We start from the raw sequence: 54,850 nt of genomic DNA on the forward strand, positions 1-54,850 counted from the left end.
CCCACCGCCGCAGTCGGAGTCATGGTTGCGAACCTGAAACTCCCACCGCTCGGGATTCCTCCGCCTTCAGGCGGAGGAGGATGTCAAAACGGATTACTCTCGCTCAGTCTCCGCCAGCACGTCTTCGACGACCGACAGCGTCCGCTCCGCCTCGCGTACTCGATCGTCGATGACGTCCTCCTTTAAAAGCCGCAGTTCGGGGTCGTCGAGCGCGTCGCGCACCGCGGCCGCGCGGCGGAGTCGCTCGTACTCCTCGTCGCGCGCGAGGTCGCGGACCGATCGGAGCGTCGCCACCGTCTCGTCGTCGGCGACCCGCGAGACGAGGGGGATCAGCTCGTCGATCTCGTATGCCAGCTCGTCGCCGCCCGCCGGCGGCCAGTCGAGCGTCAGCGGCTCGGCGTCGAGTCGCTCGACGTACGTGCGGTGAACCGCGACCGCAGTCCGGAGGGCGCCGGGGTCGTCGACGTAGTGTTCCAGCTTCGAGTTCGAGTAGTCGGCGTACTCCAAGAGGGTCGGGAGGGGCTCCTCCCCCGCCTCGTACTCGGCGACGTACTCGCGGAGGTCTGTCGGCGGCACGTCGGCGTCGACGAACGGGGTGCCGTCGGCGCGGTCGAGGAACGAGAAGGCGTCTCGGGCCGACGCCGACTTGTAGAACTCGCGGAACGCCTCGCGGACCGCGTCGTTGTACGACTCGATCGGCTCGCGGAGCCGGTCCACGTCGGCGCCGAGGTCGGCGTCGGCCATGTCGGCGACCTCGCGCAGCTCGTCGAGCCGAGCGTCGAGCGCTTTCTTCGCCTGGCGAGCCGCCTTCCGCGCGGCGCGGTAGTCGTCGAGGGCCTCGTCGCGGTCGGCGAGCAGGTCGACGTACTCGCCGGCCGGCTCCAGCGCCTCGCGGGCGGCGGCGAAGTCGGACTCCGAGAGTCGGCGCTTGTCGACCGCCTCGTCCGCGGCGGCGAACGCGTCGGCCGCGAGCGCGTCGTCGTCGACGTCGACCGCCTCGTCGAACTCCCCGCGGAACTGGACGTACGAGCCGAAGTCGCCGGTGCCGACCGCGTCCCCCTCGTACTGGTCGAGCACGCGGTGTGCCCGGCGGTACGCGTCGGCGGCGGTCTCGATCCGGTCCCGCCCGAGGTCGGCGATCCGACCCTCGATCCGGGCGAGCTCGTCGTAGCGCTCGCGCAGCGTCGCGGCCGACTCGCCCGCCTCGCGGACGGGATCGGTTTCCTCCGCGCCGGTCGTCGCCCCCGCGCCGCTCATTCAGTACACCTCGTCCGGGTCGAAGACGCGCTCGCCGACGTTCTCCCCCTCGATCGTCCGATGGAAACAGGAGCGGTGTCCCGTGTGACACGCCCCCACGTTCTGGTCGACGAGGTACAGCAGGGTGTCGGCGTCGCAGTCGACCCGCACTTCGCGGACCGCTTGCGTGTGTCCGGAGGAGCCGCCCTTGTGCCACAGCTCGTCGCGCGACCGTGAGTAGTAGTGCGCCTCTCCCGTCTCGCGGGTCCGTTCGAGCGCCGCCGGCGAGACGTACGCGAGCATCAGCACCTCGCCCGAGTCGGCGTCCTGCGCAATTGCCGGGACGAGCCCGTCGTCGCCGAAGTCCACCTCGATAGCCTCCTCTCCCGCGTCGGCGTCGGTCATGTCTCGCCGGACGCGTGGGGCTCGAATAGTCCTTTTGTCTGTTCCCTACTCCCGACGCAGCACCAGCGCGTCGCCGTCGGCGTACGCGTCGGCGCGCCGGTCGACGACCTCGAACTCCAGTCCCTCGTACAGCGCCAGCGCGGCGTCGTTGTCGGGGTGCGCCTGCAGCGTCACGGGACCGGTCGCGTCAGCGATGACGGCCGCGAGTAGCCCGCGAGCACGGCCTTCTCGACGATAGTTCGGGTCGATCGCGAGCTCGGCGAGGTGGACGCCGGGGCGGTTCGGCGCGTCGACCGGCAGCAGATAGCCGACCGCCCGCCCGTCGGCGACGCTGACGAGCGCCGACCCGACCGCGAGCCCGTACTCCAGCAGGTCCGGGTTGGGCTGTCGGAGGTGGTCCTGTAGCTCTCGGATCCGGGCGGCGTCGGCCGGGCGGGCGGCGCGGACTCTGGGATCGGGGGCAGGGCGGTCGGCGGGGCGGTCGTCGGAGGCGGGGCGGTCGTCGGAGGCGGGGCGGTCGTCGGCGCCGTGACGATCCCCGGGCGGCTCCCTCGTCATCTCACGCGCCCACCCCGAGCGCGAGGGCAGCGGCGACAGCGACGATCGCTCCCGACAGCGTCGCGAGGAAGTTCACCGCCTGGTTGCCGATCCGCTCGCCCTCGATCAGCGCGCCGAGGAGGCTGTCGACGGTCATCCCCGCGACGCCCGCGAGGGCGACGATCCCTCCGCCGGCGACCGCGTCGCCGATCGGCATCCCGAACGCGGCGAGGCCGGCGACGAGGAGCGCGCCCGCGAGCCCGGCCAGCTCGCCCTGCCACGTCACCGCGCCGTCGGTGCCCGGTTCGACGCGCCGTAGGGTGGTCACCAGCCGGGGACCGTCGAAGAGCCCGCCGATCTCCGAGGAGAGCGTGTCGGCCATCGCGGTCGCGGTCGCGCCCGCGAACGCGAAGCCGAAGAGCGCGCCCGGCACGCCGACGTGGGCGGTCGCCGCGTAGCCGACGACGGCGACGAGCGCGACCGCCGAGTTCGCCAGCACGTTCCCGGTGCCGCGGGCGCCCTCGTTCTCCTGTGCGACGCCCCGGTTCGCCTTCTCGTCGAAGCGGTACTTCGAGGCCAACCCGCCGATCGCGTAAAACGACATGAGCGTGGCGAACCACCCGACGCCGCCGAGGACGACGGCCAGTAGCGCGGACAACACCCCCGTCAGCATGCCGGGAACGGAGGCCGTCCCGAGCGCGAACGAGACGTAGCCGAGCGCGCCGGTCACTGCCAGCCCGAAGGCGACGACCGGGACGGTGACGGTCGGGTCCACCGCGACGAACCCCCAGACGGCGAACGCGACGAGGATGACCGTGATGTGTGCGTCTCGGTCGAACACGAGCGATCTGACGAGCGCCGCCGTGAGCGCGGCCACGGCCGCGAGGAAGACGATCTCGGGGAGGCCGTCGATGAGGTCGGTCCCGCCCGTCTGGAGCAGCACGCCGACCTGCCCGGCGAGGGCGCCGAGCGTGCCGCCGGCGACGTACCCCGCTACGAGGGAGAACTCGTCGGTAGAACGTCCGGCGACGACCGCTCGGCCGAGGCGGCCGCAGCCGACCGCGAGCGTCGCCGCGGCGAACGCTTCGTAGGGAAGCGGGGCGCGGGGGAGGGAGGCGAACAGCGCGAGGCCGGCGGCCGCGAGCGCGAACGCGACGAAGCCGTAGAGGCGTTCTTCCTCGCGGTCGCCCGGGAGGGCGAGCGTCTCGAACCACTCGCCGTCGCGGACCCCGAAGAAGGCGAGGCCGGCGACGGCGAGGAACGGCACGGCGGCGGCGTCGCCGAGCGACGGCGCGAGGACGGCGATCGCGGCCACCGCGGCGAAGATACTCGCCCGTCGAAGCCTCCGTATCACACCCTCGGATACCTGCGACGCGCACTTAACGCTCCCGACAGCGCCTCGGTGCCGCCGACAGACGGTCGCCGCGCAGTCGCGCGGTTTCCCCGTGGCGCGGATCCGACGTTCAGTAGCGGTACTCGTTGAACTGCACCGCGTGCCCCTCGATCACGCGGACGGCCCGTTCCGGGTCTTTCTCGTCGTCGGTCGTCCCGTTCTCGTGTGAGGCAACGTCTCTCATACTCTGACGAAGACAACTCTCCGCGATAAGTGTTGCCCACGAGGCGGAAGTGGTCGGTTCCAGGGTCGGGGTCACGGAGGGAAGCGATGCGATCGGCGGTTTAAGGGGTCGACGCACCGCACCACCGACTCTCAGTCGATGATGCGGTCGATCTCGCCGAGGTCGCCGAGCACGTAGTCCGGCGAGACGCTCGCGTCCGCGACGGCCGCCTCGTCGGTGACGCCGGACAGCACGAGCGCGGTGGTCATCCCGGCGCGCTCGCCGAGCGCGATGTCGGTGTCGAGACGGTCGCCGACGACGAGACACTCCTCAGGAGGGTACGGGAGCCGCTCGTGGACCATCTCGATCGCGGTGTCCGAGGGCTTCCCGAGGACCGCGTCCGGCTCGCGCTCGGCGACCCCCGCGATCGCGTTGATCACGGCCCCGGAGCCCGGCACGTCGCGCTCGGGCGCCGGGATAACCACGTCGGGGTCGGTCCCGATGAAGGGGATGTCGCGTTCGAGCGCCCACAGCGCCGTACAGAGATCGCCGTAGTCGAACTCGCGGTCGATCGAGGCGACGAGCGCGTCCGCGGCGTCAACGTCGTCGGTCGTCGCGAGCCCGGCCGCCTCGAACTGGTCGACCAGCCCCGGGGCGCCGATACACAGCAGCTCGTCGTCCGCGTGGCGCCCACGCAGGTACCGCGTCGTCACGGTCCCGGCGGTGAACACCTGCTCCGCATCGACCTCGTAGCCCGCGGCACCGAGTCGGTCGACGTACGCAGGCGGGGCCTTCGTCGGGTTGTTCGAGACGAACAGCGTCTCGGTGCCGGCCTCGCGGAGCCGTCGGTAGCCCGCCGGTGCGCCGGGGATCGGATCGTCGCCTCGCACGACCGTGCCGTCCACGTCGAGGACGGCGCCGCTGAACTCCATAGGAGGAATCGGGGCGCCACCGCCGTAGGGGTTGCGGCGCCCCGCCTGCGCCCGACCGCCTCTGACTACCGCGATCGATCTCGTTCCATATCCGATACCGGTTCCACCTTCGGGATAACGGAAGCGTAAAGCGGGACCGTTCCCAACCTGCGCTCACTGTGACGACGACTCAGGTGACGCTGGTCCAGATCGACAACTACGGGCCGTGGACTGTGACGCCGGAGCCTCGCCGGGAGATGGACCTCCAAGCCCTCCAGTCGCGGCTCTTCGCCGATATCGCCCAGTTCATGGGTCCGCGGGACGCCTACGTCTTCTCCACCCGCTACGACAACATGATCGCCGTGACGAACGGCGTCGACGGCGCGGCCCACGCGGCGCTTCAGGAGTCCATCGGGAACCGCTACCCCGTGAGCGTCAGCCTCGGGACCGGGGTCGCCGATCGGCCGATCGACGCCTTAGAGGCCGCGAACCGCCTGCTCCAGACTGAAGGGAGCGCGCAAGACGAGGGCCGGACCGAGGTGCTTGCCGGCGACTACCTCACCGAGACCGACCCCTCGGACCTCCAGATCGCCCACTTCGACGTGGTGGACGTGACCGGGAAGTACACCGACCGGCTCAACGAGTTCGACACGTTCCTGAACGTCGAGCGCGCCTACGGCTCGCTGACGCGGTACCTCCGCGAGACGCACGGCGCCCTCTCCTTTTTCGTCGGCGGCGACAACATCATCGCCGTCTGCCCGGACCTGCCCGAGGGGGCGTTCGCCGACGCGGTCGCGCACGTGGCCGACGACGCCGACATCGAACTGCAGGTCGGGGTCGGCCGCGGCGCCTCCGCCCACGAGGCGGGCTACGCGGCCAAACACGCCCTTGAGACCTGTCGTGACGGCGGGACGAGCGTGGAACTCTCCGCCGCGCCGGCTCTCAGCGACTGATCGCCGCGTCTGCGACGGTCGTTTTCTCCCTTTTTAGTTCTGTTAAAATCCGCTTTTCAGCCGGATCATCGCATGAAATGACAGTTCGATGAAACCCGCTCCTTGATCGATACCCGGAGTGAGTATTGCAGATCGGTGGTAGCGATAGAGTATTTAAACGCCCACGAGCGGCAGCGACGATTGCTTATAAAGAATGATGCGGTGGCGCGCCTGCGAGCGCCCACCGGGCGCGAGCAGCCCGCGAGGGAGTCGGTGGTCCGAAGCGAAGCGAAGGACCACCGACGAGGCTGGGGAGGCGTGAGGCTGCGGTCCCGCGAGCAACGCGAGCGGGAGCACGGAAGTCGCAGCCCGCGCAGCGAAGCGAGCAGAAACGTCTTCCGGCGGTGCGGTTGCGGGCGGCTGGGGCTTTGCGAGTCTTCACCGCAGCACCATCGCTCACGGATAAACAGCCGACAGCAACACCACTCGATCACGTATAAACAACCTCACTCGCGATGTACTACACCCACTCCCGCAATCGCTCGTCACGACGCCCGTATTGAGGGGGACTGGGAAAAACGGCAGCTACTGAGGGTTCGAACAGCACCGTACCGTTCCCACTTTCTCACTCCCTCGGTTTCTCCACAGTTCGCCTCCGTTATCCTACTTGATAATTTGACTGTGGCGTTTTTATAGACCCGGTCTGAACAGTCGGTCAACATGTCCGATGATATAGTGTTCGTCTGCACGGCGGACGGCTGCGACGAGGGCCCGTGGGAAGGGTCCCACGACGCGATGGCGCACTGCGCCGAGCACCCGGAGCACGGCTACACCGGGCGCCCGCGCGACGCGGTCGACGAGGTCATTCCCGCGACGGCGACGCGCAAGCGTGACAACCGGAACCTCCAGCACAAGGGGCATCCGAAGGGCGCGCTCGCGCAGAACGACTGACGACTCCGCTTCGCTCGTTCCGATTTTCAGTCGCTCTCACGGTTCTCTCCGCTCATCCTGTCAGGCCCGTCAGGCCTCGTCGAAGAGGCCGAGGTCCTCCGCGACGAGGTCCGCGAGTTGGTCTTTCAGCGCCGGATCGACCTCCGCGATCTCCTCCCCGTCGTGTTTCCCGTCGTTGTGTTTGGCGAGCGTGTCCGCCACGTCGGACAGCGGGACGCTGGTCTCCGTCTCGCACTCGGTGCACACGATCGGGACGGACGGTTCGTCGGTGGACATACGTCGAGTAGTCGCGGGTCGGCGGTATATGCCTTCGGGGGCGCGGCCCTCGCGGACCGAGAGTTCGGGCGGACCGGAGCCCCGCCACCGACTCGAACCGCCAGCGTCACCCGTTTCGGAGTGCTACCGCTCCCCATGCGCGTCCTCGTGACCGGAGCGGCCGGCGGGATAGGTGGCGGCGTCGTGCGAACGCTCGCGGCCGCCGGCCACGACGTGATCGGGGTCGACCGCGACGCCGCGGGGCTGGCGGCCCTCCCCGAGGCCGCGGAGACGCACGCGCTCGACCTGCGCGACGGCGACGCGGTCGAGGCGCTGCTCGCCGACCGCGAGTTGGACCGCGTCGTCTCCTGCGTCGGCGGGTACGAGATCGCGGCGATCGAGGACACCACCGTCGAGTCGTTCCGCCGCCAGATCGACACGAACCTGACCGCGGTCCACACCGTCGTCCGGGCGTCTCTCCCGTCGATCCGAGAGCGCGACGGCCGGATCATCGTGGTCGGGTCGATGGTCGGGTCGACCGCGCTCCCCTATCACGGCGCCTACAGCGCCGCGAAGGCCGGGCTGCGCGGGTACGCCGACGCCCTTCGCCGCGAGGTCGAGCCCCGCGACGTAACGGTCGCGTTCGTCGAGCCGGGGCCGGTCCCGACCGGATTCAACGAGCGCGCGGCTGCGGGGCTCGCGGAGCGGAACGCGGACACGGATTCCGATGGCCCCTACGCCGACGCCTATCGGGCGTTCGAGGGGTACGCGCCCGCCGCGACGGACCTGGAGACCGTGGTCGAGCGCATCGTCGTCGCGGCCACGACCGAGCGGCCGCGGGCCGTCTACCGGGTGAGCCGCCGCGCGCGCTGGCTCCCGCGGCTGGCCGCGGTGCTCCCCGACCGGCTGTACGACCGCCTGATTCGCGCCGGGCTACCGGGCGGGATACTCGGGCGACTCATCGATCGGTAGCGCGGGCGCAGCCGTCGCCGTCGCCGTCCGGACTGTCATCGCCGTCGGTGGCCCGTTCACGGACGAGAGTCGCTCCGAGACGCGTCGTCAGACTCGGCCGAGAGCGTCCGGATTGTCTCGTGGAGGCCGAGGACGAGCGCCGGCACGACGACCATGAAGAGATGCTCCTCGATCGGGATCCCGAACAGGTCGTACCCGGTTCGCAGCGTGATCTCGAAGACGCCGACCTCCAGCGTGTACCAGTCCCAGAGGTACGCGACCGGATACAGGGCGGCGATCGTCCGGGCCGCCCCGCGGAGCGCGCCGGCGTAGCGGAGCAGGCCGACCGCGACCGCGCCGAAGACGACCTCAGTGGCGAGGTACGTGTACGGTCCGAGAACGGTGATGTCCGGGAGCGCGGCGCCCGACAGCGGCCGGAACCAGACGGCCACGAGCAGGAGCGCCAGGAAGACGTAGGCGCCGCGGATCAGCAGCATCGTCGCGATCGTCGGGTTCGCCCGACTGGCCACCAGCGCCACCGAGCCGAAAGCGAGCGCCGCGGCCGGCGCCGACGGCGGGAACAGCCCGGCGACCGTCCCCCAGAGCACGCCGACCAGCCCGATCATCAGGAGGGAGAACGCCAGCGTCCGGGCCCGCCGTCGGCCGAGCAGCACCGAGACGGTCCGCTTGTCGATCGACCGGTCGTACGCGTAGTCCTGTTCGTCGTCGATGATCTTCACGCCGGCGAGCGTCACGAGGAAGACGAGCGCGAATCCGAGTATCGTTCCGGTCACCGCGGCCGTCTGGACGTAGAACCCGCCGAGCAGCGCGAGGGCGATCCCGGTCGGGTACCCCAGCGTCGTGGTGATCGGGTTCGTGTCGAGCTGCGGCGCGTGGAGGTACCCGATGACCCACGTCGGCAGGGTGACGAGCGCGGCGCCCCGGCCGACGAGAGCGCCGAGCGCGAGCGTACAGGCGGCGAAGCCGACGCCGGCGGCGAGGAGGGAGCGTCGACAGCCGTGGACCGTCATCGGGTGGTCGTCGTCCTCGCCGCGTCGGTGGAAGTCGACGTAGCCGTCCTTCACGTGCGCCGTGTACACCGCGAAGAAGATCGCGGTCATGTGGATCGCACCGGCCGAGAGCGCGAACTCGCCGGCGACAGCGGCCCCGAACCACGAGGCCGCGAGCGGCGGCAGCATGAACACCGGGTGGACCTGCGAGAGCAACGCTCGGAGGTCAGCCCGTACTCCGCGTTCGTGCCGAGCGATTGCCATGCGCTACCAACGCGCTAATCACGATTAATCCTGTTGGAGTTTTCACAAGTATGACTTTTCAACTCGTCGAGACGACTTCCGTCCCGGAGACGGGACGCCGACGACTCGCAAACCCCAAAGCCCCGGCGACCCAAGCGGAGGTATGGTCGAGGCTCCACAGACCGAGGAGGGGTGGTTCGCGCTGCACGACTTCCGGTCCGTCGACTGGGACGCGTGGCGCGACGCCCCCGAGCGAGAGCGTGAACGGGCGATCGAGGAGGGGAAGCGCTTCCTGCGACATCGCGAACAGGTCGCCGACTCCGACGAGGGCGACTCCGGGCTGTTCTCCGTGCTCGGGCACAAGGCCGACCTGCTGTTCGTCCACTTCCGTCCCGCGCTCGACGACCTGTCGTCGATCGAGCGCCGGTTCGAGAACACCGCGCTCGCGAAGTTCACGGAGCAGACGACCTCCTACGTCTCCGTCACCGAGGTCTCCGGCTACGTCTCCGACGAGTACTTCGAGAATCCTGAGTCAGTCGACGCGGGCCTCAAACGCTACATCGAGGGGAAGCTGACGCCGGAGATCCCGGACGACGAGTACGTCTGCTTCTACCCGATGAGCAAGCGCCGCGGCGAGGAGTACAACTGGTACGACCTCTCCTTCGAGGACCGCGCCGACCTCATGGCCGACCACGGCGAGGTCGGCAAGGAGTACGCGGGCAAGATCAAGCAGGTGATCGCGTCCTCGGTCGGCCTTGACGATCACGAGTGGGGCGTCACGCTGTTCGGCTCGGACCCGACCGACATCAAGGACATCGTCTACGAGATGCGGTTCGATCCCGCCTCCTCGCGGTACGGCGAGTTCGGCGAATTCTACATCGGTCGCCGGTTCCCGCCCGCGGATCTGGGCGCGTACCTCGCGGGGGAGACGGTACCGACGGGCGAGGGTGACGGAGACGAAGGCGGACACGGTGAGAGCGGGCACGCTCACGGCGAGGGCGGGCACCACGGCGAGGGCGGGCACCACGGCGAGGGCGGCGACCACGGTGCTGATCACGGCGGGGGACACGACCACGCCGGCTCCGGCGGCGGCTCCGCGCACGGCGATCACCCCCACGGCGAGGGGGAGGCGAGCGGCGAGGGCGACCATCCGCACGCGGGCGAGGAGGACGGCGAAGGCGGCGACGACGCCTCGGACGCCGACATCCGCGGCGAACTCGCGGATCTCGACATCTACGCCGGGAAGCCCAGCGGCGAGGACGTGTACGCGACCGTGCTGTACAGCGAGGCCGACGTGGACGAGCTGTTCGACGAGGTCGAGGGGCTCCGCGGCAACTTCGACCACTACGGCACCCACGTGAAGACGGCGGTGTACGAGGGGCGCGTCACCGACCGCGCCGCAGTCGTCTCCATCTGGGACACGGCCTCCGCCGCGGAGACCGCCGCCGGCTTCCTCTCGGAGCTGCCGGAGATCGTCGCCCGTGCCGGCGAGGAATCCGGCTTCGGCACGATGGGGATGTTCTACACCGTCAAGCCGGAGCATCAGGGGGACTTCACCGACACGTTCGACGACGTGGGCGAGATCCTCGCGGAGATGGACGGCCACGTCGAGACGGACCTGATGATGAACGTCGAGGACGAGAACGACATGTTCATCGCCAGCCAGTGGCACGCGAAGGAGGACGCGATGGCGTTCTTCGGCTCCGACGAGTTCCGCGAGACCGTCCAGTGGGGACGCGAGGTGCTGGCGGATCGACCGCGGCACGTCTTCCTGGCGTAGGCAAGGTTGATCGGAGCCGGATCGTTGCCGCCGATCTGACTCCGCGATTTTCGAAGACTCACCCGTTGGTTTATAAGCGGTTCCCCGGTGACGGGACGGACATCTCCAAAGTCTCAGGCGTGAGGCGAGCCCTTTGAGTCCCGCCCCGCACGGCACCGTCGGAAGGCGATCGCCTTCCGTGCTCCCGCTCGCTACTTTTCGTCGACGTGCCGGACTTCGCTGGCGACGCCGCGCGTCGAGTCGACCATCTCCGGGCCGGACATCTCGGCGCGGCCGACCCCGAACGCCTTCGGTCCCTCGATGACGACCTCGTCGCCGACGCGGATGTCGTCGTCCGCGTCGACGACGCCCGGCGCGAGCACGGAGCCGTGCGGGACGAACGGGTCGATCTCGACCCGCTTGGTCGGGGCGTCGCTCTCGGCCCAGCGACGCGCGCCGGCGAGAGTGAAGGAGAGAGTGCCGTACTGCGGCACCATCGTCGCGAGCTGCTCGCCCGGCTCGCCCTCGCGGCCGGCGTCGGGATCGTCGCCCCACACCTGCAGTTTGGGGTAGCGCCCGGTAGTCCGGATGTCCGCCTCGCCGGGGCCGCCGAACAGCTCGTCGCCGGCGCCGTCGCCGAGCAGGTAGTCGGCGAGCGCCCGGACCGTGTTGTGCTCGCGCTCGCGCTTGCTGTATGCGGGCTCGCCCTGCAGGGTCGCGTTCAGCTCCCCGAGCGACTCGTCGCTGGTCGGATGGCCGACGCAGGTGTACTCGAAGGGGATATCGATCGCGGGGTCGCTCTCGACGCGCTCGCAGATCTCGCGGTAGCCGTGGTCCGGGACGTGCGCGATGACGCGGGAGTAGTCGTTCCGCTCCAAGTACCGGCGGAGCACCTCCGCGACGAACCCGATCTCGTCTTCGCTCCAGTCGCCCGTGACGACCGCGTCGTAGTGCTGTGCCGGGTAGGTCGTCTCCAGCTCTTGGGGGACCACGCCGATCGGCGAGGTCATCGAGACGGTGTGACCGCGCCACTGGATCGCGTCGTGGAACTGCCCGTGGCTCTGGGAGTCGCTGTACGGCTTGGTCGCCGAACAGGGCACGAGGACGAGCGGCTGGTCCGTGAACCGATTCCGATACCGGCTCGTGACGCGGTCGGCGAACCGCCGGATCTCGACGCGGTCGAGCGTCTCGGCTGTCGCCGCGGTCACCTCGGCGTCGCGCATGAGGGGCGTCCGCTCTTCGAGGTATCCCCACTGGTCGTCGAACTCGCGGAACGCGGCCGTGAGCCACTGCTCGTGACGGGCCTGTCCCTCGATGTAGTCGCGCAGGCGACCCGCCCGGATCCGCTCGCGGACCCGCCGTAGCTCGGCGCGGAGGGCGTTGACGTTGTGTTCGGCGCAGTCGGCGCGGGTGAACTCCTCGCGGGGCCCCGCGCAGGCCGGGCAGGCGCACGGCAGCTCGTCGAGGTCTTCGAGGAAGTGCTCGGCGTCGGCGGTGCAGTACATCCCCTGCGTCCCCTTCGTCCGCGCGAGCGTCGCGTCCACGAGGTCGACGCCGGCGTACGCGAGGAGCGCGACGTTCCGGGGCGTGGCGACGCCCGACAGCGTGAGGGCGGTGTCGGCCGGGAGGGCCTCTTTCGCCGCCACGATCGCGTCGCGGAACGCCTCGCCGTGGCCGACGAACCCGGAGGCGTCCGCGAGGACGTACGCGTCGGCGCCGGCGTCGCGGGCGCTCTCGCTGTCGACGACCGCGGCTGAGGGATAGTCGACGTCGGGGTGATCGACCGCGAACGACTCGCGGACCTCTTCGCGGGTCCCCGCCGGGAACGCGCGATGCGGCAGGACGGTGAGCGACCCCTCGTCGCCGTCGGGAACCTCGCGGGCGCCGGCCCAGAGACTGCCCGCGTCCTCAAGGAACGGGTCCGCGAGCGCCGGCGTCGTCACCGGGTCGGCGAGCCGGAGCTCACCGAGCCGGCCGGCGCCGTCGCGCTCGTGGACCTCGAAGTACTCGGTCATACTCCCCCTCGCGGGGGGACGGTCAATTCTCTTGTGTTCCGCGGCCGCGGGGCGCATCGGACCGTCATCAGTTTGATTTCTCGATCTCATCGCCGATACTCGCGTGCGAAGCGTTTTATTTAGGCCTGCCGTCGCCGAATGGGATGGCAGGACGGTACGACACGCGAGATTCGGGAGAGGGACGACTACGAGAACTGTTGGTGACGCTCGGGGTGATCGACCCGGACCACGTCTCCGAGAGTCCCGAGGGCGGAGTCGCCCGCGCGGCCGCCGCGCTGTTCGTCTCGCTTTCCGGGTTCGTCTTACTGATCCCGAACGTGACCCCGCTGGCCTCGGGCGGCGAACCGCCGATCGGGATCGCCCTCTCGGCGCTGGGGACGGTCCTCTCGGTCGCGCTGGTACTCGTCGGCGCCCTCCTGTACCGCAGTACGTTCACGACGCGCAACGCGGTCCGAATCGCCGTCTGGAGCCTTTTCGGGATCGTGGTGCTCGGCGCGATCATGCTCGGGATCATCCGGTATCAGGCGCAGCTCGGGTCGCCGATGGTCGCGCCGTCCTTCACCGTCGCGAAGGTGCTCGCGATCGGGGCGGTCGCGCACGTGATCATCGGCGTCTACGACGCCCGACGGGTCCGCGCCCAGCAGCTCGCCAAGGAGCAGCGCCGGGTCTCCGTGCTGAACCGGATGATCAGGCACAACCTCCGCAACGAGACGACGGTGCTCGGCGGCCACGCGTCGCTCATCGCCGAGGGCGTCGACGATCCGGAGCTCCGCAACTCGGCCGAGGCGGTGGCGAAGAGCGCCGACGTGATCGGCGGGCTCGCGGAGGACGCCAAGCGCCTGCAGGCGGCCTTCGAGCGACGACCCGGCGAGCGCGAGTCGGTGCCGGTCGAACCGATGCTGGAGGACGCCGCTGAGGCCGCCCGCGACGCCGGCGCCGAGACCGTCGCGGTCGACACCGAGCCCTGCGCCGCGCTGGCCGACGAGCGACTCGCGACCGCGGTCGAGGAGCTCGCGACGAACGCGCCCGAACACGGCGCGAGCAGGGTCGAGCTGTCGGCCCGCGAGATCGACGGCGACGTGGAGATCACTGTCGTCGACGACGGCCCCGGGATCCACGAGTCCGAGATCCGCGTGATCACCGGTCGGGACCCGGAGACGCAACTTGAGCACGGAAGCGGGCTCGGACTCTGGATCGTCCGGGCGACCGCCGACGCGTTCGACGGGTGGCTCTCGATCGAGACGACGCGGGCGGACGACGAGGGCGCGAGCGACGGCGACACCGGTACGACGGTGACGATGGGGATCCCGGCGGCTTGAGAGAGCCGTAGAAGGAGCCAGAAAGAATCTGGTTCTTGATCGATAGCGGGAGTAGGTATAGCGAATTTGTGAAACGGTTGTTTATAAGCGATCAAGTGATGTTGCTGACGGCTGTTTATACGTCGTCGACGACGCGGTGAAGCCCTCGCTGCTGCCCCTTTGAGTCCCACCCGACCGCAACCGCACAGCCTCACGCCTCCCCAGCCTCGTCGCTGGCGCCTTATAAGGCGCCAGCGACTCCCTCGCACCGTCGATTCGCGGCCCTGCGGGCCGCTCACCGGGGCGCGCCACCGCCGTGTTCATTTATAAGTGGCCGTCGCCATCGCTCATGTCCTTTTAAATACTGTATCGTCGCTATTGATCTGCAACACTTACTCCCGCCATCGCTCACCACTGTATCCGTCTTGGTCCGTCCGGTTCAGAGCGTGTCACCTACCGAGGAGTTCGACAAGCTCGATTGTACGCTGTCTGATTCCTCGACGGCAACCACGCTACGTCGACACCCACTGTTTAGGTCCCTCACGCCCTACGACTCACATGGAGATCACCGGCCCGTGGGACCGGGAGCGCGTCGACGAGTTCCTCGACGGAGCGCGGATTCCGGTCCGCATCGGCTGTCGCACCCCGAGCGACGCGCCGTGGATCGTCTCGCTGTGGTTCTCGTGGGACGGCGCGATCAACTGCGCGACGAGCGCAAGCGCCGACCTCGCCGACTTCCTCGCGCACGACGATCACGTCTCGTTCGAGGCCTCGACGAACGACCCGCCGTATAAAGGCGTCAGGGGACGGGGACGTGCGACGGTGTCGCCGGACGCGGACAAGGAGTTGCTCCGTGCGCTGTTGGAGCGGTACCTCGGCGGCGTCGACAACCCGACCGGCGAGCGGCTCCTCCGGCCGGAGCGCGAGGAGATTCGGGTGCGGATCGAACCGGAGCGGCTGCACTCGTGGGACTACAGCGAGCGGATGGACCCGAGTAAGCGCTGACTGCCGCCCCCGCGTTCTCAGCGACCGAGGTGCCGCAGGTTCTCCGTCTCGACTCGGTCCGGCACCGCGTCGACCGCGCGCGGTACCCAGTCGTCGTGGCCGAGGGTGAGTTCGGCTTCGGGGTTGGCGTCGGCGAGACTCGCGACGCCCTCGGCGGCCGCGACCTGCGCCGCGCCGTCGACCCGCTCGGGCACCTCCGCGGTGAGCGGGTACGTCTCGGAGAGCGCCCGCGGGAAGGGACCGAACGGCGGTTTCACGCGCCACACCGCGTCGTAGTCGTGCTCGGAGGGCGCGTCCGACTCGGTGAGGAGGAGCCGGTCGGGGACCGCGAGCCGGGAGAGCCGGTCGTGGTGTCGGCGGACCTCGGGGCGGCGGGCCGACTCGTGAGAGGTGTAGAAGAACGCGTCCTTCGAGACCGGATCCGTCTCCTCCAGTTCGTCGGCGTGGTCAAGGAGGGTCCGGAGCCCGTCGAGCATGGCGGGGTGGCCGCGGGCGCGGCGGTCGACGAGCTGGAGGAGGTTCCCGGACCGGATCGCGGCCTTCACGCGCCGAAGCTCCTCGAAGGTGACGTGGAGGTTGTGTTCGGCGAGGAGCACCTCCGTGGTTCGGTCGGCGTCGCCGCCCCCGTCGCTCCCGTCCAGCTCCCGCAGCTCCGCGGGCGTGTGCTCGGCGCAGACGGGACACGAGCAGGGGAAGTACTCCATCTCCTCGAGGTGTTCGGTCCCCGCGACGGTGAGGTACCGACCGTCGCGGGCCATCAGCGCGTAGGCGGCCGAGTCGAACAGGTCGCAGCCGGCGGCGACCGCCAGCGCGAGCATCATCGGGTGGCCGGCGCCGAACAGGTGGACCGGGGCGTCGGGGTCGAGCCCGCGCTTGGCCGCGCGCACCGCCTCGACGACCTCTGCGTAGCGGTAGGAGTTGAGGAGGGGGACCATCGCGCCGACCGGGAACACGTCTAGATCGGTCGCGCTCGCGCCGCGGCCCGCCTCCTCGCGGAGGTCCGGGAACGTCGACCCCTGCACGGGGGCGTTGACGAGCATCTCGCCCGTCTCCGCGGCCTCAGCGTCGGCGAGCGCCTGCTTCGTCGTCTCCAACTCCCGCTCCGCGCGCTCGCGGTCGACGTCCGGGGGCGTGGGCACGTCGACCGGAGTGGCCACGTCGCTGCCGATCTGCCGCTGGAACTCGATGATCTCCTCGGTGGTCACGTCGATGTCGCCGTACTCGGCGAGCTGGAAGGAGCCGGAGTCGGTCATGATCGCGCCGTCGAACCCGAGGAAGTCGTGGAGCCCTTGATCGAGCACCCGATCCCGGATCCGGTCGGTGCTCCGGATGATGTAGGAGTTGGTGATCAGCATCTCCGCGCCGAACTCCTCGGCGAGCCGCCGGGGCTCGACCGTGAGGACGTTGGGGTTGACGACCGGCAGGAGCGCCGGCGTCTCGACGGTAACCCCGGCGCGGGGGACCTCCAGCCGCCCGATCCGCCCGGCGGCGTCGTGGTCCCGGATCTCGAAGTGATCGCGCATACCCGGAGTGCGGGGACGCGGGCGGTAAGAGTTGCGTTCGGGGGCGACGGGGCGGAGTCAGCGCCGCCACCGCCTCGGCGGTGGACCGTGAACTGCTCCCGACTCAGAGCCCCGTCGGGTGGCTCACGTACGCCGTCTCCAACCCCCACTCCTCGGTCAGCGCCTGCAGCGACCGCACGCCGAACGTCTCGGTGGCGTAGTGGCCCGCGAGGAAGACGGTGATCCCGGCCTCGCGCGCGTCGTGGTACACTTGCCCCTTCCCCTCGCCCGTGATCAGCGCGTCGGCGCCCGCCGCGACCGCCTCGTCGAGCCAGTCGGTTCCGGAGCCGGTGACGACCGCGACGCGCTCGATCTCGTCGGGGCCGAAGTCGACGACCTGCGTCGGCGACTCCTCACTCTCGCCCTCACCGCCCGGCTGCCCCTCGAACCCGTCGAGCGTCTCGCGGAGCGACGCGGCCGACCGCGGCGCGTCCGTCTCACCGATCGTCCCGATCGTGACCGGCCCGATCTCACCGAAGGGCTCCCGGTCGCCGAGGCCGAGTTCGGCCGCGACGCCCGCGGCGTTGCCGAGGTCCGGGTGGCCGTCGAGCGGGAGGTGCGAGACGTAGAGGGCGATGTTGTGTTCCGCGAGCGCCGCGACTCGGTCGTAGGTCCGGCCCGTGACGCGGTCGATCCCGCCCCACGAGATCCCGTGGTGAACGACGAGGAGGTCGGCGCCCGCCTCGGCCGCGGCCTCGATCGTCGCCTCCGCGGCGTCGACCGCGAAGGCGACGCGCTCGATCTCTCCCCGGTCCGACCCCACCTGTAACCCGTTCGCGCTGGCGTCGACGTCGGCGTACGCGGCCGTGTCGAGCCGGTCGTCGAGTCGTCGCACGTACTCGGAGCGCTCCATACCGACAGCGTGCGCCGGGCGGGAAATAAAGCGCGCGGCTCCCGCCGGGGCCGCTCTCGCCGAACGGCCCCCGCCGACCGCTACTCCCGCTCCGCGACGAACGCCTCGACGGCCTCGCGGTCGGGGAGCGCGGTCATCCCCCCGTGATCTCGCACCGAGAGCGCCGCGGTCGCGTTGGCGAACGCGAGCGCGTCGTCGAGGTCGCCCTCGGCCGTCGCGGAGGACGTAGTGACGTCCACCCGCGCGGCCAGCCGGCCTATCAGCCCCGCGGTGAACGCGTCGCCCGCGCCGGTCGCGTCGACCGCCTCGACCGGGAATCCCCCGTGGCGCGCGGTCGTCTCGCCCCACGGCGCTGCGTCCATGCTCGCCGCGACCGCGCCCGCGGAGCCGAGGGTGACGACCGCCGTGTGGGGCCCGAGTCCCAGCAGGTCTCTGGCCAAGTCTTCGCCCTGCTGCGAGGAGATGCCGGTCGCCGCCACGTCCTCGTCGCTGGCGAACGCCACGTCGGTATCCGCGAGGAGGTCGCGGATCGCCTCGACAACCGCGTCCCGATCGCCCTCCGGAACCAGATCCGGGCGGTAGTTCACGTCGAACGAGACGGTGCAGCCGCGCTCGTCGGCCACGGCCGCCACCCTGCGCATCGCCCTCCGGCCCGCGGGGTGCGTCAGGGCGACGCCGCCGAGGTGGACCCATGAGACCGAGGTCAGCGCGTCGGTCGGGACCGCCTCGGGATCGAACCCGAAGGTCACGTCGCGCGAGCCGTAAAACCGGAAGCGCCGGCGGTCGACGCCCGGCGGCGAGACCACCGCGAGGGTGGTGTTGCCGGCGACGCGCCGAGAGAGCGCGTCCGGGACGCCCTCCTCGTCGAGGGTCTCCCGGAGGAAGTCGCCGAAGGGGTCGTCGCCGAGCCGGGTCCAGAACGCCGGCGGCGAGCCGAGCCGCGAGAGCCCGACGGCAACGTTGGCCGGGGCGCCGCCCGGGCGGTGCGTGAAGCCGTCCACGTCGCGCAGCGTCTCGCCCGCCCCGGGGAGCAGGTCGACGAGCGTCTCGCCGGCCACGAGGATGTCGGTCATGAGTGGAAGAAGCGTCGGCGGTCGGCATGAAGGTACGCGTTCGCCGCCGGGGTGGGGATGCCAGATCGCTCGCAGCCGAACGTCTACTCGTCGGCGCCGGAGTCAGACTCGTCGCCTTCTTCCGTCTCGTCCTCCCCCGCCGCGACCTCCTCCGCGACCGCCTCGAACGCCGCGAGGATGACCCGCTTGCAGGCCTGCCCCTCGGTCGTCCAGTGCTGCGCGTAGTCGAGCATGTCGTCGTAGATATCGGGCTTGCAGCCGGCCGCCTGCGGGTGGCCGCCCCCGTTCACCTTCCCGGCGACCTCGTGGGCGTGTTGGAAGTCCTCGGAGCCGCGGATCGACGCGGAGCCGGCGGGCTTGACGATGACCGCGGCATCGGCGCCCTCGCCGCGGAGCGTCTCCGCGACCTCGTTCTGCGAGCACCGGCCGTACGTCACGGCGACGCTCCACTCGCCGACCTCGTGGACGACCGCGCGGTCGACGGCGGCGTCGATCCGGGCCTCCTTCTCGACCCGCCGGTCGGTGACGAACTCACGGACCGTCTCGGGGAGGTCGGCGCCGTACGCGCCCACGATCGTCGCGTACTCCTCGCTGCCGGCCCAGTAGGAGTAGTCGGCCAGGTCGTCGGAGCGCGGGTCCTCCTTGATCCAGAGGTCGTGGTCCCGAGTCACGGCCGCCAGCTCGTCCCAGCGCTCGTCGAAGTCGCCGTCGAGCGAGCGGAGCGCGACGTCGGCGGTGCACTCCTCGTCGGACTCGCCCACGACGAGGTCGACGCCGAGGTCGCGGACCGCCGCGGCGGTCGCCTCGTCCCACTGGTGGTGGTCGAACCACCGGATCGAGGCGGTCGACTCCGCGAGCGCCTCCAGCGGCTCGGCGATCCACTTGTAGTCGTCGGGGCACAGATCGCAGATAAAGAGGTCCACGTCGTCGTCGGCGTACGCGAGCACGCGTTCGAGCGACGTGTCGAGGGAGTACGGCCCGGCGGCGACCAGCCCGACCGGCGACTCGGCGTGGGCGTCCTCGGTGGGGTCGTCGGCGTCGGACTCGTCGTCTTCGACTCCAGCCTCGTCGTCGTCTTCCTCCTCTCCCTCGTCGAGCCGCGCCGCGATGGCCGCCTCGAAGTCCGCGGGATCGAGCGCGGCGTCGTACACCTCCCGGATCATCGCCGCGCAGGCGAGCCCGTCGGCGTCGCCGTCGGCGATGACGACCGCCTCGCTGCCCTCGATCGCCTCCTTCGCGCGGCGCTCGGCGCGCTCCTCGTCCAGCGAGTCCGGGTAGAAGAACCCCTTCCCCGGCAGCCGCGTGTACCGTGACCGGGGGATGTCACCCTCGTCGATGAGTTCGTCGTCCATACCGTCGCGCCGGGCGGGAGGGGGAAAACTCCGCCGTTCTCGGGCGGTCGAAAGACGCGACTCCCGCGCGCCGCAGCCCTCAGATTGTCGCCTTAGATCGTCGTCCGGCGCGGGTCCTCGTCGGTGAGCTGTCGGACGGTGAGCACCGGGATCGGGCACGTCCGGACGACACGCTCGGCCACCGAGCCGATGAGGAACCGGTTCTCGCCGTGTCGCCCGCGCGTCCCCATCGCGACCACGTCGGCGTCGACCTGCCGCGCGTACCCGGCGATCTCGGGGGCGGGGCGACCCTCTCGCACCTCGGTCGTGATGTCGAGATCCGCGTCGCGAGCGGCCGCGGCGTCGGTCACCTGATCGAGCGCGTCCTCGCCGTGATCGTCGAGCGCGTCGCGGAGGTCGTCGCGGACCTCGTCCGGCGTGGATTCGACCTCGCCGCTGTCGACGACGTAGACGGCGTGGACCTCCGCGTCGAACCGCGCGGCGACGTCGACCGCGACGTCGACGGCCCGGCGGACGCTGTCGGAGCCGTCGGTCGCGACCACTATCGTGTCGAACATATCACCCCGTTCGCCGAGGCGGTAGTTAAAAACAGGCGGTCGAATTCGGTCGCAGGGCGATCGACGGCACGAGCGCGGCGGCGGATTTGTCGGTGATCGACCGAGCACAACCGGCGAATCAGTAGCTTCAAAACCGCGCCGGACGGATCCGCGCACATGGCGCTCGAAAAGGACGTTGACTGTCCCGCGTGCGGAGAGGCCCAGTCGTTCTACCGAACCGCGGCGATGACGCTCCACCTCGGCGAGAAGACGAAGTGGCGCTGCCCCGAGTGCGGGTTCGGCTACGTCGAGATAAACGGGATCGACACGCTGCCGGCCTGACCCGCGAGCACCGATCCGCTCCGTTCCCGCATCCGAACCGCTCCGCGTTTCCCACCTCCCTCGCGTTTCCTGCGCTTGTCTCACTCCTCCCGGTCCGTCCGAAAGTCGAAACCACTCGAAGGGGAGCCGGTCGCTCCCCGCCGGCGCGGCGCGCGCGCCCACCCGTCGTCCGGCTCGTCCGTCTCCGCCTCCTCGAACGCGACGTGTCCCATGGGCGTCCGTAGGTGCCCCGGATCATCAGATCGGGTCGGGTCGCGGCGGGACGCTGGCCGGCTCCGCGTCGAACTCGCCCCTCCTACACCACGGGGCCGACCAACTCGATCAGCAGCGTCAGCGACGCGACTGACGCGACCGTGGTGACGAACACGTTCAGCGAGGCGAACCCGGCGTCGCCGCCGAGCTCGGTCGCGAACACGTACGTCGACACCGCGGTCGGCGTCCCGAGCATGACGACCCCGGCGGTGAACGTCGCGGCGTCGACGCCGAGCAGCGCGAGGACGCCCCACGCGATGGCGGGCATACACGCCACCTTGAGCGCGACCACCGAGGCGGTCGCCCCGCGGTCGATCGTCGAGGGGTCGACCTGCAGGGTCGCGCCGACGCAGAGCAGCGCGAGGGGGAGCGCCAGCGACCCGACCCCGTCAAGGGCGGTCGCGGCCGCGGTCGGTACGCCGAGCTCGAACCCGCCGATCGCCATGCCCGCGACGAGCGCGATGAGGACGGGGTTCCCCGCGAGCGACCGGAGGTGCCGCCCCAGCGCGCCCTCGGCATTCTCGCCGTTCATCGACACCAACAGGATCACGGTCAAGGGAACCTGCACCAGCGCCCCGATCCCCAAGATGACGCTCGCGATCGCGGTCACCTCGGCGTCGAACGTCGCCGCCACCAGCGGGACGCCGAGGTACCCGAGGTTGGAGTGGTACGACTGGACGACCGCGACGCTGCGGCGCGCGATCGGCGATCGGTTCCGGTGGACGACCGACGCGACGAGCGCGGTCCCGAGCAGCGTGGCGACCACGGCAACGAGGAGCTCCCACGAGACCACGTCGCCGATCGCCTGGTCGTAGGTCGCGACGAACACGAGTGCCGGGAGCGCGACGTAGTACGCGGTCTGGTTGAGCAGCTCCGTGCGGTCCGCGTCGAGGACCCCGACGCGCCGGAGCCCCGTCCCCGCGAGCAGCAGCGCGAGCAGCCCCGAGAGACGGATGAGAACCTCCATCTACGCGGACCGTGTCGATCCCGGCGGTTGACGGTTGCGGGCAAACAACGTGACTAGAGGTTCGAGCTCCCGCCGCCGCCGTCGATGACGATCGCCTGTCCGTTCACGTATCCGGACTTCGGCGAGGAGAGGAACGCGACAGTGTTGCCGAGTTCGATCGGGTCGCCGATGCGGTCGAGCGGATTGTCCACCCAGTCGGCGAGCCCCTCCTCGTAGGAGTCGTACTCGCCGCGCTCGATCGCCTGATCGACCAGCTCCCGGATCCGGCTGGTCTCGTGGGAGCCGGGGAGCACGGCGTTCGCGCGCACGTCCGGCCCGAGCTCCTTCGAGAGCGTCTTCTCCAGCCCGACCACGCTCATCCGCACCGAGTTCGAGAGCACCAGCCCGTCGATCGCCTCCTTCACCGACCGCGAGGCGACGGTGACGATGGTGCCGCCGTCGCCGTCGGCGAGGGGCTCGGCGCACTTCCGCGCGAGCCGGACGACACTCATCACGAGCAGCTCGTACGCCTCCTCCCAGTCCTCGTCGTCGGTGTCGAGGAACGCGCCCGACGGCGGCCCCCCGGCGGACGTGACGAGGTGGTCGAGCCGGCCGAACTCGTCGAGCGTCGTCTCGACGAGCCGGTCGAGGTCGTCCGGGTCCGTGATGTCGCCCTCGACCGCGACGACGCGCGCGTCGCCGGCCGCTTCCGCCTCCAGGTCTGACTTCGCCTCCGCGAGGCGGTCGGCGTCGCGGCCGTTGACGACCACGTTCGCGCCCTCGCGGACGAGCGCCTGCGCGGAGGCGAAGCCGAGGCCGCTGCTCGATGCCGTCGTCAGCGCGACGTTCCCCTCGATGTCGAGATCCATACGGTTCCGATCGTCGCGGCGCGGTTTAACCGTTGGCGACGCGGCGGGCGTCGCCGGCGGGGGCGGCCGGCCGGAGACCTCCACCCGCCGGGAGGCTCATTACCCGCCCGCCCGAGTCGGGGTGCATGGACGAGAGATCGCTGTCGACCGCGGAGGTGCTCCCCCGTGGTCGCTGAGGCGCGCGACCCCGACGGCGACGCCGGGCCGCTCGACGGGCTCACCGTGCTCGACGCCTCGCGGGTGCTGGTGGGACCGTTCTGCACCATGCAGCTCGGCGACCTCGGCGCCGAGGTGATCAAGATCGAGCGCCCGGGCGAGGGCGACCAGACGCGGACGTGGCGCCCGCCCGCCTTCGGCGAGGACGATGGAGACGGCGATAGAGACGGCGACGATGCGGACGGGGCCAACGGCGCCCAGAGCGCCTACTACGCGAGCGTCAACCGCAACAAGCGCTCCGTCGAGCTGAACCTCGCGAGCGAGGCCGGCCGAGAGGTCTTCCGCGACCTCGCCCGCGAGGCCGACGTGCTGGTCGAGAACTTCCGCGTCGGGAAGATGGACGACTGGGGCCTCGACTACCCCGAACTCGCCGCGGAGAACCCCGGCCTGATATACTGCGGACTCTCCGGGTACGGCGAGTGGGGGCCGGACCGCGACGAGCCCGCGTACGACATCGTGATGCAGGCCCGCGGCGGCTTCATGTCGATCACGGGCGTCGAGGGCGGCGCCCCGGTCAGGATCGGCGTCGCGCTCGCGGACATCGGCGCCGGGATGTACGCGACGCAGGCGATCCTCGCCGCCCTTCTCGAACGGGAACTCGGCGACGGAACCGGCCAGAAGATCGACGTGAGCCTGCTCGACGGGCAGGCCGCGTGGACCAGCTACATGGCGGCGAACTACTTCGCGAGCGGCGAGCCGCCGGGGCGAATGGGGAGCAAACACCCGAACATCGCCCCGTATCAGGCGTTCGAGACGCGGGACGGGTACGTCGTCGTCGCCTGCGCGTCCGACGCGTTCTGGCCGCGGCTCTGCGAGGCGCTCGACCGTCCCGACCTGCTGGCCGACGAGCGGTTCGAGACCAACGAGAAGCGCGTGCGCAACCGAGACGCGCTTGACCCCGCGCTCGACGCCGCGTTCGCGGAGCTCACCACGGAACGGGCCCTCGATCGACTCGGCGAGCACGGCGTCCCCGCGAGCCCCGTCCGCGACATGGCCGAGGTGTTCGACGACCCGCAGCTGGCCGCGCGGGACATGGTCGCCGAGTTTGATCACCCGACCGCCGGACCGATGCGGGTGCCGGGCTCGCCGATGCACTTCTCGCGAACGCCGACGACGGTCCGCCGGTATCCGCCGTCACTCGGCGAGCACACGGAGGCGGTGCTCGGCGAGTACGGCTACGGCGACGGCGACCTCGACGAGCTGAAAAGGCAGGGTGCGATCCCGGAGTGAGTGCGGGACGCGCTCGAAGTCGGCTCGGAGTTCCGTGATGCCCACCGGAACCCCGAATCCGCGTTCGGCCCGAAAAGTCCCAAATCCGTTTTCGGGCCCGAAAAGGACCGAAAAAGACCGAACCGGTCGCTACAGGATCCCCGCCCGCTGCGCGCGAGCGACGATGCCGCGGGCCATCTTGTCGGTCGCCTCGTCGACCATCTCGCCGTCGACCGAGACTGCGCCTTTGCCCTGTTCCTTCGCCTCGGCGTAGGCGTCGACGATCCGACGGGCCTTCTCGGCCTCGTCGGGCGAGGGCGCGAACGTCTCGTTCGCGGGCTCGATCTGGCTCGGGTGGATCGCCCACTTGCCGTCACAGCCCAGCTGGCTCGCCCACCGGCAGGAGTCGCGGAACCCCTCGGCGTCCTCGATCTCGGCGTAGGGGCCGTCGATCACCTGCAGGTCCTGCGCCTTCGCCGCGTGGGCGATGCGCGCGAGCTGGTAGTGCCAGTAGTGGCCGGGGTAGTCGTCGCCGGAGCCGATGGTGAGCCCGGCGGCGCCGACGTTGGCGGTGTAGTCGCCGGGACCGAACACCAGCGACTCCAGCCGGTCCGACGCGCGGGCGATGGCGGCGACTTTCGTCATCGCCTCCGGCGACTCGATCTGCGCCTGGAGGCCGATGTCGCCGACCGGCAGACCGCTGTTCTTCTCGACCTGCGTCAGCAGGTTGTCGACCGTAGCGACCGTCTCCGGGTTGTTCGCCATCGGCACCATGATCGTGTCGAGGTACTCGCCCGCCCGGCCGACGACCTCGATCACGTCGTCGTAGAACCACTCGGTGTCGACGCCGTTCATCCGGTAACACGGCCGGGTGTCGGACCAGTCGTACTCGATCAGGCCCTCGATGACGTTCTCCCGGGCGTCGATCTTCTCCGAGGGCGCGACGGAGTCCTCTAAATCGAGGAACGCCTCGTCGGCGCCGGAGTCGGGCGCCCGCTCGATCATCTTCGGGTCCGAGCCCGGCGTCGCGAGTTGGCTCCGCCGGAGCGTCACGTCTTCCGGCCCGCCCATCAGTCGTCCCCCTCGGAGGCCGTGATCGGGTCGTTCTCGTCCTCGGTGAAGCCGGCCGACTCCTCCTGCCGCTGGCGCGCCTCGGGATCGAACTCGGCCTCGATGTCCTGGTACCGCGGGACGAAGGAGAGCTCGTGGTGGCTCTCGGTCTCGTGGCCGATGTAGCGCTCTTCGAGGTCGAACTGCGCCTCCTCGTCGTTTTCGGCGATGTTCTCGAAGTCCTCGTAGGCGGCGTGGGCGCCCGAGTGGAGCCCGTACAGCGTGATGAAGATGTACTGGTAGCCCAGGTCGCCGAGTTCCTCGAAGGTGAGCGGGTCCTCCTCCGCGCCCCACTCGAACGAGGAGGAGTAGTTGAACGCGAGGTCGAGGTCGGGGTGGGTCTCGTGGATCGTCTCGGCGTACTCGACCGCGTCCTCGCGGGACGGGTCGGGCATCTCGGGCCAGACGAGGTCAACGCCGGCGTCGGCGTAGATCCGCCCGCGTTCGAGGTGCTCCTCCCAGTCGCCGTTGGCGGAGCCGTACGCGTCGGTGCGCGCGATGATGACGGTGTCCTCGCTCTGCTTGGCGTCGACCGCGGCCTCGAACCGCGAGCGCGCCTCCTCGCGGGAGACGATCTGCTTGCCCGCGATGTGCCCGCAGCGCTTCGGCGAGGTCTGGTCCTCGATGTGGATCGCGGCGACGCCGGCCTTCTCGTACTCGCGGACCGCACGTCGGACGTTGTGGACGCCGCCGTAGCCGGTGTCGCAGTCGGCGATGACGGGGAGGTTCGTCGCCTCGACCATGCGCTTCGCGTTCTCGACCATCTCGCTCATCGTGACCATCTCCAGGTCGGGGAAGCCGAACTGGCCGAGCACGGTCGAGTAGCCGCTCATGTAGGCCGCGTCAAGCCCGGCCATCTCCGCGAGGCGGGCGTCGAGCGCGTGGTAGATCCCGGGCGCGAACGTGTAGTCCTGCTCCTCGAACAGCTCGCGGAGCTTCCGGCCGGCCGGGTTGTCGATGTCTCTCGTGAAGACGTCGTCGTCGAGTTCGTTGGGATTCATAGTGATGACTCCGTGGTGGTGTCGTCGAATTGGTCGGTCGTGTCGTCGAACTGCTCGGCCGCGCGCCGCGTGAACGTCGTCGGGTCCGGTCGCGGTCCGCGTCCGGTCCCCGCCATAGGGACGGCGCTCATCGCGACCCCCCGGCGGTCCGCGTGCGACTAGCCGGTCGCAGGTCGGGGACGAGCGGGGCGTCCCGCTCGCTATCGGTCGGCGGCGGACTCGGGCGTCGAGGCGTGTCGGTCGCGGTCGACCCCTCGGTCGGCGTCCGGGTCGTCGGGACGATCGGAGCGCCCGCCGCTTCGGTGATCGGCGTGCGCCCGGGGATCGTCCGGGGAGAAGGATCGGTCGACGCTCGATCGGTACCTCGTCGATCGGTCGCCGTTTGATCGGTCGGCGTACGGTCAGTCGTCGTCCGGTTCGTCGGGTCGTCCGCGGGTGTGGTGTCGTTAGGTGTCGTCATCGGGTCGTGTGGGCGGTTGCGGCGGTCGTCTGGTGATCGTGCTGTCGCCGGGTCGGGCTGCTGCGTGTCCGCGTACGGATACTGTCATTGCACTCGGTACGTTCGGAGGGTTGGTAATAAACATAATGATTGATAATGATAATATTCGTTAATGTGTATTATCGGTTTAATTGGTTATTGGTAACTCCCCACAGGACGTTAGGGAGAACAGGGGAGGGAGCCGCGTCAGCGGGACCGATCCCTTATAATCCGTTGGGGCCCGACACGCCGGTATCGTGAACGAGCGAGACGCGCTCCGGGCGCTCGCGGCCGACCTCCCGCACGCCGGCGACGACGCCGCCGTCGTGGGCGACACCGTGATCACGACCGACATGCTCCACGAGCGGACCGACTTTCCGCCCGGGACGACGCGGTACACCGCCGGGTGGCGCGCGGTCGGCGCGTCGCTCTCGGACGTGGCGGCGATGGGCGCGGCGGCGACCGCGGCGGTCGCGGTCTACGCCGACGCGACCTTCGAAGAGGGGGACCTCGACCGCTTCATCGCGGGCGCGGTCGACGTCTGCGAGGCGGTCGACGCCGAGTACGTCGGCGGTGACCTCGACACCCACGACGAGTTCACCACGGCCTCGACCGCGGTCGGCGACGTGACGGACGCCGGCGCGGTCACGCGGTCGGGCGCGCGTCCCGGCGACGCGCTCTGCGTCACGGGCGCGTGGGGGCGCTCCGCCGCCGCGCTCCGGTTGTTTAAAAGGGACGACGAGGAGGCGGTGGAGCGCGCAAACGACCTGTTCCGGTTCACGCCCCGCGTCGCCGACGGGCTCGCGCTCGCGGACCGGGCGACCGCGATGATGGACTCGTCGGACGGGCTCGCGCGCTCGCTCCACCAGCTCGCGGAGGCGAGCGAGGTTGGGTTCGAGCTCGACCGCGACGACCTCCCCGTTCACCCCGCCGTCGACGCGGTCGCCGAGGGGGACGAGGCCGAGCGCTTCGAGCTGGCCGCGCACTTCGGCGAGGACTTCGAGCTCGTCTGCGCGCTTCCCGAAGAGGCGGTCGACCCCGCCCGCGAGGCGTGTCCGGGCGGGCTGACCCGCGTGGGGCGAGTCGTCGACGCCGCCGACGGGGTGACCGCCGACGGCGACCCGCTCCCGGACCGCGGGTACACGCACGGGTAGGGGCGCGCTCGACCTCGCTGCGGCGAAACCGACTCAGTAGTGCCACGGGTAGTCGCGGAACTCGGGCTCCCGCTTCTCTAAGAACGCGTCCCGGCCCTCCTGCGCCTCATCGGTCATGTACGCCAAGCGGGTCGCCTCGCCCGCGAACACCTGCTGGCCGACCATGCCGTCGTCGGTCATGTTGAACGCGTACTTCAGCATGCGCATCGCGGTCGGGGACTTCTTCGTCATCTCGTCGGCCCACTCCAGCGCGACCTCCTCCAGTTCCTCGTGGGGGATCGCCTCGTTGACCATCCCCATGTCCGCGGCCTCCTCGGCGGAGTAGGTCTTCCCGCGGAAGAACACCTCGCGGGCCTTCTTCTGGCCGATCTGCTTCGCGAGGTACGCGGAGCCGAACCCGCCGTCGAAGGAGGCCACGTCGGGGTCGGTCTGGAGGAACTTCGCGTGCTCCTCGCTGGCGAGCGTGAGGTCGCAGACCACGTGGAGGGAGTGGCCGCCGCCGACCGCCCAGCCCGGCACGACCGCGACGACCGGCTTCGGCATGAACCGGATCAGCCGCTGGACTTCGAGGACGTGGAGCCGGCCGGCGCGCGCCTCCTTGACGAGCGGGTCGTCCTCGTCGCTCGCCTCGTCGCCGTCGCGGTACTCGTAGCCGGAGCCGCCCCGAACCGACTGGTCGCCGCCCGAGCAGAACGCCCAGCCGCCGTCCTTCTCGGAGGGGCCGTTGCCCGTGAGCAGCACGCAGCCCACGTCCGCCTGCTTGCGCGCGTGGTCGAGCGCGGCGTACAGCTCGTCGACGGTGCCCGGCCGGAACGCGTTCCGGACCGCCGGGCGGTCGAACGCGATCCGGACGACCGGCACGTCGACGCCGCGGTGATAGGTGATGTCGTCGAACTCGTCGGTAACCGGCTCCCACGCGTCGGGGTCGAAGATTTCCGAGACCATACGCGCGTGTTGGCGGGCGCCCTCATAAACGACGGCGGGTCGGCCGCGGGAGTGAGGGTCCGACGACGACGCGAGGGAGGTCAGTCGCCTACTCCGTCCGCTCGTCGTCGACGGCGTCGGCCAGTTCGTCGATGTGCGTCCGGATCACCGAGATCGTCGCGTCGGCGTCCGCGTACCCCTGATCGTAGCTGTCCAGCGAGGACTCGGTCTCGTTGAGGAAGCGTTCGACCGCGGCCTCGATCGGCTCGTCGCTCATGGTCGCCGATTCGACCGCCGCCGGGTTATACCCCTCGCCGCGTCGTCGCGTCGCGATCCGATAGAGGAGGTCTCTCGCGGAACGGTCTTGTTCGATCCGAGAACGACCTGTCGACCAAACGGACTCGTCCGCCGAAATACCGGGACACAGCCGCGTTCGAGACCGGTACTTCCGAACGGCGAGCGCGGCGGCCGCGGTCGCCGCGCCCGTCCGCGTTATCGGGATATCGCGAGATTGTGTCATTCACACACAATCCTTTTGCCGGTACGCACCGTACGCACGAGCAACAACATGCCGGATTCCCTGTCTGAACAGCTTCAGAGCGACATGGAGTGCGAGGGACTACTCGAGTGTTTCCACGGGCTCAAGCCGCTCGATCGGGAGTGCTTCGGGGTGCTCGTCGAGAGCGACGAGCCGATGACCATCGACGAGGTCGCCCAGGCGGTCGACCGCGAGCGCTCGACCGCGTATCGGGCGGTCCAGCGGCTGCTCCAGACCGGGTTCATCGCGAAAGAGCAGATCAACTACGATCAGGGCGGCTACTACCACGTCTACTCGCCGACCGATCCCGAGACGGTCACCGACGAGATGCAGCGCATGCTCAACGACTGGTACGCGAAGATGGGCCAACTCATCCAGGAGTTCGAGGAGAAGTACGACCGATCGGAGACCGAGTCCGCGGCCGCGTCGAGCTGATCGGTTTTCTCGTTTTCCCGCGTCGATCGTTCCCTCAGCGGCGGCGCAGCGCGTAGGTCGCGTAGCCGACGGCGACGAGCAGGCCGGCCGACAGCAGGCTTCCGAACACCGCCGGCGAGGTCCTGACGAACTCGCCGAACGGGTCGGTCAGCGCCAGCACGCCGACGATGAGCGCGACGGAGATGAGGATGCCCACCGCGCCGAACGCCTTGAACGCCGCGTCGAGGTCGGGTCCGCGCGATTCGGGTGCGGTCGAATGATTCATACACGCCTGTACGAGTTCGACGTATAAATGGGTAAGACGGCATTCTCACGGCGAGAGAACGCTGCGGGGGAGCCGAAGCCGTCGTCGGTCGGGCTACCCGTCGACGATGGTCGGGCGCTAGCTCCCGTCCGCACTCGCGCTCTCGGGATACCCGTCGACGATGGCGACGCCGGAGGAGGCGCCGATCCGGACCGCGCCGGCGTCGAGCATCTCCATCGCCTCCGCGTAGGAGCCGACGCCGCCGGAGGCCTTCACCGGGAGGTACTCGCTCATCAGCTCCACGTCCGGAACCGTGGCGCCGCCGTCGGCGAACCCCGTGGAGGTCTTCACCATGTCTGCGTCGGCGTCGACGGCGGCCTCGCAGGCACGGCGCTTCTCGCCGTCGCTCAGGAGCGCGGTCTCGATGATCACCTTCACGGGGACCGGCACCGCGGCGACCACGTCCGAGATCTCGGCGGCGACGGCGTCGTCCTCGCCGGCCTTCAGCCGGCCGACGTTAATCACCAGGTCTATCTCGTCGGCGCCGTCGTCCCACGCGGCGACCGCCTCGTCGCGCTTCGCCCCGGGCGCGTGCTGGCCGTGCGGGAACCCGACCACGGTCGCGATCGTCTCGGGCGCGTTTTCGTACTCGGCCGCGTCGGGGAGGTAACAGGGTGGGATGCAGGCGTTCATCCCGTGGTCGGCGGCCTCGTCGAGCACGGTCTCCACGTCGCCCCACGTCGTCTCCGGGCCGAGCACGGTGTGGTCGATGCTGGCGGCGAACTCGTCGCGGTTCATGCGATTACGGTCGGGTGCGCGGGTGAAAGACGTACTGGGTCCGGGTCGGGGCTGAGTCCGGTCCGACACGGGACCGATCCCGGACCGCCGAACGGTTGGATTCAAGTCCGCCGGAGGGGAACCCGGTGGTATGCAACCGGGAGATCGCGTCCGCGTCGACCGCGGGGACGTCACGAACGAGGGCGTACTGCTCCCCTCGACGACTCGCGACCACCTCGTCGTCAAGCTCGACGGGGGGTACAACGTCGGCATCGACCGCGACGAGGCCGACGTAGATGTGCTCGAATCCGGCGCCCGCGACGTCGACGAGGGCGCCGACGCGGGCGGCGGCGAGGCCTCCGAGATCACCTTCGACGACGACCTGCCGACGGTCTCGCTCATCTCGACCGGCGGGACCATCGCCTCCACCGTCGACTACCGGACCGGCGCGGTCACCGCGCAGTTCGACGCCGAGGACGTGCTCCGGGCGGTCCCCGATCTGGCGGGCCGCGCGAACTACCGCGGTCGCGTCGTCGCCAACATCCTCTCGGAGAACATGGAGCCGGACATCTGGCGGGAGCTCGCCGAGGCCGTCCGCGAGGAGATCGCGGCCGGCGCCGACGGCGTCGTCGTCATGCACGGCACCGACACGATGCAGTACTCCGCGTCCGCGCTCTCGTTCATGCTCGACTCGCCGGTCCCGATCGTGTTCACCGGGAGCCAGCGCTCGGCGGACCGCCCCTCCTCCGACAACGTGATGAACGCGGTGTGCGCGGTCGAGGCCGCGAAGGCCGACCACGCCGAGACGCTGGTCTGCATGCACGCGACGCAGTCCGACGACGCCTGCGCGCTCCACCGCGGCACCCGCGTCCGGAAGAACCACACCTCCCGCCGCGACGCCTTCGAGACGGTCGGCGCCGCGCCCCTCGGTCGCATCGACTACGAGGCCGCGGCCGAGGCGGGCGCCGACGGGGACGCGGCCGACGCCGCCATCGAGTGGGCCCGCGAGCCGCTCCCGCGGGGAGAAGACGACGACTCCGTCGCCCTCGATCCGGACCTCGACGCCGACGTGGAGCTGGTGAAGTTCACGCCCGGCATGGACCCGGCCGCGTGGGACTACCTCGACGGGAAGGACGGCGTCGTCATCGAGGGAACCGGCCTCGGCCACGTCCACACCGACCTCATTCCGCGGATCGAGGAGCTCGTCGATTCGGGGACCGTCGTCGCGATGACGAGCCAGTGTCTCGCCGGCCGCGTCTGCGACCGCGTGTACGACACCGGCCGCGACCTCCTCGACGCGGGCGTCGTCGAGGCGGGCGACACCCTTCCCGGCACCGCGAAGGTGAAGCTGCTGTGGGCGCTCGCGAACCTGTCGGACCCCGCCGAGGCGATGGGCCGCGACCTCGCCGGCGAGCTGACCGAGGAGTCGCAGCCCTGGCGATGACGGGATCGGACGAGGAGTCGGCGCCCGATTCCGACTCGGCGCCGGCCCCCGTCGTCCGCGAGGCCCGCCCCGCCGACGCCGACGCGGTCGCCGCGTTCACGCGGGACACGTGGGGCGAGCGCTCCGACGACTACATCCCGCGCGTGTTCCCGGAGTGGGCCGCGTCCGACGACCCCGACCGCGGCACCTTCGTCGCGACGCTGCCGCCGGACGCCGTCGAGGCCGCCGACCTCGACGACCGCGAATCGGGCGACACCCTCGTCGAGGACGACGGGACGGACGCGGCCGCGTCGGGCGACCGAGAGGCGGTCGTCGGCTGTATCCAAGGCGTTCTGCTCTCCGAGTGGGAGGCGTGGGGACAGGGGATCCGCGTCGACCCCGCCGCGCGCGGCCACGGCGTCGGGACCGTGCTCTCGGAGGCTGCGCTCGACTGGTCGCGCGAGCGCGGCGCGACGGTCTGCCGCAACATGGTGTTCTCGTGGAACATCATGGGGCTCGGGCAGTCGCGCGCGGTCGGCTTCGAGCCCGCGACGGAGTTCCGGTTCGCGGAGCCGGCACCCGACCCGGACGCGGTCGACCGTGATGCGACCGATCTCGACATCCTCGCCGATCCCGACCCGAACGCCGCGTGGGCGCTCTGGAGCGACAGCGACGCCCGCGACCACCTGCGCGGACTCGCGCTCGATCCCGACGAGTCGTGGGCGTGCTCGGCGCTCACCCGCGAGCGCCTGCGAAGCGCGGCCGACGACGACCGGCTCCTCGCCGTCGCCGGCGCGGACGCGCTCGCCGGGTTCGCGGTCCGAGCGCGCGTGACGGAGCGCGAGGAGGAGGGAGAGACGACCCGAACCGCGACCTACGGCGTCGCGGCGTGGCGCGACATCGACGCGGCGGGAGCGCTGTACGACGCGATCGCGACCGACGCCGCCGCGGTCGACGCCGACGCGGCCCGCGTGCTGATCCCGGAGACGGTCGAACACGTGAGCGACACGGGCGCCAATCGGGTCCCGGTCGCGTCCGAACCGGACTTCGTGATGGCCGCGGACCTCACCGGTGAGCCGTGAGCCTCTTCGGCGCCGCGCTCCCGTGGTCGCTCCCGCTCACGCTCGTGATCTACGGCGTCGTCGTGGCCGCCGCGGTGTGGATCTACCGCGACGCGAGGGCGCGCGGGAGCCGCTACGCGATCGTTTGGGCGCTCGCGACGCTCCTCTTCACGATCGTTCCGGTGCTCGCGTACCTGTTTCTCCACCGCGACGCCGGCCCGGCGCGCTGAGCCGGTCGCGTTTCGCGCCGGACCGACACGGTATCCCGCCGCCGCCGACCGCTCCCGGCCGCTTATATGCGACCGCGCGGAACGACCGACGGATGCCCTCCCTCCACCTGAGCGACCGGCTACGTGCGCTCGGTCGCGGCCGTCGGCCCCGAGCGCTCTCGGTCGCCGTCGCCAATCTGTTTCCGCTCGTCGGCGTCGTCTCGCTCGGCTGGAACGCGGCCGCGCTGATGACGCTGTACTGGTTCGAACTCGGGATCGCCTCCGGCTGGGCGCTCGTCCGCGGGCTGTTCGCCGGGCGGCCGTCCGAGATCGAGCGCGAGATGCTGCTCTCCGGCCCCCTCGCGCAGCGCCGGATCGGACTGTCGCTCCCGTGGACTGACGTTCAGGTCCGGCTCTCCTCGCTGCTCGTGCTCCCGATTGCGGCGCCGATCCTCGCCGTTGTCTGGCTGTTCGTCGGCGGGCTCACGGTCGGCGTCGTCGCGGACGGGGGACTGGGTCCGGACGCGCTCGACACCGTGACGCTCGCGATCCTCGCCCTCTTCGTCGGGGAAGGGGCGACGACGCTCGTCGAGTACTTCGGCCGCGGCGAGCACCGCGACCACAGCGCACAGACGGCGATTCGAGGCGTGTTCGCCCGGGGCGCGGCGATATTCCTCGGCGCGATGTTCACCGTCACCGTCGTCGGCGCGGGGAGGCTGGAGGACGACGCGCCGATATCCGCGCTCAGCTCCGACGCGATCGGACTCCCGCTCCTGCTCGGAATCGTGGCGGTGAAGGCCGCGTTCGACCTCGGCGGCCTGTACGGCGACCGGCTGGCGGCGTTCGACGAGTCGTCGGCGCTCGATCTGGGGTTCTCCTACGACCCGCCCCCGCCGGAGCCGGTCGACGGGTCGCTCGCGGAGCCGGTCGAGACGGTTCGCCAGTCCCGACGCGCGCGGGTCGCGGGAGCGCTGGCGACCCCCCTCGGCCACCCGGGCCTGTGGTACATCGCCGGGATCTTCGCGTTCGTCGGTCTCCTGTTCGCGGTCGGCGGCAACTGGCCGATCGCCGGTACCCTCGCTGCGGCCGCGGTCGCGGTCCCGCTGGCGCTCGCCGCGCTCGACCACGAGCTCCGGTACGGACTCGTCGAGTACCGCGCCGGCGACGATGCGCTCGTCGCCCGCGACCGGCTGTTCGGCGTCGCGCTGTGGCGCGTCGAGCCGTGGGACGAGACCGACCTGCGGGTGCGGCGCGGGCGGCTGGACCGCCGGTTGGACACGGAGACCGTCGTGATCGAACTCCGTGACGACGAGTACCGGATTCCGGGGCTGGCGGACTCGGAGCCGGTGCTTTCAGTCTTCGACAGGCGCGCGGACCGGCCGGACGGCTGAGCGATCGGACGACTGAGCGGCCGGACGGCTGAGCGATCGGCTGCTGAGTGCGGTGATCAGCGGTTCTCGGCGCGGTAGATCGGATGTGCGTCGCCGACGATCCCCTTGAAGATCAGAATCACGCCGGCGTGAAAGCCAACGAGCACGGTCACGCTCGCGACGATGATCGCCACCTCGATCGGGGTCGAGAGGAGGCCGAGCGAGACGATGAGCGTCGTCGCGCAGGCGGGCGCGTGGACGGCGTCGGTCGCGATCATCGCCCAGCTCGTCGCCACGAGCGAGACGGTCGCGCTCGCGGCCAAGCGGAACCCCTCGGGGGAGAAGGCGGGGGGTGTCGCCGTGAGCGCAGCGCCGTCGGCGATAACCGTCCACGCCGCGATCCCGGCGACGCCGCCGATGAGGTGGCTCCCGACGATCCGGGCGGCGCGATCGCGCTCGCTCCGGCGGTCGAACGCGAGCAGGAACGCCGACGGTCCGAGGCTCGGGAAGACGAACGGCTGGCCGGTCCCCCACGCGATCGCACCGAGCACGGTGAAGAGGAGCCCGGCGTACAGACTGGTTCCGGCGCGGCGGCGCATCGACTGTCAGTCAGCGGCGGCTCCACAAAGCGGCGGCGATTCGCCGTCGAGTGCCCGTCGCGCCCGCCCGGTTCCGGACGCTCCAACTCCGACAGGTAGCGTTTGGTCCGATAGCTCCGAGCTTGACTGCCGGATTCGAGTTCGTTCACCCGTCGAACGGCGGCAGGAAACCGAACTCAGTCCAACCCGGCGATGTGGTCCGCGAGCCGTAGCGACAGCGCCGCGATGGTCAGGGTCGGGTTCATCGCCCCCGCCGTGACGAAGACGCTCGACGAGGAGACGAACAGGTTGTCGAGGTCGTGCGTCCGCAGCTGCGGGTTCACCACGCTCTCGGTCGGGTCCTCGCCCATTCGGGTGGTACCCATGTGGTGCGACGCGTAGCCGGGGTTCTCGGGGTCGGTCGCCTCGATGTCCGTCGCGCCCATCGATTCGAGGATGCGCGTGCCGACGTCGATAGCGTGTTCCAGCGTTTCGACCTCTCGCTCTCCGACGTCCAGCGCCACGTCGGGAACGGGGTTGCCGTGGTCGTCCGTCCGGCTCTCGTCGAGCGCCACGCGGTTGCGCTCTCGCGGGAGCATCTCGACGAGCGCGCTTATCGTCAGCCGCCAGCCGTCCCACTCGGGATCGTCCGCGACCGACAGGTCGTCGCCCACGAGTGGGCTGGCGAGGCTCTCCGACCCGTTGATCGCGTCGGTCGGGTCGGTCAGACTCCCCTGCTTGAACTCCAGTTTGATGCTTCCGGGCGTCGCTTCCTCGTGGTCGTAGAACTGGTGAGATTCGAGCGGCCACCAGAAGGTGGGTTCCTGACCGTCGGGCTTCGGTATCGTCCCCCGGACGCTCGCGATGGGGTGTTCCATGAAGCGTTTACCCACCAGACCGCTTGAGTTCGCCAGTCCGTCGGGGAACGCCTCCGAAGTCGAGGACAGGAGGAGGCGAGGAATTTCGACCGCGCCGCCCGCGAGCACGAAGTACCGGGCCTCCTGACGCAGTGCCGTCGCGTCGGGCGTGTTGTACACCGCGGCTTCGACGGTCTCCCCCGCGTCGTCGTGTTCGAGCGACTGAACGGGCGCGCGGTCGACGACGCGCGCGCCCGCCTCCTCCGCCTTCCGGACGTGCACGTCGCCGCTGTACTTCGCCCCCGAGGGACAGACCGGGATACAGGTGCCGTAGCCGATGCACGGACTGCGGCCGTCGTACGCCTCGGAGTTCCGGGCCTGCGGAGCCGAGTGCAGCGTTATCCCGAGGTCCGAACACGCTTCGGCGTAGCGCGAGTCGACGGGTCCCGTGGGGAACGGTGGGAGCGGGAGGTCCCGTTCGCGCGGCGGGGAGAACGGGTTGTCGTCGCCGCCCGCGACGCCAAGTTCCGTCTCCGCCTCGGCGAAGTACGACCGCAGGTCGCCGTACCCGAGGGGCCAGTCGCTCGCGAGACCGTACCGCGAGCGCATCTCGAAGTCCTTCTCGTGGAGGCGCGGGGTGTACCCCGCCCAGTGGAGCGTCGTGCCGCCGACGCCCTTGACGCGTCTGTTATTGAGGTCGTAGTCCTCCGGCCCCGAGGAGGTGAACACGTCGCGCTCGCCGCCCATGTCCCAGACGGACTGGGGACTGTCGGGACGGAGGGCACGCTCCATCCGCTCGATTCGCGAGTCGAACTCGAACCGGGGTCCGGCTTCGAGGACGACCACGTCGAGTCCCGCCGTCGCCAGCGAGTGCGTGAGGAGTCCGCCGGCGACGCCGGCACCCACGACGCAGACGTCAGCCCGCGACGACGGGGAGCGATCGATCTGCGTCGGTCGTCCGTCGTCCGCGCTCATGGTTCCCCCGTGTGCGAGGCGAACCCGCCGGGGAAGCCGATCGGGTTGCCGATACCGAACGGTTCGGTCCCGACGGGTCGGGTCAACAGCGCGTACAGGACGGAGTTGACGAGGTGATAGCGGGCGCGTTCGGCCAGCGTCCCCTCCGGTCTCGACTGAACTCGGTTCACCCCGAGCGTCGCCAGCAGACGCTCGCCCTGCGCGCGAGAGAGCCCGCCGAACGACGAGCCGAAGTGACGGCGCGAGCGACTGTCGAGCTCGGACAGCGCCCTGACGACTCCGCGAATCCGGTCCTGGTTCAGTCTGCCGACGTAGGCCGAAATCACGGGTTCGACATCTTCCCGGGCCGCCGGGTGGACGACATCGGCGACCGTGAGCAGGCCGTCCATTCCGGCGTCGGAGAGTGGGCCGTCGGTCGTCGTCCGGTCGAGCAGCTCGTGGACGCCGAGACCACCGGCGGAACTCGCGCCGACTAGACCGAGGAGGGCCCGCCGCCTGGTCAGTCTCATCGGGCGGGGACCTCCGCTCGCTCCGACGGCTCGGCCAAGAGGACCACGAGCACCGACAGGAGCACCGCACCCAAAAGCACCTGTAGCCGGCCCGCGCCGGGTCCGAACAGCGCCGGCTGTCGCAACAGCAAGACGAACTCCAGATCCCGGCTCGTGAACGCACCGGCGGGGACCTTCTCGAACGTTCGGTAGCCGACGCTCGCCACCGTCCCGACGGCGAGCCATCCGACCGATACGCCGGCGACTCGGCGGAGGTCTGGACGGCCGTCGAACTGCCGTCGCAGGGGGGCCGTGACCCCGAACGCCGACGTGCCCGCGGACGCGGCCCGTTCGAACAGACCGGCCAGCGGAAGCGCGAACGGAACACTCAGGAGGGCGAGTTCGGCGAACGCCACGGGAGCGGCGACGAAGAACGGCGTCCGGTGGGTGAGTTCGCCGCCCCATCCGAAGACGGCCGCCGCGCCGGCCGCCGCGAGGGCGACGGCGAGAACGAATCGGCCGAGACCGATTCGCTCGCGGACGACCGAGACGGAGAGGCGGGGGGCGTCGCCGTCGAACCGCCGGAGGAGGCTGCACGTCGCGTAGCCGAGATACAGGTGCGCGCTCGCGCTGACGAGGGTGCCCGGTCCGAGCGAACTCGTCGCCGCATCGCTCAGTACGAGACCGAGTGGAATCCCCCACATCGCCGCGGGCCCGGCCGCCAACAGCACTGGAACCGGGAGCGCCGCGGTCAACTCGACGACCGAAAACGCCGGAATCGACACGACTCCGGAGAGCACCCGCTCTCCCAGCGTGACGAGAAGGTAAAGCCCACCGACGGCAGCGATCAGTGGGAGGGAATCGCGACCGGGGAGGAGTCCCCGACCGAGTTCGTAGTTTCGCATATCCAGAAACAGCACCTCACATATCAAAAAGCTATGTAGTGTGATCCGGATGATATTCAGGTGAATTAACGGTGAGGCGATGGGGTCCAAGATGAGCTGTATCCGAAAAACACCGCCTTGTCGGCTGTTTACACGTAATAAACGCAGCGTGCGTAGAGCGAGAAGTGAAACCACGGCTGTTGATGAATATCTGTGCCAACCGTACTTATCCAAAGTATGAATTTTCAGTACTATCTTGATTTTTTAGATATCCAGCGCTGATCGGGTTCGATCAACCGTTCGTAAATAGACGGTACCGGTGACTAGACCGGCGGTGTCCCGCCGCGACCGTGGGCCGCGCTATCGATCGCGATACGCGAACCCGAACGCCTAATTACGCCCGCGCCGCCCGTGGTGACATGTTCGCGACGCTGCCGGACGCCCTCCGCCTGTTCGTCGTCCCCGTCTTCGCGTGGGCGGCCCTGCGGGACGTTCGGACCCGACGCCTCCCGAACCGGCTGTGGCCGCCGCTGTACGCGTTCGGGGCGCTGCTGTTGCTCTGGGAGACCGCCCGGCTGTGGCCCCTCACGGGGCTCGACGGACGGCTGTTCCTCGTCCAGGCCGCGATCAGCCTGCTGTTCGTCGCGCCGCTGGGCTACGCGTTCTGGTACCTCGGCGCGTTCGGCGGCGCCGACGCGAAGGCGCTGATCGCGATCGCGGTCCTCTTCCCCACCTTCCCGGAGTACGTCGTCGCCGGAGCGGAACTCCCGCTCGTCGAGACCCAGATCGGCGTGTTCTCGCTGACGGTGCTCACGAACACGGTCCTGATCGCGCTCGCGTACCCGCTCGCGCTCGCCGGGATCAACCTCATTCGGGGAGAGCGCTCGGCGACGATGTTCTTCGCGCGGCCGGTGGCGACCGACTCGCTGCCGGACCGCCACGGGCGCCTGTTCGAGGACGACGCGGGGACGACCCGGAACGGGCTCGATCTGGACGCCCTCCGGATGTACCTGCGGTGGCGCGGACTGACCCTCGCGGACCTGCGCGAGAACCCGGACCGCCTCCGCGACCCCGACAGCGTCGGCAAGACGCACGACCCGACCGACGGCGGGACGCACGTGGGACCGCGGACGGACGGGGGCGTCGCGACCGAGGGCGACGGCGACAGCGGCACCGATCGCTCCGGCGACCGTCTCGACGACCCGTGGGCCGCCGAGCGCTTCTTGGAGGAGATCGACCACGGCGCGTACGGTACCGACGCCGAGACGCTCCGGGGCGGACTGGCGGTCGTCGCCCGGACGGACCGCGTGCTGGTGTCGCCGGGGATGCCGTTCGTCGTCCCGATGGCGATCGGGCTGTTCGTCTCGCTGACGTACGGCGACGCGCTGTTCGCGGTGCTGGGCGCCGTCGGGTTGGTTTGAGCGGCTTTGTTGCGATCCTCGGCGAGCAACACGCCTCGATCGGTTCCGATCAGTACGACACCGCGGCGATCGAGAACGGGAGAGGGTGTTGCAGATCGATGGCGGCGAGCAAGTATTTAAACAGCCGTGAGCGACCGCGATGATCACTTATATACGCGATGCGGTGGCGCGCCCCGGTGAGCGGCCCGCAGGGCCGCGAGCCGCCGGTGCGAGGGACGCGGTGAGCGCTCGGAGAGCGCGAACCGCGAGGCTGGGGAGGCGTGAGGCTGCGGTTGCGGGTGGGTGGGCCTCGTCGGCTGGGGCTTTGGAGGTGTTCACCGCAGCACCATCGATCACGGATAACCAGCCGACAGCAACACCACTCGATCGCTTATAAACAACCGATCACCCAATTCGCTATATCTACTCCCGCCGTCGATCACCGCCTTTTCGCGGTTGACGATCACCGAACAAGCCGCCGACCCGAACGATGACCGGCCTCAGAACTCGTCCTCAGAATCCGTCCTCGAAGACGAACGTCCCGTCGCGCTGGACGACCTCGCCGTCGACCTCGATGACGGAGTCCTCGCTCATGTCGACGATCATGTCGACGTGCTCGGCGGACTCGTTGACCTCGTTGTCGCCGCCGACCGTCTCCGGGTACGCGGAGCCGACCGCCATGTGGACCGTGTCGCCCATCTTCTCGTCGAACAGCATGTTGTAGGTGAACCGGTCGATCTGGCGGTTCATCCCGATACCGAGTTCGCCGAGGCGCCGGGAGCCCTCGTCGGTGTCGAGGATGCCGGAGAGGAGGTCCTCGTTGCGCTCGGCGGAGTGCGAGACGACTTCGCCGTCCTCGAACCGGAGCCGGACCCCGTCGATCTCGCGGCCGTAGCGGTAGAGGGGGAGATCGAAGTGGACCTCGCCGTCGACGCCGTCTCGCGCGGGCGCGGTGAACACCTCGCCGCCGGGGAGGTTCGCCTCGCCGTAGTCGTTGAGCGTGGAGTTCCCGGACACGTCGAGCGTGAGGTCGGTCTCGTCGCCGGACTTGATCCGAACTTCGTCGGCGTCGTCGAGTATCTCGACCATCTCCGCCTGGAACTCGCGCTGTTCGTCCCAGTCGAGCGAGACGGCGTCCCACACGAAGTTCTCGTACGCCTCGGTGCTCATCCCGGCGAGCTGGGCGTGGCTCGCGGTCGGGTACTGCGTGAGACACCACGTCTTCGAGAGCCGCGTGCGCTTGACCTCCTCCATCGCGCGGTTGTACGCGGCGTTCGTCTCCGGAGCGATGTCGGCGTCCTCGGTGGCGTTCGCGCCGCCGCGCGCGATGACGAACACGTCGGCCTCCTCGTAGAGCGCGCGTCGGTGGCTCGGCTCGGAGAAGTCGTCGGCGGAGCGCTTGAAGGCGCGCTGCGCGCGCTTCGAGTAGTTGAGGTAGACGGGGTTCGCGCCGCGGTCCCCGCAGACCTCGTGGAGGGCGACCGCGAGGTCCTCGGCCTCCTTGGGCATCTGGATGACCACGTCGTCGCCCGACTCGATGCCGGTGGAGTGGTCGGCGATGATCTCCGCGTGTTCGCGAACGCGTGCGTCCATACACGGCGTTTCGCGGCCGGGGAATTACGGCTTTCCTTCCGGCGGCGCGCGTGGGGAGCCGACCGGACCGTGCTCACGGGTCGACGCCGACGTAACGGGTTTGACGCCCCGCGTCGTACGAACGAGTATGTCACGGCTCGCGTTCCGCGCGGCCGCGGCGGTCGTCGGGGTCGCGCTGCTCGCGCTCTACCTGACCGCGGCGCTGTTCGTCGCGGACCTGCTGCGCGCGGCCTGGGCCGCCCGCCCCGACCTCCCGGTCCTCCTCGCGCTGCTGGCCGCGGGCGCGCTCGCGTCGGCGTACCTCAGCTACCGGCTCGGCACCGCACAGCTCCTCGCGAACCTGGAGGGGGACCGCGTCCCGCGGGAGCGGGCGCCGGACCTCCACCGCCGGATCGACTCGCTCGCGGCCCGGATGGACCTCGCGCGCCCGAATCTGTACGTCACCGACGCGCGCACCCCCAACGCGTTCGCGGTCGGCGGCGGGAGCGACGGCGGTGCGCTGGTGATCGACCGGTCGCTGTTCCGGCTGCTCTCCCCGCGCGAGATGGAGGCGATCCTCGCGCACGAGTTGGCGCACTTAGAGGGGAACGACGGGTTCGCGATCGCGATGGCCGACGGGGTCGGGCGCTCGCTGGTCGGGATCGCCACGGTCGCCGCGCTGCCGGCGCTGCTCGCGCTCTCCGGACTCGCCGCCGCCTCGGGGTGGATCCGCGGGCGGCCGAGCGATCGCTCGGGCCTCTTCGCGCGGCTTCACCACGCGCTCGCCGGCGGGCTGTTCGCCGGGTTCGTTGTCGCGACGCTCGTCTCCCGGTCGCGGTCGCGAAAGCGGGAGTTCGCGGCCGACGACCGCGCGGCCGAGGTGACCGGCGACCCGATAGCGCTCGCGCGGGCGCTCCGCCGGATCGAGCGCGCGGCCGAGCCGTCGTGGCCGCTCGCGCCCTTCTCGACGCACAAGCGGACCGACGAGCCGGCCGAGCGCTGGCTGTCGACGCACCCCTCGACCGACGAGCGCGTCGAGCGCCTGCGCCAGACGGCCGAGTCGCAGGGGCCGACGCGGCGGATCCCCGTGGGTCTGTCGGGGGCTAGCGTCGGGCGGGGGCGGTCACGGCGGTGAAAGGCGCGAGCGACGCGATTCGACCGGTACTGCGGTGGCGCGTGCCGATGAGCGCCCGTAGGGCGCGAATCGCACGCGCGAGGGACGCCGCGAGCGAAGCGAGCGGCGAGGCTGGGGAGGCGTGAGGCGCGGTTGCTGTTGCGGGGCGGGACTCAAAGGGGCAGTCGCGAGGACGGCGCAGACGACGTAAGCACCGCAGCGAGTGAGCGGAGCGAACGAGCGAGGAGCGCAACGAGTGTGCGCCGTCCTCGCGGCTGGGGCTTTGGCGGTGTCCGCCGTCGATCCGTAATCAACTACTTATAAGTGAGCGGCTGGGACTTTAGAGGAGTTCGTCGTCGATCCGCTATCAACCATTTATAAGTGATCCGCCAGAGGTTCGGCCGTCCCCGGCGTCGATCCGCCAGCAACGATTTATAAGTCGTACTTTTCGCGCGTCACGTCGTCGAGTCCGGAGTCTGCCAGCACGTCCGACGGAACCAACATATCGAGCTGGACAACGCCGGGGAGCCGGCCGATCTGGACGCCGCCGGTGAACGTACACCGGCCGCGGACCTCGCCCTCGCTCATGCCGAGCAGGGTCCCCGCGCGGTCGAAGGCGTTCTGCGTGGCGTCGTTGACGGTCGCGCCGGAGCCGACGACCTGAATCGGGGCGGCGTCGGTGTCGATGTCGACGCCGTGCTCTGCCCCAAGGTCGTCGCCCGCCGCGACCTCGTCGTCGCTGTAGGGCTTGCTAATAAAGGGGAGGTCCTCCTCGTTCGGGAGGAGCACGGGGCCGTCAAGGTCGACGTCCTCGATCACCTCCACATCCATCGTGACCGTCCCGCTCACGTCGGTCGTGTGGAGGGAGAGTTCGCCGTCGCCTTGGTTCGCGTGGAGGTCCCCGACGTAGACGCCGCCGCCGTCGACGACGACCGGGCAGATCAGCGTGGCGCCCGCCCGGACCTCCGGGATGTCCATGTGGCCGTCGGTTCGCAGTTCGAGGTCCTCCTCGGTCTCGACGCCGTAGTCGTGGTCGGCGCCGATGAGGCTCTGGCCGAAGTCGCCCGCATTGTGCGAGTCGGGCATCGTCACCGAGGGTGTCGTCCCGATGTTCCCGATGAAGGGTCGGAGGCGACCGAGCGTGCCGGGCATCCCGTCCGGCTCGTACAGCAGGATCGGGTGTTGCCGCGAGTTCTCGGGGATGTCCATCACGCGCTCGGCGTCGAGCGCGAGTTCGTGGGCGCCCTCCTTGTCGAGGGTGATCCCGACCGCGTTCTCGTGGTCGAACGCGACGGTGTAGCCGTACTCGAAGCCGAACGAGGAGGCGTTGGCGCCGCACTCGGCACACCGGATCGCGTCCTCGCCGGTGCCCTCGACGATCGAGTCGGGCCAGGTCGTCCCGCACTCGGGGCAGCGGTGGTCGACGAAGGGGTCGTCGCCGAACGCGCCCTCGCGTTCCGCCATCGACCCCGTGCTGGTGGCCATGCTCGTCACGGTCACGTCGCGGATGTGGATCGCGATCGCGTCGCCGACCTCGGCGCCCTCGACGCGGATCGGGCGGGTCACCTCGTGGCCGCCGCGGAACGAGGGCGTGACCATCGGTCCCCAACACCCCGGCGGCGTGTACGTCTCCACCGTCCCGCCGTCGGCGACCGTGCCGGCCCACTCCTGATCGGGCCCGACCAGCCCGAGCGTGTACTGGTCGACGTAGAGTTCGTCTTGAACGCCTTGCTGTGACATACCACATCGTGGTACGGGCGTCAAGAGAATAACGCTACTGCTGGCGGAAGCCTGCGATCGATCTGGGGGGGACCGCAACGGCGAGGTCATGAGCGCGAAGGCGGTCGTCGACGAAATCTACGGCATCATCCAGCAGGGAAGCGACCTCGGCGAGGTGGACGTGTTCCTCGACCTGCTGGAACTGGACAACCCTACCTACAACGACCTGAACATGCTGACCCGCGGCACGAGCGCGAACCCCGACGAGATGAAGGAACTCCACCTCTACCGGATGGAGGGCGGCGAATTCGTCCTCGGCACGTGGGACGACGAGCGGCGATTGGCCTACGTCCAAGAGCGCGTCACCGGCGACGACGGCGAGGGACTGACACCCCTCGATAAGGCCCAGTTCCTGCGCCACCGCTACGAGCAGGGCAAGTCCACGCAGGAGTACCTCTCGAAGTGGGACGTGGACGACGACCTCCGCGATCTGTGCGAGGGCCTCGCCGACGCGACCGGCGACGACACCTACCGACGCCTCCTCGGCGGCGACTCGACGCTCGGGGAGTTCTGAGGCGACTGCCCCGGCGGAAACGCCGAGGACCGCGCGTACCGCGGCCGGGAGTCGCCGTCGACGACGCGCTCCGTTCCCCCTGTGAAACGGTCTCACGCGACAGACGCGAATGGTCCGAATAACCGCCAACTGCGGTATCTACACCGCTCATAACGATAGTGGGTGCGGCGGATATTCTCATGCGCTATGTCAGATCGGGACAATATTACGACGGGGTTATCGCGCCGAACTGCGCTTCGAATCGGTGCCGTTGGCGGTGTGAGCCTGTTCGGACTCTCGTCCGTCTCGCAGACGGACGCCCAGGAAGGACCGACCGCGATCACGGAGTGCCGGGAGATCGACGAGCCCGGCGAGTACGTCCTCGACAGCGACCTCTCCGCGGAGGGGGGCTGTTTGCGGATCACCGCGGACGACGTGACGCTCGACGGGAACGGGTACACGATCGACGGCGACGGGACCGGAACCGGACTATCCATGGAATCGTCCGGAAGTACCGTCCGAAACCTCACGGTCCAGAACTTCGGGACCGGCATCGAAGTCGAACTCAGCAATGACGTGACCCTCTCTTCGATAACGGTTCGAGACAACGACACTGGAGTACTGACTCGCAATTCCCGCGATATTCTCTGTGAGGATTCGACGATCCGGCAAAACGGTTGGGGTGTGTCTCTCTCCGATTACTCCGGGGTAGTCACGATGCGGAACTGCGACCTGGTAGAGAACGAGTCGTATCCGATACGGGCGGGGAGCAGCGCTGTCATAGCCGTCGAGGACTGCCGCGTCGTCGACAACGGCGATCCGGTCCTGTTCACGCCGATGCCGGGATCGAAAATAGAGGGAACGCTCGTCAGCGGGAGCGACGGGGCCGGAATGGAAACGAAGTACGGAGATTCCGGGATCTTCGACGATCCGACCCCGATACGGAACTGCGTGATCGAGGACTGCGACGGCGCCGGCATCGATCAGCCGAACGGCTCCCTCGACGTTCGCGAGTGCACGCTTTCGGGGAATCGCGTCGGCTATCGGGCGGGCGAACCTTCCCCGGACCCCTACGAGACGACGCTCCGGGACAGCAATATCGAGGACAACGAGGAGTACGGGGTCGTGAATCCTGCGGAGGAGTACTCCCCCACCGTCGACGCGACGTGCAACTGGTGGGGGGCCGAGTCCGGCCCGGTTCACGAGGACAACCCCAACGAGGATCCGGGGGGCCAACGCGTCAGCGGCGACGTGGAGTTCGTTCCGTGGTCGACCGAGCGCATCGAGGACGGCGAGGGCGTATGCGATGGCGGCCTCGACGAGGAGCCGGAAGAGCCGGAGGGGCCGCCCGAGGGCGGAACCGGATACATCTCGAGGAAGTCCTACATGCGGATCAAGGAGATCGGACCGTACGAGGACGTGGACTGCTGGGGCGGAACCGTCTACGTCACCGACCCGTCGGACGTCGAGGACGCCGGATTCGCGGGTCCCGGCGCGATCACGGTTCCTGCGTCCTCGGAGGAAGGAGAGGACGCCGAGGAGCGCGAACTCCCCGGACACGTCATCCGGGCGGAGTCGGACGCCGCGGTCACGCTGCCGACGTGGGGCGGCGAGCGGGGCGAGTGCGAGTCGCTGCTCTTCGTCGATCCCGATCAGGATCTCCGCGCCGACGTCGAGTACCGAATCGTCACCGACGACCCAGACGCCGCCTACGAGGAGGTCGATACGGGCGGGTTCGCCAGAACGATCCACGAGATCGTACAAGTCGAGTACGAGCCCGTGCGTTCGGATCCCGAGGAGAACGTCATTACCGAACCGACGACGATCACGGAACCCGGCGAGTATCACGTTAGGTCCGATATCAGATCGGACGACACGTGTATCGAAATCACACGGACGGGTGACGTGACCATCCACGGACACGGCTACTCGCTACTCGGATCGGGGAACGGTACGGGCATCCATAATGAGGGCGGTTTCGAGGCCCGGAATCTCACGGTCCACGGGTTCGAGACCGGGATTTACAACGAAATTGGCAGAGGTGTCCGTCTCGAAGGCGTGACCGTCGAAGAGAACGTCGGGAACGCCGTGGTGGGAGACAGATATGTGAGATTCACGCTAACCGACTGTACAATCCGTGGAAACGGTGGTATAGGAGTCATCACCGACGAGTACAGCGACCTCACGCTTACCGACTGTGAGTTACGGGGGAACGGCGGTAATGGGGTTAGCGGCGCGCCGTACACGACCGTCAGAGTACGGAACTGTCTCGTTGTCGACAACGATACGGGAGTGTACATCAATCACTACAGATCTGACCTCGAAACGGAGGTTATCGACAGCGTTGTGAGAGACAACGCGGGTTCGGGTGTTCGAGTCGGGGCGACCGAAGGCAGTGTCGGTGAGCCGGTTCCGATCCGGAACTGCGAGATCCGCGACAACGACGGCGCCGGAATCGTCCAAGCCGCCTCGTTCCTGGACATCCGCAACTGTACCTTGGTAGGGAATCAAGATGGATACCGGCTGAGGGATTCACAGATTTACGAGGCGATCCTCCGAAACAACAACATCGAGGAGAACGAGGAGTACGGAGCCGTCGTCGAGGAGAGTTTCTCGGAAAACGATACCATCGACGCCACCTGCAACTACTGGGGCCACGAGTCGGGGCCCGACCACCCCGACAACCCCGAAGACGATCCCCAGGGACAGCCGGTGAGCGACTACGTGGAGTTCACTCCGTGGTCGACCGAGCGGATCGACGACGGAAGCGGCGACTGCGCCGGCGGGACCTAATCCCTCGACGGAGGTTCCCTCCGCGAACGGTTCCGACGGTACTCGTGAGGGCCGGGAGTACGGAACCCCCCGCGCTCCGCGGTCCCGTCTCTGCGTCCGCCGATCGACGGCCGCGATGCTTGCCGTTTTTACCACCGCCCGCCCGACGTACGGCGTATGCAGACCCACATCGTGCCGGTCGGCTTCGACTACGACCGCATGATAGACGCCATCTAACTCCCGTTTTCGGGCTTTAAGAGGAAAACACAATGTCCGAAAACGAACTTGAACCCATCCATCCAGAAGAGGGAATCAATCTCTATCTGAAGGATAGAGAATCAGAGCTAGCAGAGAACACAATCAAAGCGTATCGATACAAGCTTGGGAAATTCTCCGATTGGTGTGAACAAGAAGAGATTCAGAATCTAAATGTCCTTTCCGGTCGCACCCTACTGCGATTCAAACAATATCGCCAAGAGGATCTTAATTCAGTCTCACTCAAGAACCAGATAGATACGTTAAGATCGTTTATCAGGTGGTGTGAGTCTATTGATGCGGTCGAACAAGACTTACACAACAAGATTCTCTCTCCCTCTCCAAGCCAAACCGAACGACAGAGGGACGAATTGATTCAACCAGAAACAGCTTCAGACATACTTGGGTATCTTTCTCGCTTTGAATATGGTTCACTTCACCATGCGCTCTTAACCGTTCTATGGCGGTGTGGTGTACGTAGTGGTACACTCAGATCCTTCGATCTTTGTGATTATGATAGAGAAAATCAGAGACTCAGAGCGATACATCGACCGCCGGAAACGCCCTTAAAGAATAAGAACAAGGGTCAAAGGCTAATCTCTATCAGCGAGGATCTGAACCAAGTGATTAGCGATTACGTCAATCACTCTAGACCGGAGGTAACAGGCAGTAACGGGCGAAATCCATTATTTGCCACACAATTCGGGAGGGTTTCGCGATCGACAATCCGTGAAACCTGCTATCGGTGGAGTCACCCATGTAAGTACAATGGTGGAGATTGTCCCCACGGAGAAGATATTGATAGCTGCCAAGCTCTAGGGGGAGAAGATTATTCTCCCTCTGTTTGTCCTTCCTCAAGAAGCCCCCATGCTTGGAGACGTGGAGCAATCACCCACCACCTTACTCAAGATGTTCCCGTAGAAGTCGTGAGTGATCGGATGAACGTATCTCCGGATGTATTGGAACAACACTACGATCGACGCTCTGAAGAGGTGAAAGTAGAGCAACGAAGAGAATATCTAAACGATATCTAGAACCAATCTTGTTCTTTCTCTGTCGGTTCAGGAGAAGCGTCTAGCGTCTTTTTGGGTTCAGTAGTGGTTTCGGACGTATCGATATTGAACGACTCACAGAGCTTACTAGCATACTTTGCTGAACGTAGATCCGAATTTGCTACAGTCTTTAGAGCTTCAATATCTTCTTGAGTTAGATCGTCTTTGTCCATATCTGTTTTCGGCTTGTAGCATACTAAATAAAGGGCTTTCGTGAGTCACGTTACCAAAACGGAAATTAGGTAGGTGTATTGTCCCCCACCTACAGGGTTTCTGAACCTACTCAATCATCACTAGAACCGGATTTATTTTTTGTCCCCCGAAGGGAACAAAGGACAGGAATTTGCCCTTACATTACTTTGCATCTCCAAACTTAAATATTTGTCTATTTATCTTTGATATTTTTGGACAAATGCCCACATTCAGAGCTTATCAGATTTTGATATTTCTGATTTTTGGCTATTAAGTTTAAAAATAGTCTCTTGGGGGGATTCTGCGTCTCACGTCGCTCCAGAGAATTTGAGGGTAGGGTGTAGTCTATCCCGTGATAACAGGGAGTATTGTGTTATCTACCCACCAAATATCGATTATCACCCTAATTCTAAATCCTATATCCCTCGATTTTGGCTGCTACGATCCCCCTAGCCTGTCGATCTATAATCCAAAACGAAGGTATTACAGATAGTAATCAAAATAGAATACTGTAAGAAGAGCTATTCTATCCTCTGAAATCACCAATATAACACTAACAATCCCCCCATTGTGTTATCAGGCTCACGTCGGCGTTTTAGGTTGAAGATAGCTCCTATTGTGTGACGACAATCATTATTACTGTTCAATTGTCATTCTAAACATGACGAATCGACGGCGGATATTGATTGCAATCGGTGGCTCTGTATCTCTAGCGGGGTGTAGTGCCGAATTTGATACTAGCATAGAAACAGAAGGTTCTGAAAATGAAGATTCAGAGGAAACCCATGAAAATGAATCTGAAACAGAAACAGATTCTCAAGAGAATATCGACCGGCCTAAGATAGATGAAGTATCGATTCAGTATGATGAAGATTGGTTAATGCTCTCAAGGGAGTATCGGGTTCCCAATTATTCTAGCGAATTTACTACTCAAGAGCATTGGACAATAACAAGCGAAGATTATGAGACAGAAAGAACAAGAGAAAACACAATTGAAACTGAATCAGATCGAGAAACTATCCTAGTAGGAGAAAGTATGTGGTTCCTCGATCGGCGGGATAACGATATCCAAGCGGGAGACTATGAGATTACACTTGTTGTTGAAGGTCCAGATGGATCTGAGAGTGATCCGGTTACTGAATCAATCACAATTGAGTCTGTATAGCTAGATGGATTTTTTGAAACACGGAAAGCCCTATCCGTGATTCTTGAGAAAGTTTCTGCTATGGTTTGGAGCTTTGATACACAAATTATGAATGAGTATCAGAAAGTTGGGTTTAGAATCATACTCAAAAAGATTTCTTGGATCCTGTATGGTGGTATTTTGTGGCTATTTATTGAAGGATATTCAGATCCTCTTGTATGGATAGTTGCTTTTTTATTGGTAGTGTTAGCTGAAATAAAATTTTCAGAATCTTCGCTTAGAATTGAAGCTCGAAAACAGGATTTGATTGATGAGCTAAGGGGAAAACCCGTTTCTCTCCACCAAACTCCTAAGTCTGGTTCAGCTAAATCTCAGACTATGGCTGATCCCGAGTGGAAAGATACTCTTCAAATGGCTGTGTTGAATCGCTGTAAGGCGTGGAGATTCACTGTTTGACGAAGCGTTTGATGTTATAGACGACACACATCAGCGCGATTTCGCGGAACTCACGGAACCATGAGCGCGCTCGCACGGCGAAGCCGAGCGAGCGCTTCACAGCCGAGTTCACGGTTTCGGTCATAGAGCGCTGATTGTAGCGGTTATCGTCGATTCTGGCGTTGTGTGCGTGGTCGTACGGAGCGAAGATACGGTGCTTGATCAGCGGTCTGATCCCGAGGTCGCGTAATCCTTCACGAAGCGATTGCTTGTCATAGCCTTTATCGGCCGCAAGAGACCGCAGATCGCCCGCGTTCCGGCGGGCGATCTGCTCAGCAAGGTCTGCGTCGCTTCCTTCCCGATTCGTTGAGCAGTGAACGTCAAGGACGGCTTGAGACGCTGTATCGACGAGTTTTGTGACTTTCAGCTTTTGAACGCGGTAGCTGATTCGCTGGCAGTAGTGGCGGCTCGCTGGTGAGCGGTCGTAGAACGTGGCGTCGATCGCGGCGTGTTCAGAGAGATCGTGCAGCTGCGCCGACTGGCGCAGCAGCACTCGACAGACGCTCATACTGATCCGGTCGAACGCCTTACACAACGTGGACGGCGCGGGGAGATCGGCCGCGTTGAGGCCGATCTCCCCGGTTATTTGTGGCATCTCTTTGAGCAGGTCGATCGTCATGCGGTACGATGAATCAAGGTAAATCCGCAGACAGTGAAGGGAAACGAGTGCATAGTCGGCGAATCCGCCGCCACCGTCCGGGGCGGCGGATTCGCCTCCATCGCCAGTAACTCTTTGAGCAACCGGTACAACCTCCCCGATGAAGCGGGAGATTTGGGTCATAGGCAACTGAAGTCTCCCGCTTCAACTCCTTTGATTTAGCGGCCTACCTCTCTGCCGTATGGCGATTCAACACAGCCCTTCAAATAGTATATGACAATCAGATACTTTGGTCGAAAGATTCAGACTATGATAGTGATCATCCTGTAGTAGAAGAATCTGATAAAGATCCTAAACAAGTACAAGAGGATTTAGCCTTTCTTCATGAGGTTGGTTTGATTGGATCCCATCATGTTGGACATCGAACAGAGATAAACCGCCCTAAGAAAAGTAGTTTAGCTGGTTTAACAGAACACGCAGAAAGAACAGGTACTCATTTGGGCCTAACACCCAAAGGATTCGAAGTAATTCATGAAGAAGAGCTAAATCAGAACCAGATAAGAACCAATATTGGAATTGGAATTTTGACTATATTCTTGGTAACTGGTTCATTATTACAAGGATATTCAGCTTATCTCACACATAATGATATATTTGACCAACTTATATTATTTGTTGTAGTTGTTGTTTCTGTTCTAATTGGATTGTTTGTAATCTCAATTATGATGGGTAAAAATCTAATAGAATATCTGCCTAGTGTGTAATTCTACACTCCTCTTCAAACACCCTATACAGTCCCTCGATAACAATGTCTTGTTCCGATAGTTCACTCTGATAAGTCGCTTCCTCAATCAATTCTATTAGCTCAGGGTCGTTAACTGTCGCTCTTACGCTCTTATATTCACTCATAGTCTAAAAGTCAAAACTGCTAGTCCTAGTCCTACTATTCCACCAAAACAGATCGATCCGAATGTTGCTATCATATTTCTAAAGTCCATGTTAGTGATTACCACGTGAGTCATATCTTCTAATAAACTAATAAGCCGAAATGACTCACGTGACATTAGTTACCACACCATTCATACTTGTCCGGGAAAAACGCGCCGGACGAATTGTATTTCTTAATCGATTCTAGTTGATTCAGAACCCTGCTAATCTGTTTTTGACTGTATCCTGTAGCTTTCTCAATCTCCTTTTGGCTATGTTGCTCATCACTCTCCCGAAGATACCGGATAACTGCTAGTTTACTAGGAGAGTGAGACTGTAGCTCTTCTTTCTGAACCGGAACCCAATTCGGTAAACCAGAGGTATTAACGTATACTGTAGTTGGCTCTTTGGATCGTCCGAACCTGAATACATCCTGTAGGGTCAAATTCCTATACAGAGGGAAGATATTGAATGTCTCATTTCCGAATTGGTATTCAGTCTCTCCCTCCCGATCTACTTGAACCGATTTGCCAAGATAAGAACCCCACTTGAATACGTATTCATCACCATAATTTCTCATACCCGTGACAAATCCTAGTTGCTTATCTTGGAACTTGTTAGACGATAATATCCGCGCAAAGTTCAGGGAGTTATCTGTATACTCTTCTATTTCGTCATCGTATTTCTGTATGGCTTTTTTCGACGTGATAACCCCCGGTTTCTCTCCCTCCTTTTGCTGAATAGAATACGCTAAGGAGGTATCCTGATTTACTGCTATATTATTTGAGTTTTGATAATACCTCTTATGCTCTGATACCTGTTTGATTTCTAGGTTCAGAATATCGGTGATATATCGCTTCTTTTCCTCTTCGGAAAGAACCTGAATATGCTCAAGATTCAAGCCTGTAGCACAATCCCACATTTCCGGGATCGGGGTTCCGTCTAGACCGATAAATCCATCAGCTGATTCAAAGTCGGGAGGATTGAGTAAATACATACTCTCGCGTTTCTCATCAAAGACAACTTGAGCATTATCACCGATATGAGTATCAATCCCATCGATTTCAGAGAATTGAGTATGGGTCTTTTCCCAACCCGGATTAACCTCAATCCCTACAAGAAGAGCATAGGCCAATAACGGCGCATGGACGTGATACTCTTCGGGATCTAATGCTGTTTCTGTATCACGGTATACGTCGAATTCTTGGAACCAATTAACGACTTTCGCAGTCTCTTCTTGGGAAGCTTCCCTTATTTCAGTAAAGGAGTTTAGCGGGAAAGAATTAACACTATGTATAAACCTGTTTATCAATTCGCGCGGCTTGTGATAGACTAATTCATATTCATTTTCGCTAAATTCGTCTTTTACTGCTACCCGATTAGTAAGATAATTGGGGTTATATGCGTGTTTTGGATTCCCGATCAATACGTCTATATCCGATAAATCACGGTTAAGAGACTCAATATATGGACATGAGCCATTACAGGGAAGCTCAAGCCTTTCATGTAACTCCTTTGCTGATATTCCCCTTCGGTATAGTTCTCTCAATCCATGTTTGTCGTTCTGAAAGGAGGGACATTCATCATGCGGAACCGGGATTTTATGGTACGATAAACCAAATTCATTACACTTCTTAATAGAATCCTCCTTGAGTCTATTCAATGAAGTGAGATACAGGATTTGAGTATCAGTCTCTTGAGCCTGTTTGAATGTCGAATGGCTCTTACCCGTGATCGGGAGAGATTCAATTAACACGTTATTTTTGTTTCTATACGATTCTGCTATTTGACTAGCTAATCGTTCTCTTATTCGCGGTAAATCAATAGGTTTAAATTCTTGAGGATGTAATTTAGTCATGTAGGAGATCACCATCTTCCCATCAAGGGTGTGTTGGTATCACACCTTTGGGCTTTCAATATCTCAAAGAGATACATCGATGAGATTTATATTCTAAATCTTTAGTGCGTAAAAATTGAAGTCTTATTAATTTAAGGCTTTCTTTTTAGTTATTATTGAAAATAATATATTGTGTTGAATTAATGTTTAATGAATATACCCTATCTCTGTATCAATATCTGGCATTTTGAGTATCATGGTTACTTTTCCCTCCAAATCGTTGTGATAATAACCCACAAGAGCATCAAATTCGTTCAGATCTGCTTGGATCTCGTCTAGATAATTGTCATCTACAACATACTCAAAGAATCCATTAGCAGTTTGAATCATGTCAGATACTCCTTGAATTCTCTTTCAAAGTCGCTAGTTGTCCACTCTGG

General features: G+C 66.3%; 56 protein-coding genes. 22 read left to right on the forward strand and 34 right to left on the reverse strand.

Annotation, left to right across the window (positions count from 1 at the left end; all coding sequences use genetic code 11):
* Positions 1–93: 93 nt before the first annotated feature.
* From ACP96_RS03065 to ACP96_RS03085, 5 genes are all read right to left on the reverse strand, one after another.
* Positions 94–1,257 carry a DUF7118 family protein gene (locus ACP96_RS03065; RefSeq protein ID WP_050032138.1) on the reverse strand — a complete coding sequence of 388 codons (1,164 nt, stop codon included), beginning with the start codon at positions 1,255–1,257 and terminating at the stop codon, positions 94–96.
* Complete coding sequence (gene hisI / locus ACP96_RS03070) at positions 1,258–1,641, reverse strand: phosphoribosyl-AMP cyclohydrolase (RefSeq protein ID WP_050027192.1); 384 nt, start codon at positions 1,639–1,641, stop codon at positions 1,258–1,260. It lies immediately after the preceding gene.
* Between the two features lie 45 nt (positions 1,642–1,686).
* On the reverse strand, positions 1,687–2,199 hold the full coding sequence (locus ACP96_RS03075) for a GNAT family N-acetyltransferase (RefSeq protein ID WP_050032139.1): 513 nt from the start codon (positions 2,197–2,199) through the stop codon (positions 1,687–1,689).
* Between the two features lies 1 nt (position 2,200).
* Positions 2,201–3,532 (reverse strand): DUF92 domain-containing protein, encoded by a 1,332-nt coding sequence (locus ACP96_RS03080; RefSeq protein WP_050032140.1) that lies wholly within the window; start codon positions 3,530–3,532, stop codon positions 2,201–2,203.
* A 354-nt stretch (positions 3,533–3,886) separates the two neighbouring features.
* Positions 3,887–4,666: an HAD-IIA family hydrolase gene (locus tag ACP96_RS03085; protein ID WP_050032141.1), complete on the reverse strand. Its 780-nt coding sequence runs from the start codon at positions 4,664–4,666 to the stop codon at positions 3,887–3,889.
* A gap of 158 nt (positions 4,667–4,824) precedes the next feature.
* Here ACP96_RS03085 and ACP96_RS03090 point away from each other — a divergent pair, with 158 nt between their 5' ends.
* Together ACP96_RS03090 and ACP96_RS03095 are read left to right on the forward strand one after the other, a co-directional pair.
* Positions 4,825–5,598, forward strand: coding sequence for a GTP cyclohydrolase III (locus ACP96_RS03090; protein ID WP_050032143.1), 774 nt, complete (start codon positions 4,825–4,827; stop codon positions 5,596–5,598).
* Between the two features lie 699 nt (positions 5,599–6,297).
* Entirely contained in the window at positions 6,298–6,528 is a 231-nt protein-coding gene (locus ACP96_RS03095; RefSeq protein WP_050026004.1) for a hypothetical protein, read from the forward strand.
* Positions 6,529–6,597: 69 nt separating this feature from the next.
* On the opposite strand, the gene ACP96_RS03100 is transcribed toward ACP96_RS03095, so the two are convergent.
* Positions 6,598–6,804 (reverse strand): hypothetical protein, encoded by a 207-nt coding sequence (locus ACP96_RS03100; protein WP_050026006.1) that lies wholly within the window; start codon positions 6,802–6,804, stop codon positions 6,598–6,600.
* A 135-nt stretch (positions 6,805–6,939) separates the two neighbouring features.
* Here ACP96_RS03100 and ACP96_RS03105 point away from each other — a divergent pair, with 135 nt between their 5' ends.
* The gene (locus tag ACP96_RS03105; protein WP_050032144.1) at positions 6,940–7,755 is read left to right on the forward strand and encodes an SDR family NAD(P)-dependent oxidoreductase; all 816 of its coding nucleotides are present in this window, start codon (positions 6,940–6,942) and stop codon (positions 7,753–7,755) included.
* A 56-nt stretch (positions 7,756–7,811) separates the two neighbouring features.
* Here ACP96_RS03105 and ACP96_RS03110 read toward each other — a convergent pair whose 3' ends face one another.
* Positions 7,812–9,008 carry a UbiA family prenyltransferase gene (locus tag ACP96_RS03110; RefSeq protein WP_050032146.1) on the reverse strand — a complete coding sequence of 399 codons (1,197 nt, stop codon included), beginning with the start codon at positions 9,006–9,008 and terminating at the stop codon, positions 7,812–7,814.
* Positions 9,009–9,150: 142 nt separating this feature from the next.
* On the opposite strand from ACP96_RS03110, the gene ACP96_RS03115 reads away from it, so the two are divergent.
* Positions 9,151–10,767, forward strand: a complete 1,617-nt coding sequence (locus tag ACP96_RS03115) for a heme-binding protein (protein ID WP_050032147.1) — start codon at positions 9,151–9,153, stop codon at positions 10,765–10,767.
* 191 nt (positions 10,768–10,958) lie between these two features.
* On the opposite strand, the gene arcS is transcribed toward ACP96_RS03115, so the two are convergent.
* Positions 10,959–12,761: an archaeosine synthase subunit alpha gene (gene arcS / locus ACP96_RS03120; RefSeq protein WP_050032149.1), complete on the reverse strand. Its 1,803-nt coding sequence runs from the start codon at positions 12,759–12,761 to the stop codon at positions 10,959–10,961.
* A gap of 143 nt (positions 12,762–12,904) precedes the next feature.
* On the opposite strand from arcS, the gene ACP96_RS03125 reads away from it, so the two are divergent.
* Positions 12,905–14,080 carry a sensor histidine kinase gene (locus tag ACP96_RS03125; protein WP_050032150.1) on the forward strand — a complete coding sequence of 392 codons (1,176 nt, stop codon included), beginning with the start codon at positions 12,905–12,907 and terminating at the stop codon, positions 14,078–14,080.
* A gap of 537 nt (positions 14,081–14,617) precedes the next feature.
* Entirely contained in the window at positions 14,618–15,064 is a 447-nt protein-coding gene (locus ACP96_RS03130) for a pyridoxamine 5'-phosphate oxidase family protein (RefSeq protein WP_050032152.1), read from the forward strand.
* A gap of 17 nt (positions 15,065–15,081) precedes the next feature.
* Here the strand turns inward: ACP96_RS03130 and tgtA are convergent, their stop codons facing one another.
* The 5 genes from tgtA to ACP96_RS03155 form a co-directional block, all read right to left on the reverse strand.
* Complete coding sequence (tgtA, locus tag ACP96_RS03135) at positions 15,082–16,587, reverse strand: tRNA guanosine(15) transglycosylase TgtA (protein ID WP_050032153.1); 1,506 nt, start codon at positions 16,585–16,587, stop codon at positions 15,082–15,084.
* A 103-nt stretch (positions 16,588–16,690) separates the two neighbouring features.
* A complete protein-coding gene (locus ACP96_RS03140; protein WP_050032154.1) occupies positions 16,691–17,479 on the reverse strand; it encodes a Nif3-like dinuclear metal center hexameric protein in 789 nt (262 codons plus the stop codon).
* A gap of 80 nt (positions 17,480–17,559) precedes the next feature.
* Positions 17,560–18,552 (reverse strand): carbohydrate kinase family protein, encoded by a 993-nt coding sequence (locus ACP96_RS03145; RefSeq protein ID WP_050032156.1) that lies wholly within the window; start codon positions 18,550–18,552, stop codon positions 17,560–17,562.
* An 83-nt stretch (positions 18,553–18,635) separates the two neighbouring features.
* Positions 18,636–19,904: a DHH family phosphoesterase gene (locus ACP96_RS03150; RefSeq protein ID WP_050026021.1), complete on the reverse strand. Its 1,269-nt coding sequence runs from the start codon at positions 19,902–19,904 to the stop codon at positions 18,636–18,638.
* A gap of 92 nt (positions 19,905–19,996) precedes the next feature.
* The gene (locus ACP96_RS03155; protein ID WP_050026023.1) at positions 19,997–20,461 is read right to left on the reverse strand and encodes a universal stress protein; all 465 of its coding nucleotides are present in this window, start codon (positions 20,459–20,461) and stop codon (positions 19,997–19,999) included.
* Positions 20,462–20,617: 156 nt separating this feature from the next.
* Here ACP96_RS03155 and ACP96_RS19090 point away from each other — a divergent pair, with 156 nt between their 5' ends.
* A complete protein-coding gene (locus ACP96_RS19090; protein ID WP_200895711.1) occupies positions 20,618–20,782 on the forward strand; it encodes a DUF7838 family putative zinc beta-ribbon protein in 165 nt (54 codons plus the stop codon).
* An 80-nt stretch (positions 20,783–20,862) separates the two neighbouring features.
* Here the strand turns inward: ACP96_RS19090 and ACP96_RS19700 are convergent, their stop codons facing one another.
* The 3 genes from ACP96_RS19700 to ACP96_RS03165 form a co-directional block, all read right to left on the reverse strand.
* A complete protein-coding gene (locus ACP96_RS19700) occupies positions 20,863–20,994 on the reverse strand; it encodes a hypothetical protein (protein WP_272913215.1) in 132 nt (43 codons plus the stop codon).
* A gap of 83 nt (positions 20,995–21,077) precedes the next feature.
* The gene (locus ACP96_RS03160) at positions 21,078–22,001 is read right to left on the reverse strand and encodes an AEC family transporter (RefSeq protein ID WP_050032157.1); all 924 of its coding nucleotides are present in this window, start codon (positions 21,999–22,001) and stop codon (positions 21,078–21,080) included.
* A 53-nt stretch (positions 22,002–22,054) separates the two neighbouring features.
* Positions 22,055–22,849, reverse strand: coding sequence for an SDR family oxidoreductase (locus tag ACP96_RS03165; RefSeq protein WP_050032159.1), 795 nt, complete (start codon positions 22,847–22,849; stop codon positions 22,055–22,057).
* A 165-nt stretch (positions 22,850–23,014) separates the two neighbouring features.
* Between ACP96_RS03165 and ACP96_RS03170 the strand changes: the two genes are divergently transcribed.
* The gene (locus ACP96_RS03170) at positions 23,015–24,295 is read left to right on the forward strand and encodes a CaiB/BaiF CoA transferase family protein (RefSeq protein ID WP_050032160.1); all 1,281 of its coding nucleotides are present in this window, start codon (positions 23,015–23,017) and stop codon (positions 24,293–24,295) included.
* 129 nt (positions 24,296–24,424) lie between these two features.
* Here ACP96_RS03170 and ACP96_RS03175 read toward each other — a convergent pair whose 3' ends face one another.
* Genes ACP96_RS03175 through ACP96_RS19000 form a run of 4 tightly spaced genes read right to left on the reverse strand, consistent with a single transcriptional unit; the run spans position 24,425 to position 26,845 of the window.
* Positions 24,425–25,345 carry an HpcH/HpaI aldolase/citrate lyase family protein gene (locus tag ACP96_RS03175; protein WP_050032161.1) on the reverse strand — a complete coding sequence of 307 codons (921 nt, stop codon included), beginning with the start codon at positions 25,343–25,345 and terminating at the stop codon, positions 24,425–24,427.
* The gene (aceA, locus tag ACP96_RS03180) at positions 25,345–26,385 is read right to left on the reverse strand and encodes an isocitrate lyase (RefSeq protein ID WP_050032162.1); all 1,041 of its coding nucleotides are present in this window, start codon (positions 26,383–26,385) and stop codon (positions 25,345–25,347) included. The genes ACP96_RS03175 and aceA overlap by 1 nt, the downstream gene beginning before the upstream one ends.
* A complete protein-coding gene (locus ACP96_RS19705) occupies positions 26,382–26,516 on the reverse strand; it encodes a hypothetical protein (protein WP_268762308.1) in 135 nt (44 codons plus the stop codon). Before ACP96_RS19705 ends, aceA begins: the two co-directional genes overlap by 4 nt.
* Positions 26,513–26,845, reverse strand: a complete 333-nt coding sequence (locus ACP96_RS19000; RefSeq protein WP_050032163.1) for a hypothetical protein — start codon at positions 26,843–26,845, stop codon at positions 26,513–26,515. The genes ACP96_RS19705 and ACP96_RS19000 overlap by 4 nt, the downstream gene beginning before the upstream one ends.
* Before the next feature lie 275 nt (positions 26,846–27,120).
* Between ACP96_RS19000 and thiL the strand changes: the two genes are divergently transcribed.
* Positions 27,121–28,017, forward strand: coding sequence for a thiamine-phosphate kinase (gene thiL / locus ACP96_RS03190; protein WP_050032164.1), 897 nt, complete (start codon positions 27,121–27,123; stop codon positions 28,015–28,017).
* Between the two features lie 33 nt (positions 28,018–28,050).
* On the opposite strand, the gene ACP96_RS03195 is transcribed toward thiL, so the two are convergent.
* Together ACP96_RS03195 and ACP96_RS19095 are read right to left on the reverse strand one after the other, a co-directional pair.
* Complete coding sequence (locus ACP96_RS03195; protein ID WP_050032165.1) at positions 28,051–28,962, reverse strand: 1,4-dihydroxy-2-naphthoyl-CoA synthase; 912 nt, start codon at positions 28,960–28,962, stop codon at positions 28,051–28,053.
* An 88-nt stretch (positions 28,963–29,050) separates the two neighbouring features.
* Positions 29,051–29,218 carry a hypothetical protein gene (locus ACP96_RS19095; protein ID WP_200895720.1) on the reverse strand — a complete coding sequence of 56 codons (168 nt, stop codon included), beginning with the start codon at positions 29,216–29,218 and terminating at the stop codon, positions 29,051–29,053.
* A 291-nt stretch (positions 29,219–29,509) separates the two neighbouring features.
* On the opposite strand from ACP96_RS19095, the gene ACP96_RS03205 reads away from it, so the two are divergent.
* Positions 29,510–29,914, forward strand: coding sequence for a helix-turn-helix domain-containing protein (locus ACP96_RS03205; RefSeq protein WP_050032168.1), 405 nt, complete (start codon positions 29,510–29,512; stop codon positions 29,912–29,914).
* A 34-nt stretch (positions 29,915–29,948) separates the two neighbouring features.
* Here ACP96_RS03205 and ACP96_RS03210 read toward each other — a convergent pair whose 3' ends face one another.
* Complete coding sequence (locus ACP96_RS03210; RefSeq protein ID WP_050032170.1) at positions 29,949–30,179, reverse strand: hypothetical protein; 231 nt, start codon at positions 30,177–30,179, stop codon at positions 29,949–29,951.
* A 117-nt stretch (positions 30,180–30,296) separates the two neighbouring features.
* Entirely contained in the window at positions 30,297–30,956 is a 660-nt protein-coding gene (gene deoC / locus ACP96_RS03215) for a deoxyribose-phosphate aldolase (RefSeq protein WP_050032171.1), read from the reverse strand.
* Between the two features lie 130 nt (positions 30,957–31,086).
* Here deoC and gatD point away from each other — a divergent pair, with 130 nt between their 5' ends.
* The 4 genes from gatD (at position 31,087) to ACP96_RS03235 (ending at position 35,019) form a co-directional block, all read left to right on the forward strand.
* Positions 31,087–32,379 carry a Glu-tRNA(Gln) amidotransferase subunit GatD gene (gene gatD, locus ACP96_RS03220; protein WP_050032172.1) on the forward strand — a complete coding sequence of 431 codons (1,293 nt, stop codon included), beginning with the start codon at positions 31,087–31,089 and terminating at the stop codon, positions 32,377–32,379.
* Positions 32,376–33,440: a GNAT family N-acetyltransferase gene (locus ACP96_RS03225; RefSeq protein ID WP_050032173.1), complete on the forward strand. Its 1,065-nt coding sequence runs from the start codon at positions 32,376–32,378 to the stop codon at positions 33,438–33,440. The genes gatD and ACP96_RS03225 overlap by 4 nt, the downstream gene beginning before the upstream one ends.
* Positions 33,437–33,649 carry a hypothetical protein gene (locus ACP96_RS03230; RefSeq protein WP_050032174.1) on the forward strand — a complete coding sequence of 71 codons (213 nt, stop codon included), beginning with the start codon at positions 33,437–33,439 and terminating at the stop codon, positions 33,647–33,649. Before ACP96_RS03225 ends, ACP96_RS03230 begins: the two co-directional genes overlap by 4 nt.
* 92 nt (positions 33,650–33,741) lie before the next feature.
* Positions 33,742–35,019: a DUF6498-containing protein gene (locus ACP96_RS03235; RefSeq protein ID WP_050032175.1), complete on the forward strand. Its 1,278-nt coding sequence runs from the start codon at positions 33,742–33,744 to the stop codon at positions 35,017–35,019.
* Positions 35,020–35,075: 56 nt separating this feature from the next.
* Here the strand turns inward: ACP96_RS03235 and ACP96_RS03240 are convergent, their stop codons facing one another.
* From ACP96_RS03240 to ACP96_RS03255, 4 genes are all read right to left on the reverse strand, one after another.
* The gene (locus ACP96_RS03240; RefSeq protein ID WP_050032177.1) at positions 35,076–35,597 is read right to left on the reverse strand and encodes an HPP family protein; all 522 of its coding nucleotides are present in this window, start codon (positions 35,595–35,597) and stop codon (positions 35,076–35,078) included.
* A 176-nt stretch (positions 35,598–35,773) separates the two neighbouring features.
* Entirely contained in the window at positions 35,774–37,408 is a 1,635-nt protein-coding gene (locus tag ACP96_RS03245) for a GMC family oxidoreductase (RefSeq protein WP_050032178.1), read from the reverse strand.
* Complete coding sequence (locus ACP96_RS03250) at positions 37,405–37,917, reverse strand: hypothetical protein (RefSeq protein ID WP_050032181.1); 513 nt, start codon at positions 37,915–37,917, stop codon at positions 37,405–37,407. Before ACP96_RS03250 ends, ACP96_RS03245 begins: the two co-directional genes overlap by 4 nt.
* The gene (locus ACP96_RS03255; protein ID WP_050032182.1) at positions 37,914–38,801 is read right to left on the reverse strand and encodes a hypothetical protein; all 888 of its coding nucleotides are present in this window, start codon (positions 38,799–38,801) and stop codon (positions 37,914–37,916) included. The genes ACP96_RS03250 and ACP96_RS03255 overlap by 4 nt, the downstream gene beginning before the upstream one ends.
* Before the next feature lie 398 nt (positions 38,802–39,199).
* Here ACP96_RS03255 and ACP96_RS03260 point away from each other — a divergent pair, with 398 nt between their 5' ends.
* On the forward strand, positions 39,200–40,201 hold the full coding sequence (locus ACP96_RS03260; RefSeq protein WP_050032183.1) for an A24 family peptidase: 1,002 nt from the start codon (positions 39,200–39,202) through the stop codon (positions 40,199–40,201).
* Between the two features lie 492 nt (positions 40,202–40,693).
* Here the strand turns inward: ACP96_RS03260 and ACP96_RS03265 are convergent, their stop codons facing one another.
* Positions 40,694–41,773 carry an aminopeptidase gene (locus ACP96_RS03265; protein ID WP_050027106.1) on the reverse strand — a complete coding sequence of 360 codons (1,080 nt, stop codon included), beginning with the start codon at positions 41,771–41,773 and terminating at the stop codon, positions 40,694–40,696.
* 127 nt (positions 41,774–41,900) lie between these two features.
* Here ACP96_RS03265 and ACP96_RS03270 point away from each other — a divergent pair, with 127 nt between their 5' ends.
* Positions 41,901–42,887: a M48 family metallopeptidase gene (locus tag ACP96_RS03270; RefSeq protein WP_050032184.1), complete on the forward strand. Its 987-nt coding sequence runs from the start codon at positions 41,901–41,903 to the stop codon at positions 42,885–42,887.
* Between the two features lie 411 nt (positions 42,888–43,298).
* On the opposite strand, the gene ACP96_RS03275 is transcribed toward ACP96_RS03270, so the two are convergent.
* On the reverse strand, positions 43,299–44,606 hold the full coding sequence (locus tag ACP96_RS03275; RefSeq protein ID WP_050032185.1) for an acetamidase/formamidase family protein: 1,308 nt from the start codon (positions 44,604–44,606) through the stop codon (positions 43,299–43,301).
* Between the two features lie 88 nt (positions 44,607–44,694).
* Between ACP96_RS03275 and ACP96_RS03280 the strand changes: the two genes are divergently transcribed.
* The 3 genes from ACP96_RS03280 (at position 44,695) to ACP96_RS17495 (ending at position 49,199) form a co-directional block, all read left to right on the forward strand.
* Positions 44,695–45,159 (forward strand): hypothetical protein, encoded by a 465-nt coding sequence (locus ACP96_RS03280; RefSeq protein ID WP_050032186.1) that lies wholly within the window; start codon positions 44,695–44,697, stop codon positions 45,157–45,159.
* 258 nt (positions 45,160–45,417) lie between these two features.
* Positions 45,418–47,931 (forward strand): right-handed parallel beta-helix repeat-containing protein, encoded by a 2,514-nt coding sequence (locus tag ACP96_RS03285; RefSeq protein WP_050032188.1) that lies wholly within the window; start codon positions 45,418–45,420, stop codon positions 47,929–47,931.
* Positions 47,932–48,179: 248 nt separating this feature from the next.
* On the forward strand, positions 48,180–49,199 hold the full coding sequence (locus tag ACP96_RS17495; protein WP_082222452.1) for a tyrosine-type recombinase/integrase: 1,020 nt from the start codon (positions 48,180–48,182) through the stop codon (positions 49,197–49,199).
* Here the strand turns inward: ACP96_RS17495 and ACP96_RS18435 are convergent.
* Positions 49,196–49,390, reverse strand: a complete 195-nt coding sequence (locus tag ACP96_RS18435; protein ID WP_154020387.1) for a hypothetical protein — start codon at positions 49,388–49,390, stop codon at positions 49,196–49,198. The two genes, ACP96_RS17495 and ACP96_RS18435, sit on opposite strands and share 4 nt — an antisense overlap.
* A 680-nt stretch (positions 49,391–50,070) precedes the next feature.
* Here ACP96_RS18435 and ACP96_RS18440 point away from each other — a divergent pair.
* Both ACP96_RS18440 and ACP96_RS18445 read left to right on the forward strand, forming a co-directional pair.
* Entirely contained in the window at positions 50,071–50,574 is a 504-nt protein-coding gene (locus ACP96_RS18440) for a hypothetical protein (RefSeq protein WP_154020388.1), read from the forward strand.
* A 36-nt stretch (positions 50,575–50,610) separates the two neighbouring features.
* Complete coding sequence (locus tag ACP96_RS18445) at positions 50,611–51,009, forward strand: hypothetical protein (RefSeq protein ID WP_154020389.1); 399 nt, start codon at positions 50,611–50,613, stop codon at positions 51,007–51,009.
* Here ACP96_RS18445 and ACP96_RS03290 read toward each other — a convergent pair.
* Complete coding sequence (locus tag ACP96_RS03290) at positions 50,999–51,829, reverse strand: IS5 family transposase (protein WP_050032189.1); 831 nt, start codon at positions 51,827–51,829, stop codon at positions 50,999–51,001. The genes ACP96_RS18445 and ACP96_RS03290 overlap by 11 nt on opposite strands.
* 212 nt (positions 51,830–52,041) lie before the next feature.
* On the opposite strand from ACP96_RS03290, the gene ACP96_RS18450 reads away from it, so the two are divergent.
* On the forward strand, positions 52,042–52,410 hold the full coding sequence (locus tag ACP96_RS18450; RefSeq protein ID WP_154020390.1) for a hypothetical protein: 369 nt from the start codon (positions 52,042–52,044) through the stop codon (positions 52,408–52,410).
* 299 nt (positions 52,411–52,709) lie between these two features.
* Here ACP96_RS18450 and ACP96_RS18455 read toward each other — a convergent pair whose 3' ends face one another.
* Positions 52,710–54,446 (reverse strand): MarR family transcriptional regulator, encoded by a 1,737-nt coding sequence (locus ACP96_RS18455; RefSeq protein WP_154020391.1) that lies wholly within the window; start codon positions 54,444–54,446, stop codon positions 52,710–52,712.
* A gap of 171 nt (positions 54,447–54,617) precedes the next feature.
* Positions 54,618–54,800 carry a hypothetical protein gene (locus ACP96_RS03295; RefSeq protein WP_050032190.1) on the reverse strand — a complete coding sequence of 61 codons (183 nt, stop codon included), beginning with the start codon at positions 54,798–54,800 and terminating at the stop codon, positions 54,618–54,620.
* Between the last annotated feature and the right edge of the window lie 50 nt (positions 54,801–54,850).

It is taken from the genome of Halorubrum halophilum (assembly GCF_000739595.1).
In the GTDB taxonomy this organism is placed as follows: domain Archaea; phylum Halobacteriota; class Halobacteria; order Halobacteriales; family Haloferacaceae; genus Halorubrum; species Halorubrum halophilum.

Excerpts from the sequence above, each read along its gene's own strand:
- ACP96_RS03110 (WP_050032146.1), bottom strand. The coding sequence starts at position 9,008 with ATGGCAATCGCTCGGCACGAACGCGGAGTACGGGCTGACCTCCGAGCG.
- ACP96_RS03115 (WP_050032147.1), top strand. The coding sequence starts at position 9,151 with ATGGTCGAGGCTCCACAGACCGAGGAGGGGTGGTTCGCGCTGCACGAC.
- ACP96_RS03295 (WP_050032190.1), bottom strand. The coding sequence starts at position 54,800 with ATGATTCAAACTGCTAATGGATTCTTTGAGTATGTTGTAGATGACAAT.
- ACP96_RS03260 (WP_050032183.1), top strand. The coding sequence starts at position 39,200 with ATGTTCGCGACGCTGCCGGACGCCCTCCGCCTGTTCGTCGTCCCCGTC.
- ACP96_RS19700 (WP_272913215.1), bottom strand. The coding sequence starts at position 20,994 with ATGGGACACGTCGCGTTCGAGGAGGCGGAGACGGACGAGCCGGACGAC.
- ACP96_RS03195 (WP_050032165.1), bottom strand. The coding sequence starts at position 28,962 with ATGGTCTCGGAAATCTTCGACCCCGACGCGTGGGAGCCGGTTACCGAC.
- ACP96_RS03205 (WP_050032168.1), top strand. The coding sequence starts at position 29,510 with ATGCCGGATTCCCTGTCTGAACAGCTTCAGAGCGACATGGAGTGCGAG.
- ACP96_RS17495 (WP_082222452.1), top strand. The coding sequence starts at position 48,180 with ATGTCCGAAAACGAACTTGAACCCATCCATCCAGAAGAGGGAATCAAT.
- ACP96_RS03095 (WP_050026004.1), top strand. The coding sequence starts at position 6,298 with ATGTCCGATGATATAGTGTTCGTCTGCACGGCGGACGGCTGCGACGAG.
- ACP96_RS03105 (WP_050032144.1), top strand. The coding sequence starts at position 6,940 with ATGCGCGTCCTCGTGACCGGAGCGGCCGGCGGGATAGGTGGCGGCGTC.
- arcS (WP_050032149.1), bottom strand. The coding sequence starts at position 12,761 with ATGACCGAGTACTTCGAGGTCCACGAGCGCGACGGCGCCGGCCGGCTC.
- ACP96_RS03140 (WP_050032154.1), bottom strand. The coding sequence starts at position 17,479 with ATGGAGCGCTCCGAGTACGTGCGACGACTCGACGACCGGCTCGACACG.
- ACP96_RS18455 (WP_154020391.1), bottom strand. The coding sequence starts at position 54,446 with ATGGTGATCTCCTACATGACTAAATTACATCCTCAAGAATTTAAACCT.
- ACP96_RS03240 (WP_050032177.1), bottom strand. The coding sequence starts at position 35,597 with ATGCGCCGCCGCGCCGGAACCAGTCTGTACGCCGGGCTCCTCTTCACC.
- ACP96_RS03175 (WP_050032161.1), bottom strand. The coding sequence starts at position 25,345 with ATGGGCGGGCCGGAAGACGTGACGCTCCGGCGGAGCCAACTCGCGACG.
- ACP96_RS03160 (WP_050032157.1), bottom strand. The coding sequence starts at position 22,001 with ATGGAGGTTCTCATCCGTCTCTCGGGGCTGCTCGCGCTGCTGCTCGCG.
- ACP96_RS03145 (WP_050032156.1), bottom strand. The coding sequence starts at position 18,552 with ATGACCGACATCCTCGTGGCCGGCGAGACGCTCGTCGACCTGCTCCCC.
- ACP96_RS19705 (WP_268762308.1), bottom strand. The coding sequence starts at position 26,516 with ATGAGCGCCGTCCCTATGGCGGGGACCGGACGCGGACCGCGACCGGAC.
- ACP96_RS03100 (WP_050026006.1), bottom strand. The coding sequence starts at position 6,804 with ATGTCCACCGACGAACCGTCCGTCCCGATCGTGTGCACCGAGTGCGAG.
- ACP96_RS19000 (WP_050032163.1), bottom strand. The coding sequence starts at position 26,845 with ATGACGACACCTAACGACACCACACCCGCGGACGACCCGACGAACCGG.
- ACP96_RS03250 (WP_050032181.1), bottom strand. The coding sequence starts at position 37,917 with ATGAGACTGACCAGGCGGCGGGCCCTCCTCGGTCTAGTCGGCGCGAGT.
- ACP96_RS03075 (WP_050032139.1), bottom strand. The coding sequence starts at position 2,199 with ATGACGAGGGAGCCGCCCGGGGATCGTCACGGCGCCGACGACCGCCCC.
- ACP96_RS19090 (WP_200895711.1), top strand. The coding sequence starts at position 20,618 with ATGGCGCTCGAAAAGGACGTTGACTGTCCCGCGTGCGGAGAGGCCCAG.
- ACP96_RS19095 (WP_200895720.1), bottom strand. The coding sequence starts at position 29,218 with ATGAGCGACGAGCCGATCGAGGCCGCGGTCGAACGCTTCCTCAACGAG.
- aceA (WP_050032162.1), bottom strand. The coding sequence starts at position 26,385 with ATGAATCCCAACGAACTCGACGACGACGTCTTCACGAGAGACATCGAC.
- ACP96_RS03275 (WP_050032185.1), bottom strand. The coding sequence starts at position 44,606 with ATGTCACAGCAAGGCGTTCAAGACGAACTCTACGTCGACCAGTACACG.
- ACP96_RS03270 (WP_050032184.1), top strand. The coding sequence starts at position 41,901 with ATGTCACGGCTCGCGTTCCGCGCGGCCGCGGCGGTCGTCGGGGTCGCG.
- ACP96_RS03225 (WP_050032173.1), top strand. The coding sequence starts at position 32,376 with ATGACGGGATCGGACGAGGAGTCGGCGCCCGATTCCGACTCGGCGCCG.
- ACP96_RS03065 (WP_050032138.1), bottom strand. The coding sequence starts at position 1,257 with ATGAGCGGCGCGGGGGCGACGACCGGCGCGGAGGAAACCGATCCCGTC.
- ACP96_RS03155 (WP_050026023.1), bottom strand. The coding sequence starts at position 20,461 with ATGTTCGACACGATAGTGGTCGCGACCGACGGCTCCGACAGCGTCCGC.
- ACP96_RS18440 (WP_154020388.1), top strand. The coding sequence starts at position 50,071 with ATGACGAATCGACGGCGGATATTGATTGCAATCGGTGGCTCTGTATCT.
- ACP96_RS03235 (WP_050032175.1), top strand. The coding sequence starts at position 33,742 with ATGCCCTCCCTCCACCTGAGCGACCGGCTACGTGCGCTCGGTCGCGGC.
- ACP96_RS03150 (WP_050026021.1), bottom strand. The coding sequence starts at position 19,904 with ATGGACGACGAACTCATCGACGAGGGTGACATCCCCCGGTCACGGTAC.
- ACP96_RS03245 (WP_050032178.1), bottom strand. The coding sequence starts at position 37,408 with ATGAGCGCGGACGACGGACGACCGACGCAGATCGATCGCTCCCCGTCG.
- tgtA (WP_050032153.1), bottom strand. The coding sequence starts at position 16,587 with ATGCGCGATCACTTCGAGATCCGGGACCACGACGCCGCCGGGCGGATC.
- ACP96_RS03130 (WP_050032152.1), top strand. The coding sequence starts at position 14,618 with ATGGAGATCACCGGCCCGTGGGACCGGGAGCGCGTCGACGAGTTCCTC.
- gatD (WP_050032172.1), top strand. The coding sequence starts at position 31,087 with ATGCAACCGGGAGATCGCGTCCGCGTCGACCGCGGGGACGTCACGAAC.
- ACP96_RS03210 (WP_050032170.1), bottom strand. The coding sequence starts at position 30,179 with ATGAATCATTCGACCGCACCCGAATCGCGCGGACCCGACCTCGACGCG.
- ACP96_RS18435 (WP_154020387.1), bottom strand. The coding sequence starts at position 49,390 with ATGGACAAAGACGATCTAACTCAAGAAGATATTGAAGCTCTAAAGACT.
- hisI (WP_050027192.1), bottom strand. The coding sequence starts at position 1,641 with ATGACCGACGCCGACGCGGGAGAGGAGGCTATCGAGGTGGACTTCGGC.
- ACP96_RS03165 (WP_050032159.1), bottom strand. The coding sequence starts at position 22,849 with ATGGATCTCGACATCGAGGGGAACGTCGCGCTGACGACGGCATCGAGC.
- ACP96_RS03280 (WP_050032186.1), top strand. The coding sequence starts at position 44,695 with ATGAGCGCGAAGGCGGTCGTCGACGAAATCTACGGCATCATCCAGCAG.
- ACP96_RS03255 (WP_050032182.1), bottom strand. The coding sequence starts at position 38,801 with ATGCGAAACTACGAACTCGGTCGGGGACTCCTCCCCGGTCGCGATTCC.
- ACP96_RS03085 (WP_050032141.1), bottom strand. The coding sequence starts at position 4,666 with ATGGAGTTCAGCGGCGCCGTCCTCGACGTGGACGGCACGGTCGTGCGA.
- ACP96_RS03125 (WP_050032150.1), top strand. The coding sequence starts at position 12,905 with ATGGCAGGACGGTACGACACGCGAGATTCGGGAGAGGGACGACTACGA.
- ACP96_RS03290 (WP_050032189.1), bottom strand. The coding sequence starts at position 51,829 with ATGACCCAAATCTCCCGCTTCATCGGGGAGGTTGTACCGGTTGCTCAA.
- deoC (WP_050032171.1), bottom strand. The coding sequence starts at position 30,956 with ATGAACCGCGACGAGTTCGCCGCCAGCATCGACCACACCGTGCTCGGC.
- ACP96_RS03265 (WP_050027106.1), bottom strand. The coding sequence starts at position 41,773 with ATGGACGCACGCGTTCGCGAACACGCGGAGATCATCGCCGACCACTCC.